The organism is Streptomyces sp. SID9727, from assembly GCF_010550605.1.
Lineage (GTDB): Bacteria > Actinomycetota > Actinomycetes > Streptomycetales > Streptomycetaceae > Streptomyces.
The window spans coordinates 1-41,752 of sequence record NZ_JAAGNI010000276.1; the positions used below are offsets into that span (position 1 = coordinate 1).

Here is a 41,752-nt window from a genome sequence, read left to right on the forward strand (position 1 = left end):
GCCCCCGGCGCAGATCAGGGTGTGCAGGGCGCCCCGGCCGCGATGGTCGCGCCAGAGCCGGTCCTCGACGGCCGCGGCGGCCCGCCCGAAGGCGGCGACCGGGTGCCCCCTGCGGGGGTCACCGAGCAGCAGGTCGGCGATCAGGCCGGCGGTGGCGCCGTACGCGTAGATGCGATCGGCACGCACGGTTCAGCCGACCGCGCCCGGGGCTGCCGACGGGGGGCGTGGGGAGAAGGTCGCACGGCAGCCGGGCATGGCGATATGTCCTCACTCAGGGTCCGCGCCCTGGTTCGACGTGACGGCGACGAGAGTCTCCTGGCTTCCGGATCGGCGGGCTCCCCGGTCTTCCAGCCCGCTCGCGCGGGCCGTGACGTGCGGTGGGGGACCGCTCCCCGGTGACAGTGGCGGGACCGCGCCGGATTCGCACCGGCTTCCTCTGCTGTCGCCGTAATGGCTCCGGCAGTCCACCACGCCCCGCGAACGCCCGTCAACTCGCCGTTGACCTGCGGTGGCACGGTGTGGGCGGACGCACACCGGGCCGGACGCGCACGAGGTGCGTCCGGCCCGGGGGAGGGTGGTGCGTCAGGCGACGATCAGATAGATGCCGTACGCGACCGCCGCCGCGCACAGCCCGAAGCAGACGTACGCGCCGGCGCGCGCCAGCAGGAGCGACGAGCCCGCCTGACCGCCCCCGGCGGCCGGCTCCGGCTGCTTGGAGAGGCCGACGATGCCGAGCGTGAAGAGGCCCACCAGGGCGACGGTGGTGACGAGGGAGACGCCGAAGACGGTGCCCAGAGCTGCCCAGTCGATGTTCATACGGGGTGTCCTTACCGGAGTACCGGGGTCTGTCAGACCGTGGCGGGTCGGGCCGGGTCGGCGGCGACGGGACCGGCGGGCGCCGGAATGGTGGCGGCGAGGTCGTGCGCCTGGGCCGCCGTGGGCGGCGGGCTCACGGCCGCGATGGCCTGGGTGACGACACCCGCGGGCTCGGCCGGGGCCGCGGCCTCGGTGCCGGGCGCGACATCGCCGTGGCCGACGGGCTTGCGGCGCGAGAGCATCCAGATCGCCCCGGATCCGGCGATCAGGAGGGCCGCGACGACCACGACGCCCCAGGTGCCCTGCTTCGTCAGGAACTCGGCACCGGCGCCGACCAGGCCGGCGGCCGGCAGGGTCAGGCCCCAGGCGACGAACATCCGGGTGGCGGTGGACCAGCGGACCACACCCCCGGACCGGCCGAGGCCCGCGCCCATCACGGCCCCGGAGCAGGACTGCGTGGTGGAGAGGGAGAAGCCGAGGTGCGAGGACGCCAGGATGACGGTGGCCGCGCTGGTCTGGGCGGCGAAGCCCTGCGGGGGCTTCAGCTCGGTCAGGCCGCTGCCCATGGTGCGGATGATGCGCCAGCCGCCGAGGTACGTGCCGAGCGCGATGGCCAGGCCGGCGCTGACGATGACCCAGACCGGCGGGTTGGAGCCGGGGGAGAGGACGCCGCCGGTGACCAGGGCGAGGGTGATGATGCCCATCGTCTTCTGGGCGTCGTTCGTGCCGTGCGCGAGCGAGACGAGCCCGGCCGAGGCGATCTGGCCCGCCCGGTAGCCCTTGGCGGTGGCCTTCTCCTGGGCGTCGTTCCGGATCTTCTTGCCGATCCGGTACGTGAGCCGGGTGGCCAGGAGCGCGGCGACACCGGCCACGATCGGGGCGGCGACGGCGGGCAGCAGCACCTTGGTGACGACGGTGCCGCCGTTGACCGACGACCAGCCGGCGGACATCACCGCGGCGCCGATGAGGCCGCCGAACAGTGCGTGGGAGGAGCTGGACGGCAGCCCGACCAGCCAGGTCAGAAGATTCCACAGGATGGCGCCGACGAGCGCCGCGAAGATGACCTCGGTTCTGAGGCCGTCCTCGTTGACGATCCCGCCGGAGATCGTCTTGGCGACCTCCACGGACAGGAACGCGCCGACCAGATTGAGAACGGCGGACATCGCGACCGCCGTCTTGGGTTTGAGTGCGCCGGTCGAGATGGTGGTGGCCATCGCGTTGGCGGTGTCGTGGAAACCGTTCGTGAAATCGAACACTAGAGCTGTCACGATCACTATCGCGAGCAGCAGCGTGATGTGTTCCATTTACCCAGGCAATCGTTCGACGTCATTGGCACGTGGAACGTAGGCAACTTGAGTGAACGGAAGATGAACTGAGCAGGGCGCTGCGGTGACCCCCGGAGCGGTGGCCGGGCGGCGCTTGGGGCGGGGCCGGAAAGGATCTTCGAATGAGTGACCGAGAGCACGGGGCGATCGCCCGGGGATGGGAGGCCGTCGTCGCTGCGGCGCGCCGCACGGCGGCCGAGGGACTGGTCGTCGGAACCTCCGGAAACGTCTCGCTGCGGGTCGGTGACACGGTGCTGGTCACCCCCAGCGGAGTGCCGTACGACCGGCTGGGCCCCGAGGAGCTGACCGGCGTCGATCCGGAAGGCAACCAGACCCTCGGGACACTTGCCCCCACCAGCGAACTTCCCCTCCACCTGGCCGTCTACCGGAACACCGACGCAAGGGCCGTCGTGCACACCCACGCGGTCCACGCCACGGCCGTCTCCACCCTCGTCACGGAGGTCCCCCCGGTCCATTACGCCGCGGCGATGCTCGGCGGCACGGTCCGCGTCGCCCCCTACGCCCGCTACGGCACCCCCGAACTGGCCGCGAACATGCTCACCGCCCTCCGCGGCCGCACCGGCTGCCTCCTCGCCAACCACGGCACCGTCACCTACGGCGCCACCCTCGATGAGGCCTACGACCGCACCGCCCAGCTCGAATGGCTGTGCCACGTCTGGCTCACCGCGAGCGCCGTGCCCGGCCGCACCCCGGCCCTGCTCTCGGAGGACCGGCTGAGCGAGGTCGTGGAGGCGCTGAAGGGGTACGGGCAGCGCCGAGGCGGCACCGGAACGCGCTGAAGGGGTCCGGGCGAAAGCACCGGGACCGCATCGGACGGCCCTGCCCACTGGCATTGCGCCGCCCCGGCCCCGACACTGTGGGGGTGCGCCCGGTTACCGCGACGGCAGCGGCCGTCACCACACTCATCGGCGCCGGCGCGGCAGCGGTCGCGGCCGGCCGGTTCGCGGGCGACGTCGCCCTCAAGACGCCGCCCGGACGACCGCTCCCCGCCGACCGCGAACTCACCGTCCACGCGACGGCCGCCGGGCAGGTCACCCTGACGCGGTCCCTCACCTCGCTGCGGCCCGGCACGTACGGGCTGACCGGCAAGGACGTCCACGCCGTCGTCGGCCCCGTGCTCGACCGCGCCCACCAGGCCGCCGACACCGTCGTGCGCCGGCTGGAACGCGTCGACCACGGCGTCCTCGCCCCCGGCGACAAGGTCCGCCTGACGCCCCAGGTGCACACCGGCGACCCCGGCAGCGCGCTCGGCCTGGCCTTCCGGGAGGTACGGATCCCCGGCGAGCTGGGCGAACTGCCCGCCTGGTACGTCCCGGCTCCCCGCCGCGTCTGGGTCATCACCGTGCACGGCATCGGCGCCACCCGCGAGCACCCCCTCAACCTCCTGGAGTTCCTGCACGGCCGGCAGCTGCCCGTGCTCGACCTCGCCTACCGCGGCGACCCGGGCGCCCCCCGCTCCCCGGACGGTCTCGGCCACCTCGGCGAGTCCGAGTGGCGCGACCTGGACGCGGCGATCCGCTTCGCCGTCCGCAACGGCGCCGAGCAGGTCATCCTGTACGGCTGGTCCACCGGCGCGTCGATGGCGCTGCACGCCTGCGCGGGCTCCGCGCTCCGCGACCGGATCTCCGGCCTCGTCCTCGACTCGCCCGTCCTGGACTGGACCGACACCCTGCGCGGCCTAGCCGCCGCACGCGGGGTCCCCGCCGCGCTGCTGCCGCTGGCCGTCCGGGCCGCCCAGGGGCAGACGGGACTGCACGGCACCGGACTCCTGGACACCTCGGTCCCGGTGACCCTGCACGTCCCGACGCTCGTCTTCCACGGCCCCGACGACACCCTGGCCCCCTGGATCCACTCCCGCCGGCTCGCCGCCGCCCGCCCCGACCTCGTCTCCCTGCACACCGTGGACCGGGCTCCGCATGCGGCGATGTGGAACGCCGACCCGGCCCACTACGAGGAGACCCTTCGCCGCTTCCTCACGCCCCTGATGTGAGGTGATGCGCCGGTTCGGCCGATTGGTCCCGGCCGGTGCGGGGGTCCGTCAACGCCGGTGACCCGGGTTCCGTTTGGGCTTTCGGGCCGTCAGGGGCAAGACTGCTCCCGTGACGTCCCGTACCCCGCGCGACTCCAGGCTGCGTCTTGTCCGCCCGCGACCCCTCGCCACCGCCCGAAGGGCTGTGACCACCCGGCGCACCAGGCCCGCGCCGCGCCCGCCCGAGGGCACCCCGCCCCGGGCGGAGTTGGCCCGCCAGGCCAGGACGGTCCTCGCCGACGCCGTACGGATCGCCCGCTGGGCGGCCGACGGGGCGGCCCCCGGCACCACGCCCCCGGCCGCCCTCGAACACGCCGCGGCCGCGCTGGACATCTCCCCGGAGCAGGTGCGCTCCGGCTGGGACCGGGCCCGGCTCGCCGGACTGGTCGAACTCCACGGCGACACCGCACGGCCCGGGTGGCGGCTGCGCGCCTGGGACCGGGACGACTCCGCGGTGCTGCGCGGCTGGGTGGCCCTCTTCGACGCCTGGTCGCTCGTCCACCCCGCGCCCCGGGGCGTCGAGTCCACCGCCGTCGCCGAGGCCGTCGAGGCCGTGCCCCAGGTCCTCTCGCTGCTCCAGCTCTCGGCCGGCCCGGTCACCGTGCCCGCCCTCCTCGACCTCCTCGGCCAGCGCGTCGCGGAACTCCACGAGGAGCGCTGCGAGGTGCCGTACGGCCCCGAGCCGCTGCCCGGCCCCGCCGGACCGGCGCCCATCGCCCACCCGCCGGCCCTCGTCGCCCGCCTGCTCGACTGGGCCCTGGAGGGCCTGGCCGACGTCGGGGCGCTCACCCTCGGCGCGGGCCAGGCCACGCTGACGCCGCTCGGCAACTGGGCGGTCTGGGTCAAGCTGGAACAGATCTGCGTCGCCGCCCAGAGCCCCGCCGGCAACATCGAGCAGGCCGCCGCCGACATGCTCCTCGGCTGCGCCCGCCTCACCCCCGGCCCCGCCCGCGCCGAATACCGTGCCTGGCTGGCCGCCCGCCCCGTCGGCAGCGCCGTCGCCGAACTCCTCGACGTCGCCCGCGGCGAGGACGCCCTCCTGCGCGGCCTGGCCTTCGAGGCGCTGCGCGTCGTCGGCGCCCCCGCCGAGCCCGAGGTCCGGGCCGTCCTGGCCGACCCGTCACTGCGCCCGTACGCGCTGCTCTGGCTCGCCGAGTACGACGGCACGGACCCCGAGGACGCCCAGGAGGTCCTCAGCCGCGAGGAGGCCACCTGGCTCTGGGTCGACACGGCGGCGGCGGTCGCGGACCACGGCGAGACGGGCCTCCTAATCCGCCACCTCGACTCGGCGGTCCAGGGCACGGTCCCGGCCCTCCTGGACGAGGTCCGGGCCGTCGGCCACCCCCGCACGGTCCAGGTCCTGGTGGCCCTGGCCGCGGCCCACCCGGACCCGGCGCTGGCGAAGGCGGTCCGCAAGGCGGCGTTCCAGGTCCACACGGGCGGCTCGTGACCCGGGGGCGGAGCCCCGGAAAAGTCGTTGGACACCGCCAGTAGACTGGTTTCCATGGCAGTTCTCCTTGTGCGTGTGCGTGAGTAGCGGCGTCGATCCGTCACCACCCGTCGTTCCTCCGCCCTTCCTTCCGCCCAGGAGTACCTCCCCGTGATCACCGCCTCCGGCATCGAGCTGCGCGCCGGCGCCCGTCTGCTCATCGAATCCGCCAGCTTCCGCATCGCCAAGGGCGACCGCATCGGCCTCGTCGGCCGCAACGGAGCGGGCAAGACCACCCTCACCAAGTGCCTCGCGGGCGAGGGGACCCCGGCTGCCGGCACCATCACCCGCTCCGGTGAGGTGGGCTACCTCCCGCAGGACCCGCGCACCGGCGACCTCGACGTCCTGGCCAGGGACCGGGTGCTGTCCGCGCGCGGCCTGGACGAGATCCTGCGCAAGATGCGGGAGAACGAGGACCGGATGGCGAACGGCAAGGGCGCCACCCGCGAGAAGGCGATGAAGAAGTACGAGCGCCTGGAGACGGAGTTCCTCACCAAGGGCGGTTACGCCGCCGAGGCCGAGGCCGCCACCATCGCCGCCGCGCTCAGCCTGCCCGACCGCGTGCTCGGCCAGCCGCTGCACACGCTCTCCGGCGGTCAGCGGCGCCGCGTCGAGCTGGCCCGCATCCTCTTCTCGGACGCCGACACGCTGCTCCTGGACGAGCCGACCAACCACCTCGACGCGGACTCGATCGTCTGGCTGCGCGACTACCTCAAGACCTACCGCGGCGGCTTCGTCGTGATCTCCCACGACGTGGAGCTGGTCGAGACGGTCGTCAACAAGGTCTTCTACCTCGACGCCAACCGCTCGCAGATCGACGTCTACAACATGGGCTGGAAGCTCTACCAGCAGCAGCGCGAGGCCGACGAGAAGCGCCGCAAGCGCGAGCGCCAGAACGCCGAGAAGAAGGCCGCCGCCCTCAACGCGCAGGCGGACAAGATGCGCGCCAAGGCGACCAAGACGGTCGCCGCGCAGAACATGGCCAAGCGCGCCGACCGGCTGCTGTCCGGCCTCGACGAGGTCCGGGCCGCCGACAAGGTCGCCAAGCTGCGCTTCCCCGACCCCTCGCCGTGCGGCAAGACGCCCCTGATGGCGGAAGGGCTCTCCAAGTCCTACGGCTCGCTGGAGATCTTCACCGACGTCGACCTGGCCATCGACAAGGGCTCCCGCGTCGTCATCCTCGGCCTCAACGGCGCCGGCAAGACCACGCTGCTGCGGCTGCTCGGCGGCGCCGAGCAGCCCGACACCGGCCGCGTCGTGGAGGGCCACGGCCTCAAGCTGGGCTACTACGCCCAGGAGCACGAGACCCTGGACCCCGACCGCACGGTCCTGGAGAACATGCGCTCCGCCGCGCCCGACCTGGACCTCGTCGCCGTCCGCAAGACGCTCGGCTCGTTCCTCTTCTCCGGTGACGACGTGGACAAGCCGGCCGGGGTGCTCTCCGGCGGTGAGAAGACCCGTCTGGCCCTGGCGACGCTGGTCGTCTCCTCCGCCAACGTGCTCCTGCTCGACGAGCCCACCAACAACCTGGACCCGGCCAGCCGCGAGGAGATCCTCGGGGCGCTGCGCACGTACAAGGGCGCGGTCGTCCTGGTCACGCACGACGAGGGCGCGGTCGAGGCCCTTCAGCCCGAGCGGATCATCCTGCTCCCGGACGGGATCGAGGACCTGTGGGGCGCGGACTACCGGGACCTGGTCGCGCTGGCCTGATCCCCGGGACCGGATCATTCGGCCTACTCGTGCTCCGTCATCTGTGTGAGTGGGTCTCGTACCTCGGCGCGGCGCCCGGCAGATAGCTGCCGGGCGCACCCATATCCGCCCTTCAGCCCGTGCGCGCCCTGACCTGGACGTTCCTTTCCGGGCACCCGCACGACACCCCGTACGACCTGTTGGAATGAGGCATTCCGGTCGCACCGGCGCACTCCCGGGGCGCGAATCCGGTCGCAGAGACCTTGCCGAATGGGTGGCCAGGAAGCGCCCGAGGGGTGATCATGAGAGTCCAGAGCGCACTTCCCATGAGGAGGCACGGGTGGCCGAGACTCTGAAGAAGGGCAGCCGGGTGACCGGCGCCGCGCGCGACAAGCTCGCGGCAGACCTGAAGAAGAAGTACGACTCCGGTGCGAGCATCCGGGCGCTGGCCGAGGAAACGGGCCGCTCCTACGGATTCGTCCACCGGATGCTCAGCGAATCCGGAGTGACGCTCCGCGGACGCGGCGGCGCCACACGAGGCAAGAAGGCCGCGGCGGCCTGACGGCCGGCAGCGGATCGGAGCTCGTCACGGGGCGGCTCCGGGAGGTCCCTGGTCCGGGTGCGCCCACCCGGTCGGCCGCAGGGTCGATCCGGTGGTTACTGTTCAGTCACTTAGCTTCATGTGCTGACTGCACCCGAACCGGAGGCCCCGTATGACCTCGCTCGACTCCGTGCTCGACCAGGACGGCGTACGACTCACCGTCGACGACGCGGTTGCCACGGTGACCCTCACCAATCCGGCGAAGCGCAACGCCCAGTCTCCCGCTCTGTGGCGGGCGTTGACCGAGGCCGGACGGGCTCTGCCCGGCAGCGTGCGGGTCGTCGTGCTGCGCGCCGAAGGCGTGTCGTTCTCCGCCGGACTCGACCGCCAGGCGTTCACCCCCGAGGGATTCGACGGCGAGCCGTCGTTCCTCGACATGGGGCGCGGCCCGGAGGCCGAGCTCGACGCGCTGATCGCCGAGTACCAGGAGGCGTTCACCTGGTGGCGCCGCAACGACATCGTGTCGATCGCGGCCGTCCAGGGCCACGCCATCGGCGCGGGCTTCCAGCTCGCCCTCGCCTGTGACCTGCGCATCGTCGCCGACGACGTCCAGTTCGCCATGCGCGAGACCAGCCTCGGCCTGGTGCCCGACCTCACCGGTACGCACCCTCTGGTGCACCTCGTCGGGTACGCCCGCGCGCTGGAGATCTGCGCCACCGGCCGCTACGTCCACGCCGAGGAGGCGGAGCGCACCGGCCTGGCCAACCTCGTCGTGCCCGCCGCCGAGCTCGACGGCGCCGCGCGCGACCTGGCGGGCGCCCTGCTGGCCGCCCCGCGCGACGCCGTCATCGAGACCAAGGCGCTGCTGGGCGGCGCCGTCTCGCGTACGTACGAGGAGCAGCGCGCCGCCGAGCGGGCCGCTCAGGGCCGCCGCCTCCGCGACCTGGCGGGCGCCCTCGGCTGACATACGGGCGGGCCGGCCGGAGCCGTGGCCGTCCCCCGCCGGCCCGCACCCGTTCCGAAGCTCAGCCCGCCGATCCGCCCTCCGAGACCCCCGTGACCAGCACCGCGACCGGTGGCCGCCCCTCGGCCGCCGCCGTCACCGCTTCCCGCACGGCCAGGGCGACGTCCAGCGCGCGGTGACCGCTCTCCGTCGCCAGCTCGACGCGCACATGGTCCTCGCCCGTCCGCACCGCCGGGCCCAGCACCCCGGTCAGCGCCGCCACCCCGGCCACCGAGGCGGCGGCCCGCCCCGCGGCGTTCTCCGCGTCCACCGGGCGCACCTCCGCCGGCTCCGGCTCCACCCGTTCGGGCGAGCCGTCGAGCAGCCCCGTCACTCTCAGGTCCACCTCGGACACCACCAGGCCGAGCCGGCGCGCGGCGGCCGACAGAAGGGCCGCGCGCAACGTGTCAGCGGCTGCGGGCAGGGGCCGGTCGGCCGTCGCGGTCATCGTCGCCTCGATTCGTAGGGGACCCGGCGGCAGGGCGCTCGGGGGTGGGGGGACCTGCGCGGCGGGAGCCGACTCCGGGTCGGCCACGGCGATCCGCAGCTCACCGAGGACCGGACCGGGGTCCGGACCCGCCACCGCCCGGCGCAGCACCGCGACCGCCGCCCGCTCCGCGATCCAGGCGCCGTCCGCCGGGCCGCCCAAAGGGAGTAGTCGGCCCAGCGAGAGCCGTTGCCGTACCGCAGCCGTCCACGCATGGGCCCTGTGCGGGCCGTCAGCCGTCGTCATGGCCACCAGACTGCCGTATCCACGGCGCGAGTCGGGGCAAGCGCCCTTAATGTGGGCAAAGTAGTCAAATCTGCCCCGAAGGGAAGAGCGGCGATGACCGAGACCCCACAGCGGAACCGGCCCGAGAACTCCGACAGCAACGCCTCGGGCGGCAGCAGCCTGACCAAGCGCGGCGGAGGCGACCCCGGCACCCGCGGCCGTACGACGATCGCCGACGGAGTGGTCGAGAAGATCGCCGGAATGGCGGCACGCGACGTCGTCGGAGTGCACGCCATGGGCAGCGGCCTGTCCCGCACCTTCGGCGCGGTCCGCGACCGGGTCCCCGGCGGCTCCAAGTCCGTCACCCGGGGCGTCAAGGCGGAGGTCGGCGAGACCCAGACCGCGCTGGACCTGGAGATCGTCGTGGACTACGGCGTGTCGATCTCCGACGTCGCCCGCGACGTACGGGAGAACGTCGTCGCGGCCGTCGAGCGCATGACGGGCCTCGAAGTGGTCGAGGTCAACATCGCCGTCAGCGACGTGAAGCTGCCCGACGAGGACGACGATGACGACGAGTCAGAGTCCCGCGTCCAGTAGTCCCGGCGTCCCCGAGCGGTTGAGGAGCACACGATGAGCATGGCTGTGGCCGGTCTGCTGGCCGGCATGGCGCTCGGTTTCGCCGGGTATTTCGGCGGGTTCGGAGCCTTTGTTCTGGTGGCCGCCCTCGGAGCGGTCGGCTTCGTCGCCGGCCGGTTCTTCGACGGCGACCTGGAACCCGGCGACTTCTTCCGTAGTCGCGAGCGCGGCGACCGACGGCGGTGACGGCGGTGTCGGGGGCGAGCGGCCCGGTCTCGGCCGGGGAACGGGGAGAGACGCGGATCGCCGACCGGGTGGTCGCGAAGATCGCCGCGCAGGCGGCCAAGGAGGCGGTCGACGCGACCCCGAAGGAGGCGGCGTCGCCGCGTGCCACGGTCACCGTGCACCGCGACACCGCCCGCGTTCGGGTGAGCCTGGAGCTGGGATATCCCGCTGACATCGGCCACCAGTGCGGTGCCGTGCGTCGGCGGGTCGCCGAGCGGGTAAAGGCGTTGGCGGGGATGGAGGTGCCCGAAGTGGCCGTCCAGGTCGAACGCCTGCATCCCACCGGAGCGAGCCTGGCGGCACAGGGGAGGATTCGATGACCGAGCCCCACGATCCGGACGACGGCACGCGGCGACCGCCCGAGCCCGGGGCGGCGGAACACGGCAGTGTCCTCGCCCTCGACCAGTCGGCCTCCTCCGCGGCCTACGAACCCACGCCCGACAAGGAACGGCCCGAAGGCGGCGCGGGGCGCTTCTGGGCCGCCCGCCGCATCCCCGCCGGCATCGTCGCCGCCGTGGTCCTCGGCGCGAGCGGCCTGCTCCTCTACGACGTGGCGGCGGTCCGCGCCGGACACTCCGCGATGCAGTGGCGCCGCTCCCTGGCGGACGAGCTCGCGACGCGGAAGCTCGACGACGTCTGGGTGCTCACCGGCGCGTCGATCGCGGCCGCCCTCGGGCTCTGGCTGCTGCTCCTCGCGCTCACCCCCGGACTGCGCGACCTGCTGCCGATGCGCCGCGAACACACCGACGTGCGCGCCGCGCTCGACCGGACGGCGGCGGCCATGGTGCTGCGCGACCGGGCCGTCGAAGTGGCCGGCGTCCAGTCGGTCCGGGTCCGCATGGGCCGGAGAAAGGTGGGGGTGCGTGCCGTGTCGCACTTCCGTGAACTCGACGACGTACGGGCCGACCTGGACACCGTGCTCTCCACAGGCATCCGGGAACTCGGACTCGCCAGGCAGCCGAGCCTGTCGGTCCATGTCCGCCGGCCGGCGAAGAAGGGGTGAGCGGCGTGCTCAGGACCGTCAACCGGGTACTGCTGGCCCTGGCCGGACTGGTGCTGCTCTGCGTGGGCGGCGGGGTGCTCGCCGCGGCGACGGGCCTCTCCGTGCCGTCCTGGTGGCCCTGGTACGGCAAGAACGACGTGCTGCTCAGCGAGGCGGACCGGGACCGCTGGCGCTCCGAGGGCTGGTGGTGGCCGACGGTCATCGCGGTCCTCGCCGTCCTCGTGGTCCTCGCCCTGTGGTGGCTGCTGGCCCAGTTCCGCCGCTCCCGCCTGAACGAGGTGCTGGTCGACAGCGGCGACGGCGAGGGCGCCCTGCTGCGCGGCCGGGCCCTGGAGGGCGTGCTCTCCGATGAGGCGGGCGCCCTGGACGGCGTCGCCCGCGCCCAGGTCACCCTGACCGGCAAGCGCTCCACCCCGGCCGCCCGGGTCCGGCTGCTGATGGAGCCGCACGCCGCGCCGGACGAGGCGCTGGGCAGGCTGAGCGACGAGGCGCTGGCCCATGCCAGGGACTCCGCGGGGCTGGCCCGGCTGCCCGCCGAGGTCCGGCTCAAGGCCGTCAAGCACCGGGCGGCGCGGGTGAGCTGAGGACGGGATGGTGGCGCGGACCCCCGCGCCACCGCCCGCGGCTCAGAATCCGTGCCGGTGTCCGCCGTCGACCGGCACCATGATGCCCGTCAGGTACGAGGCGGCGGGGGACAGCAGGAACGCGGCCGTGCGGCCGAACTCCTCCGGGGTGCCGTAGCGGCGCAGCGGGATGTTCGCCTCGTTGGCGGTACGCGCCTTCTCCGCGTCGCCCGACAGCGCGTCCAGCTCCCGCACCCGGTCCGTGTCGATCCGGGCCGGCAGCAGACCCACGACCCGGATGCCGCGCGGGCCCAGCTCGTCGGCCATCGACTTGGCGACGCCGGCCAGGCCGGGGCGCAGCCCGTTGGAGACGGTCAGCCCGGGAATCGGCTCGTGGACGGAGCCGGAGAGCACGAAGCCGATGGCCCCGCCCTCGCCGAGCGCCGCGGCGGCGGCCCTGGCCAGCCGTACCGCACCCAGGAACACCGAATCGAAAGCGGTCTGCCACTGCTCGTCGGTGTTGTCCGCGATCCCGCCCGGCGGCGGGCCGCCGACGCTGATGAGGATGCCGTCGAGCCGGCCCAGGCCCTCCTGGGCGGCCTCCACCAGTCGCTCGGCCGCCGCCGGGTCGGCGTTGTCGGCGGCGAGACCGACGGCGTCCGGGCCCAGGTCGGCGGCGGCCTGCTGGGCGCGCTTCTCGTCCCGGCCGGTGATGATCACCTTCGCGCCGTCCGCCACCAGGGCCCGAGCGGTGGCGTAGCCGAGCCCGCGCGTCGCTCCGGTGACGATGTACACACGGTCCTTCAGTCCAAGATCCATGGCCCTATCCTGCCGTGCCGCCCGGGTCCGTGTCCTCGGCGGCCCGCTCCTCCACGGGCCGCGCCTCGGCCAGCGCCACCGCCGTACCGACCAGGCCGATATGGCTGAACGCCTGCGGGAAGTTGCCGAGCTGGCGCCCCGCCGCCGTGTCGTACTCCTCGGCCAGCAGGCCCACGTCGTTGCGCAGGGCGAGCAGCCGCTCGAAGAGCTCGGTCGCCTCCCCGGTGCGCCCGGTCAGCCGCAGGGCGTCCGCCAGCCAGAACGAGCAGGCCAGGAACGCGCCCTCGCCGCCCGGCAGCCCGTCGATCGAGACGCCGTCCGTGCTGTAGCGGCGCACCAGACCGCCGCTGCCCAGCTCCGCGCGCACCGCGTCCACCGTGCCGATCACCCGGGGGTCGTCCGGCGGCAGGAAGCCGGTCCGGGCGATGAGGAGCGTCGAGGCGTCCAGTTCCCGGGAGCCGTACGACTGGGTGAAGGTGTTGCGCACCGGGTCGTAGCCCTTCTCGCACACCTCCCGGTGCACGGCGTCCCGCATTGCCCGCCAGCGGTCCGCGTCCCCGGCCAGGGACGGGTCGTCCTCCAGGCTGCGCACCGCCCGGTCGGCCGCGACCCAGGCCATCACCTTGGAGTGCACGAAGTGGCGCCGCTGCCCGCGGATCTCCCACAGGCCCTCGTCCGGTTCGCGCCAGGTGGACTCCAGGAACCCGAGCAGGCTGAGCTGGAGGCTCCAGGCGTGCGGCTTGTCGTCCAGGCCCGCGTCACGGGCCAGCCGGAGCGAGTCGATGACCTCCCCGTACACGTCCAGCTGACGCTGGCGCACCGCCGCGTTGCCGATCCTGACCGGGGCGGAGTTCTCGTAGCCGCGCAGCCACGGCAGTTCGGACTCGGGGAGTCTGCGCTCGCCGGCCAGCCCGTACATGATCTGGAGGTCGGCCGGGTCCCCGGCGACCGCGCGCAGCAGCCAGTCCCGCCAGGCGGCGGCCTCCTCCACGTAGCCGGCCGAGATCAGCGCGCCGAGGGTGAGCGTGGAGTCCCGCAGCCAGCAGAAGCGGTAGTCCCAGTTCCGTACGCCGCCGATCTCCTCCGGGAGCGAGGTGGTCGGGGCCGCCACGATGCCGCCGGTCGGGCCGAAGGTCAGCGCTTTGAGGGTGATCAGTGAGCGGATCACGGCGTCCCGGTACGGTCCCTGGTACTCGCAGCGGGCGGACCACTCGGCCCAGTCGGTCAGGGCGTTCTCCAGCGCCTCGTAGGGGTCGACGCGCTTGGGCCGCGGCGAGTGCGAGGGGTGCCAGGTCAGGACGAAGGCCACCTTCTCGCCCTCGGAGACCGTGAAGGACGAACAGGTGGAGAACTGCTGGCCCCACGTCTTGACCGGCGGTTCGCTGCGCAGCCAGGCGGAGTCCGGCCCGGCGACGGCGACCCGGTGGCCGTCCGAGCGGCGCATCCACGGCACGATGGAGCCGAAGTCGAAGCGCAGCCGGATCACCGACGACATCTCGACGGTGCCGCTGACCCCCTCGACGATCCGCATCACGTCCGGCTCCTTGTCGCGCTGCGGCATGAAGTCGATCACCTTGACGGTGCCGGTGCGCGTCTCCCAGTACGTCTCCAGGACGAGGGAGTCGCCCGCGTAGCCGCGCCGGGTGCAGGTGTCCGCGCCCTTCGGCGCGATCCGCCAGTGGCCGTTCTCCTCGTCGCCGAGCAGGGCGGCGAAGCAGGCGCCCGAGTCGAAGCGGGGCAGGCACAACCAGTCGACAGAACCGTTTTTGCCGACCAGCGCCGCGGTCTGGAGATCGCCGATGAGGGCGTAGTCCTCGATGCGTGGGGTCACGTCCAGGCGTCTTCCCGAACCCGGCCACCGTTAAGCAGACCGGGTGTCGGGAGAGGCGGGAGTCACCCGTGGGCGGGCTCGGGCTCCGGCGTCGCGTCCTCGTCGTCGGCGGCGGCCGCCTCCGCGGCGGCGACCCGGTCGCGCTTCTCGCGCCGGGCCAGGACCACGAAGCCCACCGGGACCCCGGCGGCGAACAGCCACCACTGCACGGCGTACGCCATGTGCGGGCCGATGGAGCTGTCGTCGGGGGCCTCGATCGGCTCGGGCGAGCCGTTCTGCGGCGCCGGGGCGGTCAGCTCGATGTAGCCGCCGAGCACCGGGCGGTCGAGCAGCCGGGCCTGCTGGGCGCTGCTGATCAGCATCACCTGGCGGTCCGGAAGGTCCGAGATGTCCTTGATGCCGCTCGCACCGGTCGTCTCGTCGGCCTTGAGCCGCCCGGTGATGGTCACCTCGCCCTTCGGGGCGGCCGGTACGTCGGGGAAGGCGTGCTGGTCGTCGGCGGAGGGCACCCAGCCCCGGTTGACCATCACCGTGCCGCCGCCCTTGAGGTCGAACGGGGCCAGCACATGGACACCGATGGAGCCGTCGGTGGCGGTCCTGCGGCGGACGACGACCTCGTGCTTCTCGTCAAAGGTCCCGGTGGCCGTCACGGTGCGCCAGTAGTCCGAGCGCGGAACGGTGTGGCCGGGTGAGGTGAGCGTGGACACGGCGACCGGGTCCGCCTTGAGATTGCGCGAGATCAGGGCGTTCTGCGCGACCTTGTGCTCGTGCCGGTGAAGCTGCCAGAAACCCAGCTCGATCATCGTGGGGATGAGCACGAGCGAGAGGAGGGCGAGGATCAGCCACTGCCGGGTCATCAGGAAGCGGTACACCCCACGACGGTACAACCGGCCGTGGGGTGTCTCGCGCACGGGGTGGCCGAAGGGGTGGCCGCCCCATGTCCTCAGACGCGGTCCACGATGCCCACCTTCCCCTCCGCGCGGGCGCAGTGCCCGCCGCAGAACCAGTGCCCGTCGACCTCGACGCCCTGGCCGATGACCTGGACCCGGCAGTGCTCGCAGATGGGCGCCATGCGGTGGATGGCGCAGGCGAAGCAGTCGAAGACATGCACCGCGCCCTGCGCGTGCACCTCGAAGGACATCCCGTAGTCGTTTCCGCAGACCTCACAACGTGCCATGCGCCACAGGGTGGGACGCGGAAGCGGCGACGGGCGGCCGGCGGGCGGCGAGTCGCCCCCGGTTCACTCCGATGACGGCGTGGGCGCCGGCACCTTCGCGACGGCCGGGGCGACGTCGCGCAGGAGGTGCGTGAAGGCGCTCTCGTCGAGGACCGGGGTGCCGTACGCCTTCGCCTTCACCGTCTTCGACGTCGCCGAGTCCGGGTCGTTGGTGACGAGCAGGCTGGTCAGCCGGGAGACGCTGGTCGCCACGTGCAGCCCGGCCTCCACCGCGCGGTCCTCCAGCAGTTCGCGGTCGATCGAGGTGTCCCCGGAGAACGCCACCCGCATGCCCTGCATGAGTGGTTTGTCCTTCTCGTACCGTCCCGGGTTCGGGTACGGGCAGGCCGGTCGCTTCCGCGAGGCACGCCAGGTCGTGTGTCCCCCGTACGAGGGAGAGGAGCCGGACCGCGGGGTCACCGGCGAGTGCGACCACTCGGTCAGCGGCCGGCACTCCAGCAGCGGCAGCCGCACCCCGTCGCGCGCCGCCGCGTGCAGGCTCGGACGGAACGCCTCCGCCAGCACCCGCGCGTCGTCCAGCGCGTGGTGCGCGCGCTGCTGGACCACGCCGAAGTGCTCCGCGAGGGACGCCAGCTTGTGGTTGGCCAGCGGCAGCCGGAGCTCCTTGGCCAGCGCGATGGTGCACAGCCGCTGCCGGACCGGCGCGGTGACCGAGGCGCGCGCGTACTCCCGCGCCAGCATCGACCAGTCGAAGGCGGCGTTGTGCGCCACGAGCACCCGGTCCGCGAGCCGTTCGGACAGCTCGGCGGCGATCTCCGGGAAGAGCGGCGCCCCCTCCAGCACGTCGCTCGTCAGCCCGTGGATCCAGACCGGCCCCGGATCGCGCTCCGGATTGACCAGCGTGTACCAGTGGTCCTCGACGTCGCCGCGCGCGTCCAGGCGGTAGACGGCAGCGGACACTATCCGGTCGTCCCGGGCGAGTCCGGTGGTCTCCACGTCGACGACCGCGTACCCCTGCGGGTAGGCGGCCGGCCATGGTGCTGCGGTCTGCGGGTCGTCGAGCATGGTCACAGAGAATACGGGCCGACTCGGACAGTCCCCTATTCGGTGCGCGTCCGTGCCCCGGGGCGCCGCGAGGTGAGACCATCCCGGGATGACGCGACCGCCGGAGCACGACGAACCCCACGCCGCCGGCCTGGGCACCCGGCTCAACTGGCTGCGGGCCGCCGTGCTCGGGGCGAATGACGGCGTGGTGTCCACCGCCGGGCTCGTCGTCGGCGTCGCCGGAGCGACCGACGACCGGGGCGCCCTGCTGACGGCCGGGCTGGCCGGACTGCTCGCCGGGTCGCTCTCGATGGCGGCCGGGGAGTACGTCTCGGTGTCCACCCAGCGCGACTCGGAGAAGGCCGCGCTGGCCACCGAGAGGCGGGAGCTCCAGGAGACCCCGGAGGCGGAACTCGCCGAGCTGACCGGCTTGTTGGAGGGCAAGGGGCTGAGCCGTGACGTGGCCCGCGAGGCCGCCGTCCAGCTCACCGAGCGCGATGCGCTGCGCGCCCACGCGGAGGTCGAGCTGGGCATCGACCCGGACGACCTCACCAACCCCTGGCACGCGGCGGGCGCCAGCTTCCTCGCGTTCACCGTCGGCGCGCTGCTGCCGTTGCTCGCGATCGTGCTGCCCCCGGCCACCGCCCGGGTCCCGGTCACCGTGCTCGCCGTCCTCGCGGTGCTGGCCGTGACGGGCTGGTGGAGCGCCCGCCTGGGCGAGGCGGCGGCGGGCCCGGCGGTGCTGCGGAACATGGGCGGGGGAGCGGTGGCCATGGCGGTGACGTATGCGGCGGGGCATCTGCTGGGGGCGGCGGGGGTCTGAGTCTTCAGCGCATTCGGTTGATCCGTTCGGACGGGAAGAGTTCGGCGCCGACGACCGGCGTGTCGCTGCCGAGCGTGATGGTCAGACCGTCGAGGCCGGCCAGCGGTGACAGGTCGTAGACCTCACCGTCGCCGAGGTCCTTCGGTAAGACGTAGAGCGAAAGCGTCTTCAGCCCAGGCAGGTCGATCAGCGGCTCCAGCCCTCGGGGCAGCCGGCAGTGGTAGAGATCGAGTGAGCCGAGGGAGGATGCGCCGCCCAGCGAGGCCAGGTCGAGGTCGTCCAGGTTTTGCAGGGTGAGCCGCCGGAGCTTCCGGATGGTTTCGGAGGCGGACAGATACCGGACCTGGGCCCGTCCGTCGATGCGGAGGCTCCTCAGCTCGGCCCACTGCTCGATTCCTTCCAGACTCAGCTCATTGGCTTGTCCGGTCATGGACAGGAACGTGAGACGGCGGGTCAGCGGCAGCTCGCCGACGCTTCCGACGGGGAAGCGGTGCGCCAGATGGACGTGCGACAGCTCGGTGAACGGCTCCAGTTGGCCGACCGGCAGGTCCGGATGCAGTTGCACCAGTGACAGCCCGGTGAGGGCAGGAGAGTGCAGAGGGCTCAGATCACGAACCCCGGGACACGTGCTGAACCCCACGTCCGTGAGCTCACGCAACTCGGCCAGCGGTGAGAGGTCGGCCAGCTCCTTGTTGTCGAGGACGAAGAGCCGCGCCATGTCTGGGCGGGAAGCCAGTGCGGACAGGTCCGGGTGCGCCCCCTGCAACCGGATCGCGCGAGCGTGGGGGACATGGCTGAGCGCCACCAGCTGCTCCGGCGTGGTCGCGGCAAGGTAGGGGCCGTTCGCATCCCATGACCGCGCCGCCAGGATCTCCCGGGCGTACGCAACGGTGTCGAAACAGCCCCACGCGTCGGACATCTGGGCCCGCACCCAGTCGCGCCCGTCCTCGCGATATCGCCGGATGACCTCATAAGCCGCATCCCCGCCCACCAGCCCCGCCGTCATCACCACGTACCCCGCCGCATCGCTGGCCAGCGCCTCCTCCGGCCCCGGCAGCAGCTCCAGCACCAGCTCCCCCACCGCCGCCAGCGCCTCCGCCTCCTCCCGGCTGCGCGGCGGCAGCAGCGCCTCCGTCCGGTCGCGGATGTCGGCCCGCAACGCGGGCGCCAGCTCCGGTGCGTGCTCCGCGCTCGCCGCCACCAGGAGCACCAGGCGGTGGCGGTGCCGGGGTGCCCGGTCCGCGCGCCTCAGCAACTGCCGCAGCAGCCGCTCCCGTTCGTCCGGCCGGGCGTGGCCCACCGCCATCTGGATCACGTCGTGCCACTGGTCGTCGTGCGCGTTCTTCACGAGCACGCCCAGGTCGCGGGCCTCCACCGCGGCCTTGGCGCCCAGATAGTCCTGGAAGGTGCGGTGCACGAACCCGACCGCCCCTGGCGCGGGTTCGCGGAGCAGGCCGCTCCTGATGAGGAGGTGGGAGAAGACGTCCTCCGGGGTCGCCCGGATCTGGGACATCGCCGTCAGCCACTCGGTCACCAGCTCCAGGGCCTCGCCCCGGTCCGCCTCCGCCAGGCCGTTGCGGATCAGCCAGTAGGCCAGCCGCTGCAGCAGCGCGGTCTGCTCCTCCCGGGTCAGGTCGACCCCCTCCACGCCCGTGATCTCGCGCTCCGTGTCGCGGCGGACGAGGAGCATGTCCAGCGCGGCGTCGTACAGCTCCTTCCGGGCCCTCGGCAGCTGCATGCGCCGGTCGCGGTTGAGCGCGCACAGCAGGGCGCACATCAGCGGGTTGGTGGCCAGCCGGCCCAGATCGCGCCGGGTGACCACCGCCTGCCGCAGCGTCTCCTCGTACGTGTCCAGCCGGGCGCGCTCCCCGTCGGACGCGCACTCCAGGCGGGCGGCCCGGTGCCAGTGCTCGATGAAGGCGCGGATGTCCTTCCCGCGCATCGGCAGCAGCGAGTGCGCCTCGAAGCCGGAGCCGGACAGCCACCCGTCCGGCACCGCGGACGGCCGCGTCGTCACCACGTACCGGGAGCGGGGGTACGCGGTGATCAGGTCCTTCAGCCACCGCTCCGTGCGCTGCCGCAGGCGTGCCGGGACCTCGTCCACCCCGTCCACCAGGACCAGGCCACGCCCCTCCGACAGCAGCCGGTCCGCCCAGCCGGCGGGCGCCGCGCCGTGCAGCGGGACGCCCGCCGCGCGCAGGAAGTCCTCCGGGCCCGGAAGCCTCTCGTCCGAGGTGAACGCGCGCAGGCGCAGGACGAACGGCACGCAGCGGTTCCAGTCCGCCAGCTCGGCGCCGAACGACTGCCGGGCGGCGTTCACCGCGAGCCACTGCACCAGGGTGCTCTTGCCGGACCCGGCCGGCCCCCGCAGCAGCAGCCGCTCGCTCCCCGCGAGGCACTGCTCCACCTTGACCGTCACCCGCTCCGGCCCGCCGGCCTCCCACCACTCCGGCCCGCTGTCCTGCGAGCTGACCGCCAGGCTGATGTAGGCCGTCTCCAGCGGCCAGTCACCGGCCGAGCGGCCCAGGGTCAGCCCGAACAGCTCCATCCGGCTGTGCGCCCGGGCCACGAAGGCGGCGTACCGCTCCTCGAACTCCAGGGCGGCGGCGTCCGGCGCCGGGCCGAGCCGTCGGCGTACGTCCTCCACCAGCTCCCGGGTGCGCTCCGTGGCGCGGGTCTGCTCGACCGCCGCGCGCGCCATGAACGACGGTTCGGCGGTCAGCTGTTCCACGACATGCGCGCAGCACCGGCCCAGCAGCTCCCCGTACAGGCTCCTCGCCCGCTCGGAGAGCCCCGGGTCCGGCGCCGGGAGCGCCGCCGCGAGCCGTGCCGGGTCGAGCCCCGCGGCGAACAGCCGGTCCGCCGTCACCCCGTCCCCGGCCGCGAAGGCGTCCCGTACCGCGTCCACGGCGGCCAGGCGCTCGTGCCCGGGCACATCGGCGTACGCGTCCGCCAGCCGCCCGCCCAGCACCTTCGCCAGCCGGTCCGGCTTCGCGGGGCGGGGGAGCGGGCGGACCGGGTCGGAGACGAGACCGGCGCCGGGCTTGGGTGCCAGCAGCGACCTGGCCACCGCACCGATCACCGTCGTCGCCAGCCTCAGTAACGCAACTTCCAGACCCTGCACGGTAGTTCCTCCCCCAAGTCGCGCCGGTGCGGCGATCGTACGACGCCCGCCCTGTCGGAAGGTGCCAAAGAGTGCTGACAGCGGGTCTCACATACTTGTTGGTAACAACATCTGGCCCCCGGCCGACCCCGGCCCTACCGTGCAGGCATGCCGACGAACCTGCCCGATGTAGTGCTCTGGTCCATACCGGCCTTCGTCCTGCTCACCGTCCTGGAGATGGCGCTGCACCACTTCCATCCCGACGAGGACGCCGCCGGCTACGAGGCGAAGGACGCCGCCACCAGCATCACCATGGGGCTGGGCAGCCTGGTCTTCGACCTGCTGTGGAAAGTGCCCATCGTCGCCGTCTACACCGCGGTGTACGAGCTGACGCCGCTGCGCGTCCCGGTCCTGTGGTGGACGGTCCTGCTGATGCTGCTCGCCCAGGACTTCTTCTACTACTGGTCCCACCGGGGCCACCACGTCATCCGCATCCTGTGGGCCTGCCACGTGGTCCACCACTCCAGCGAGAAGTTCAACCTCTCCACCGCGCTGCGCCAGCCCTGGACCTCGCTGACCTCGTGGCCGTTCTATCTGCCGCTCATCGCCTGCGGGGTGCACCCGGCGGCGCTCGCCTTCTGCTCCTCGGCCAATCTCGTCTACCAGTTCTGGGTGCACACCGAGCGGATCGACAAGCTGCCCCGGCCCTTCGAGTACGTGCTCAACACGCCCTCCCACCACCGGGTGCACCACGCCTCGCAGGGCGGCTACCTCGACCGCAACTTCGGCGGCATCCTCATCGTGTGGGACCGCTGGTTCGGCTCGTTCGCCCAGGAGACGGTGCGGCCGGTCTACGGGCTCACCAAGAACATCCGCACGTACAACCCGCTGCGCGTCGCCACCCACGAGTACGCCGCCATCGCCCGGGACGTGCGCGCGGCGAGGGGCTGGGGCGAGCGGGCCGGGCGGATCTTCCGCGGCCCGGGCTGGCAGCCGGCCGGAGCCGCGCCCCGTACCGCGTCCGCCCCCGCCGCGGCCCCCGCCCCGGAGGGCACCGCGTGAGCGGGCGGTACGCGAGGCCCCTGCTCGTCGCCTTCCTCGTCGCGTGCGCCGTCGACCTCGTCGGCGTACTCACCGGACCCGACTGGCTCCAGCTCGGCGCCAAGCCGCTCCTGATGCCGCTGCTCGCCGGATACGCCCTCGCCCGGCGCGGGCCCCGGCTGCTGATCGCGGCCCTGCTGTGCGGCTGGGCGGGCGATGTGCTCCTGCTGGCCGACTCCGACCTCGCCTTCCTCGTCGGGATGGCCGGGTTCGCCGCCGGGCACGTCTGCTACCTGGTGCTCTTCGGCCGGGCGCGCGGGGCACTGCTCCCGGCGCTCGCGTACGCCGTGGTGCTCACCGTGTTCGTCGCGCTCCTCTGGGACGGGCTGCCGGCCGGGCTGCGCGTCCCGATGGCCGGCTACAGCCTGCTGCTGACCGCCATGGCGTACCGCTCCGGCGTCCTCGGCCGGTACGCGGCGGCCGGCGGGGCCCTCTTCCTGCTCTCCGACGCGCTCATCGCCACCGGCATCGCGGACTGGCCGCAGCTCCCGGCCCCCGGCTTCTGGGTGATGCTCACCTATGTCGCCGCGCAGCTCCTGCTCACCCTGGGTGTGCTCGCCCCGGCCCGGGAGGATGCCGGCCCGGGGGCGTACCGTGAAAGGAGTATCAGCATCTGAGATCAGCGAGGACCCCCACGCATGCGCGCCACCGTTATCCACGCCCCCCACGACATCCGCGTGGAAGAGGTGCCCGACCCGGTGATCCAGCAGCCCACCGACGTGGTGCTGAGGGTCCTGCGGGCCTGCATCTGCGGCAGCGACCTGTGGGCCTACCGGGGTGAGTCCGCCCGGCAGCCCGGCCAGCGCATCGGCCACGAGTTCCTCGGGATCGTCGAGGAGGCCGGGGCCGGGGTGCGCGGCTTCGCCGTCGGGGACCTGGTCGTCGCGCCGTTCGTCTGGTCCGACGGCACCTGCGCGTACTGCGCCGAAGGGCTCACCACCTCCTGCCCGCAGGGCGGCTTCTGGGGCTCGGTGGGCTCCGACGGCGGGCAGGGCGAGGCCGTCCGCGTCCCGCACGCCGACGGCACCCTGGTCGCCCTGCCCGCCGCAGCGGCCTCCGACGACCGGCTGCTCACCGCGCTGCTGGCCCTCTCCGACGTGCTCGGCACCGGCCACCACGCGGCGGTCGGAGCGGGCGTACGGGCCGGCGCGACCGTCGCCGTCGTCGGGGACGGGGCGGTCGGGCTGTGCGGGGTGATGGCCGCCAAGCGGCTCGGCGCGGAGCGGATCATCGCGCTCGGCCGGCACACGGCGCGCACGGACATCGCCCGGGACTTCGGCGCCACCGACATCGTCGCCGAGCGTGGCGACGCGGCGGTCGCGGCCGTACGCGAGCTGCTCGGCGGCGAGGGCGCGCAGTGCGTGATCGAGGCCGTGGGCACCGAGCAGTCGATGCGCACCGCCGTCGGCATCACCCGGGACGGCGGGGCGATCGGCTACGTCGGCGTCCCGCACGGCAGCGGCACCGGGCTCGACCTCGGCGACATGTTCAACCGGAACATCGCCCTGCGCGGCGGCGTCGCCCCCGTGCGCACGTACATCCCGGAGCTGCTGCCCGACGTGCTGGACGGCACCATCGACCCCTCGCCCGTCTTCGACCTGTCCGTCGGGCTCGACGACGTGCCGGCCGGTTACAAGGCGATGGACGGGCGCACGGCGCTCAAGGTCCTCATCACGCCGTGATCCGGCGGTCCGGGGGCCGCCGCGCGCAGCCCCCGGACCCCGATGTCACCAGCGCACGGCGTCCAGCGCGTCCACCACTCCGGCTCCGTAGAAGCCGTTGCGGTTCTTGCCGCCCTCGCATACCGCGTCGGCCGTGCCGTCACCGTCGATGTCGTACGGCTTGTCGCACGCCTTCGCGTCCGCCTCCAGCGTCAGCAGCGCCTTGACCGCGGCGGGCGTCGCGTACGGGTGCTTCGACTTGATCAGGGCCACGACGCCGGCGACGTGCGGGGACGCCATCGACGTGCCGGCCTTGTAGCCGTACTTGCCGCCCGGCAGGGTCGAGAGGATCAGACCGCTCGTCGCGGGGGGCTCGGGCGTCTGGTAGATGGTCGAGTCCCCGCCGGGCGCGGCGACGTCGATGACCCCGTTCCCGTAGTTCGAGTACGACGCCTTCAGGCCCTTCGCGCCCGTCGCCGAGACCGTGACGACGCCCGGGAGCATCGTCGGGATGTCCAGGCACTGGCGCGGGTCGACGGTCCGGCCGCCCGGGGTGGTGTCGTTCGGGCTGGTCGTGTCCTCGATGGAGTCCGCCGCGAGGTCCTCGGCGGAGTTCCCGGCCGCCGCGACGTTGACCGCGCCCTTCCGCTCGGCATACCGGGTGGCCCGGTACACGGCCTCGACCAGGGCGCCCTGGTCCGGGTCGTTCTTGCAGTTGTACATCCACGGGTCGGTGTAATAGCTGTTGTTGGTGACGTCGACCCCGTGGTCGGCGGCCCAGACGAAGCCGCAGACGACGGACTCGGTGTAGAAGAAGCCGTCCGGGTTGGCGACCTTGATGCCGGACACCTTCACGCCCGGCGCCACGCCCGTCACGCCGACGCCGTTCTTGGCCGCCGCGATGGTGCCGGCGACGTGGGTGCCGTGGTCGCTCTCGCCGGGGTTGGGACGCCAGGCGCCCTCCGTGGTGTCCGGGGCGCCCGACACGCAGTTCGCGGAGGCCGCGCGGTCGAAGTTGGGCGCGAGGTCCGGGTGGGTGTCGTCCACCCCGGTGTCGATGACCGCGACCGTCACCCGGGAACTGCCCAGCGACTTCTGGTGGGCCTTGTCCGCCTTGATGGCCGGCAGGTCCCACTGCAACGGCTCCATCGGGTCCTGGTCCGCCGTCGCCTGCGCCGCCGCGGCCTTCTCCTGCGCGGCCGTCAGGGGCTGCTCGACCCCGATGTCCTTGGTGGCCTGGGGCACGATCGGGTTGGTGCGCGTGGCCCCCGCCGACTGGACGCCCCTGACCTTGCGGACCGTCTTCGCGAAGTCCGGGTTCTTCGAGTGGACGACGATGACACCGATCCGGTCGTAGGCGATCACCACCGTGCCGCCGGCCCGTTCTATCGCCTTGCGCACCTGCTTGACGGTCCCGGGACCGCCCTGGGTGTTGACCACGTACGACAGTTCCGGTCCGTCCGCGGGCACCGCCGCGGCGGGGGCACCGTGCCCCGCCGGTGCGGCGGAGGCCACCCCCGCCGGCAGGAAGCCGAGCGAGGCGGTGAGGGCCAATCCGACGGGCAGCGTCAGTGCGCGCGTCCGTCCGGATACCAGATGAGCCATGGGGTCTCCACTTCATCCGTGTCAGCCGACCGGACACACGGCGTGCCCGGTCGCGTACATGACCAGTGAAGCTAGCGCCGATCATCCCGGCACATCAATCGATTCGCACGAACACGTGCTCATCGGTCCCCCCGAAGGGGTGACGGAGAGCGGGGGCGAACCCAAGTGAACCGCTTCGCCGCGGGCTGCGTGCCGTTGTCAGGGGAAGCGCACCACCACCCCGAATACGAGGTCCCCCGTGCAACCGACCGTCCCCACCACCGCACCCGCGTCGCGAGGAGAATCCGTGGCTACCGATGCACCGCCGCCCGAGGGCAATACGGAGAAGAGCCCTGCCCAGCCCACGACCGAGGCGTTCCTCGCGGAGCAGGCCAGTGCGGAGTTCGGCGAACTGCGCCGCTCCCACCGTTCGTTCGCCTTCCCGCTGACCATCGCCTTCGTCCTCTGGTACCTGCTGTACGTGCTGCTCTCCAACTACGCGGGCGGCTTCATGGGCACCAAGGTCTTCAGCGACATCAACGTGGCCTTCGTCTTCGGCCTCGCCCAGTTCGCCACCACCTTCCTCATCGCCTGGTTCTACTCGCGCCACGCCAACGCGAAGCTGGACCCGAAGGCCGAGGCCATCAAGAACCGCATGGAGGCCGACGCATGAGCGCCGCGTACCACTCCCACACCGCCGTGACCCTCGCCGCCTCGTCCACCAGCGAGCACCGGCCGCTCATCATCACGCTGTTCGCGGTCTTCGTCGCCGCCACCCTCGGCATCACCGTCTGGGCCGGCCGCCAGACCCGCAGCGCCGCCGACTTCTACGCGGGCGGGCGCCAGTTCACCGCCTTCCAGAACGGACTCGCGGTCTCCGGCGACTACATGTCCGCCGCGTCCTTCCTCGGCATCGCCGGCGCCATCGCCCTCTTCGGTTACGACGGCTTCCTCTACTCCATCGGCTTCCTCGTCGCCTGGCTGGTGGCGCTCCTGCTCGTCGCCGAACCCCTGCGCAACTCGGGCCGTTACACCATGGGCGACGTCCTCGCCTACCGGATGCGCCAGCGCCCGGTGCGCACCGCGGCGGGCGTCTCCACCATCATCGTGTCGATCTTCTACCTGCTGGCACAGATGGCGGGCGCCGGAGCACTGGTCACCCTGCTCCTCGGCATCAGCAGCGACGGCGGAAAGATCCTCATCGTTGCGCTGGTCGGCGTACTGATGATCGTCTACGTCACCATCGGCGGGATGAAGGGCACCACCTGGGTCCAGATGGTCAAGGCCGTCCTGCTCATCGCCGGCGCCCTCCTGATGACCCTCATGGTGCTGTGGAAGTTCGACTTCAACGTCTCCGACCTGCTGGGCACCGCCGCCGAGAAGAGCGGCCACGGCTCCGCGTTCCTGGAGCCCGGACTGAAGTACGGGGCCACCGGCACCTCGAAGCTCGACTTCCTCTCCCTCGGCCTGGCCCTGGTCCTCGGCACCGCGGGACTGCCGCACATCCTGATCCGCTTCTACACGGTGCCCACCGCCAAGGCCGCCCGTAAGTCCGTCAACTGGGCCATCGGCATCATCGGCGCCTTCTACCTGATGACCATCGCCCTGGGCTTCGGCGCCGCCGCGCTGATCGGTCCGAAGAACATCGAGGCGCCGGGCAACACCGCCGCACCGCAGCTCGCCGAATACCTCGGCGGGACCGGCACCACCGGCGGCGCGATCATGCTCGCCGTCATCTCCGCCGTCGCCTTCGCCACCATCCTCGCCGTCGTCGCCGGACTGACCCTCGCCTCCTCGTCCTCCTTCGCGCACGACATCTACGCCAACGTCATCCGCAAGGGGCAGGCCACCGAGAAGGAGGAGATGAAGGCCGCCCGCTGGTCCACCGTCTTCATCGGCGCCGCCGCGATCGTCCTCGGCGTCTTCGCCCGCGACATGAACGTCGCCGGACTCGTCGCCCTCGCCTTCGCCGTCGCGGCCTCCGCCAACCTGCCGACGATCCTCTACAGCCTCTTCTGGAAGCGCTTCACCACCCGGGGCGCGCTCTGGTCGATCTACGGCGGCCTGGCGTCCTCCGTGATCCTGGTGCTGTTCTCGCCGGTCGTCTCCGGCAACGAGAAGTCCTCGATGTTCAAGGGCGTCGACTTCTCCTGGTTCCCGCTGGAGAACCCCGGCCTGATCTCCATCCCGCTCGGCTTCCTGCTCGGCTGGATCGGCTCGCTCCTGTCCAAGGAGGAGCCGGACAAGGGCAAGTACGCGGAACTGGAGGTCAAGTCCCTCACCGGCATCGGGGCCCACTGACCACGCCCGTACGAGGTCGCGTCGTAGGGTCCTACGACGCGACCTCGCCGCGCCTCGTGCAAACGGGCCCCCTCCGCCCCCACCGGTCTCGCGTAGGCTCGAAGGAGTCAGATACCGCGACCGGGACACCACCGGGGGAGGGGGCCACCGTGCTCATCGACACCTACGGCCGGGTCGCCACCGACCTGCGCGTCTCGCTGACCGACCGGTGCAACCTGCGCTGCACGTACTGCATGCCCGAGGAGGGTCTGCAGTGGCTGGCCAAGCCCGATCTCCTCACCGACGACGAGATCGTCCGGCTCGTCCGCATCGCCGTCACCACGCTCGGCGTCACCGAGGTCCGCTTCACCGGCGGCGAACCGCTGCTGCGCCCCGGCCTCGTCTCCATCGTCCAGCAGTGCGCGGCCCTGGAACCCCGTCCGAGGATGTCCCTCACCACCAACGGCATCGGGCTGAAGCGGACCGCCGCGGCCCTGAAGGACGCCGGCCTCGACCGGGTCAACGTCTCGCTCGACACCCTGCGGCCCGAGGTGTTCAAGACCCTCACCCGCCGCGACCGCCACCACGACGTGCTGGCCGGCCTGGAGGCCGCCCGCGACGCCGGGCTCACCCCCGTCAAGGTCAACACCGTCCTGATGCCGGGGCTCAACGACGACGAGGCCCCCGACCTGCTCGCCTGGGCCGTCGAGCACGGTTACGAGCTCCGCTTCATCGAGCAGATGCCGCTGGACGCCCAGCACGGCTGGAAGCGCGACGGCATGATCACCGCGGGCGACATCCTCGCCTCCCTGCGCACCCGCTTCGACCTCACCCCCGAGGACGACGGCGAGCGCGGCTCCGCCCCCGCCGAGCGCTGGACCGTCGACGGCGGACCGCACCGGGTCGGCGTCATCGCCTCCGTCACCCGCCCCTTCTGCCGGGCCTGCGACCGCACCCGGCTCACCGCCGACGGACAGGTCCGCACCTGCCTGTTCGCCCGCGAGGAGACCGACCTGCGCGGGGCGCTGCGCTCGGAGGCGCCCGACGAGGAGATCGCCCGCGTCTGGAAGCAGGCGATGTGGGGCAAGAAGGCCGGATCCGGCCTTGACGACCCGAGCTTCCTCCAGCCCGACCGCCCGATGTCCGCGATCGGCGGCTGAGCCCGTCCCGTCACGGGGACGCGGGGCGCGACTCCCACTCCGCCAGCGTCACCACGTCCTTGAGGAAGCCCCGCATCCCGAGGAACGAGGACAGGTGCTCCCGGTGCTCCTCGCAGGCCAGCCACGTCTTGCGGCGCTCCGGCGTGTGCAGCTTCGGGTTGTTCCAGGCCAGCACCCAGACGGCGTCGGCCCGGCAGCCCTTGGCCGAACAGATGGGGGCCGTGGAGTTCTCGGCGGATTCCGGGGAGTTCACGGACTCAACCCTAGAGGGTGCCGGACGCGTACCCGGACGCGGGAATGGCGACGCCGGGCAGCCACGGGGGGAGCTGCCCGGCGTCGGTCCGTCGCTCCGACGGGGGATGCGGAGCGCTTTCAAAGTATGTCACGCACACCCTGCCGCGGTGCACCGGAACTTCATGATTGATCTGAGCTTTTCTTGAGCTTGGCTCCGCCGTGGGCTCAGCCGTGCTCCGCCGCATCCGAAGACCGGAAACCGCGTCCGGACTGCGGTGAGGGCGCCGCCGCACCGGCTTCCAGCGCCGGGTACGACTGGGGCGGCAGTACGAACGTGGACGGCAGCGCCGGGCTGGTCTCGCGGCCCGCGTTGGCGATGACGACGGCCACGTACGGCAGCAGCACCCCGAGACCGAGTGCCACGAACGCGATGTGCCGTTCCACGTTCCACAGGACCGCGGCGGCCACCACCGACACCGTGCGCACGCTCATCGAGATCACATAGCGGCGCTGTCTGCCGCGCACGTCCTCGGCGAGCCCCTGCCGGGCCCCCGTGATCCGGAAGACCTCCGCATCACCTTGTTTGCGCACCACGTCCCCACCAACCTTCCCCGGACCCGGACCGGCCGCTCCTACGCTACGCCCGGCATCCGGCGCGCACGAGACCGGGGCACGCCGTATGCGTACATTCCGCCCCCGTCCGCACGGACCCGCCCGACGTGCGGCGGGCCGCCGCAGCGCCGAGACTGGGCGGGACATGCGCGACACCGCGTCGCTCAAGGAGGCAGCATGGGCTGGTTGTGGGCAATCATCGTGGGCCTGGTGCTCGGACTGATCGCCAAGGCGATCCTGCCGGGCAAGCAGCAGATCCCCCTCTGGCTGACGGTCATCTTCGGCATGATCGGCAGCGTCCTCGGAAATGCCGTCGCCACTTGGATCGGCGTCAACGACACCAAGGGCATCGACTGGACGCGCCATGTGCTCCAGCTCATCGGCGCGGTGGTGGTGGTCGGTGTCGGCGACATGCTGTACGCCTCGCTCCGGGGCAACAGGCAGCGCACCTGAAACCGCGGGAACCGACGACAGCGGCCGGGCACGCACCACGCGCGCCCGGCCGCTGTCCTGCGGTAGGGATACGGCTCAGCCGGCCGTGACCTCGATCGCCGCCAGGTTCTTCTTGCCCCGGCGCAGCACCAGCCAGCGCCCGTGCAGCAGCTCCTCGCGGGCCGGGGCCGCCTCGCCGTCGACGGCCTTGACGTTGTTTACGTACGCGCCGCCCTCCTTGACCGTGCGCCGCGCCCCCGACTTGCTCGGTGCCAGACCGGCCTCCACCAGCAGGTCCACCAGCGGGCCCAGCTCGGTGACCCGGGCGTGCGGCACCTCGGACAGGGCGGCGCTCAGCGTCGCCTCGTCCAGCTCGCCGAGCTCACCCTGGCCGAACAGGGCCTTCGAGGCGGCGACGACCGCGGCGCACTGGTCCGCCCCGTGCACGAGCGTCGTCAGCTCCTCGGCCAGCGCGCGCTGCGCCGTCCGTGCCTGCGGGCGCTCCTCCGTGACCTTCTCCAGCTCCTCCAGCTCGGCCGGGGTCCGGAAGCTGAGGATGCGCATGTAGCGCGAGATGTCCCGGTCGTCCACGTTCAGCCAGAATTGGTAGAACGCGTACGGCGTCGTCATCCCGGCGTCGAGCCAGACGGCCCCGCCCTCCGACTTGCCGAACTTGGTGCCGTCCGCCTTCGTCATCAGCGGCGTCGCCAGCGCGTGCACCTCGGCTCCCGGCTCCAGGCGGTGGATGAGGTCCAGACCGGCCGTGAGGTTGCCCCACTGGTCGCTGCCGCCCTGCTGGAGGGTGCAGCCGTAGCGGCGGTACAGCTCCAGGAAGTCCATGCTCTGGAGCAGCTGGTAGCTGAACTCGGTGTAGCTGATGCCCTCGTCGGACTCCAGCCGGCGCGCGATGGACTCCTTGGTCAGCATCTTGTTGACCCGGAAGTGCTTGCCGATGTCCCGCAGGAACTCGATCGCGGACAGGCCCGCGGTCCAGTCCAGGTTGTTGACCATGACCGCGGCGTTCTCGCCCTCGAAGGACAGGAACGGCTCGATCTGCGCACGCAGCCGGGTCACCCACTGGCCGACGGTCTCCGGGTCGTTCAGCGTGCGCTCGGCGGTCGGCCGGGGGTCACCGATCTGACCGGTGGCCCCGCCGACCAGGGCGAGCGGCCGCAGCCCGGCCTGCTGGAGCCGGCGCATCGTGAGCACCTGCACCAGATGGCCGACGTGCAGGCTCGCCGCGGTGGGGTCGTAGCCGCAATAGAAGGTGACGGGACCGTCCGCGAGAGCCTTGCGCAATGCGTCCTCGTCGGTGGACTGGGCGAACAGCCCGCGCCACTTCAGCTCGTCGACGATGTCCGTCACGGTTCCAGTGCTCCTTAGGGCGATACGTTTGACGGTTCAGTCTAGGCGGGTCAGACGCCCCGGCTGACCGAGCTCATGTTGAAGTCCGGGACGCGCAGCGCGGGCATCGCGGCCCGGGTGAACCAGTCGCCCCACTCGCGCGGCAGCGTCTTCTCGGTGCGGCCCGCCTCGGTGGCCCGGGACAGCAGGTCGACGGGGGACTCGTTGAACCGGAAGTTGTTCACCTCGCCGACCACCTCGCCGTCGTCCACCAGGTAGACCCCGTCCCGGGTCAGCCCGGTCAGCAGCAGCGTGGCCGGGTCCACCTCGCGGATGTACCAGAGGCAGGTCAGCAGCAGCGCGCGGCCGGTCGTGGCGGCGGCCATCTCCTCCAGCGACCTCTCGCCCCCGCCCTCCAGGATGAGGTTGTCGACCGCCGGGGCGAGCGGCAGCCCGGTCAGGGCCGCGGTGTGCCGGGTCGTCGTCAGCCGCTCCAGGCGGCCGTCGGCGATCCAGTCGGTCCGGGCCAGCGGCAGCCCGTTGTCGAAGACCGAGGCCCCGTCCCCGGAGGAGTGCGCGAGGACGAAGGGCGCCGACTCCAGGCCCGGCGCGTGCGGGTCGCTGCGCAGGGTCAGCGGCAGCGGGGACAGCGTCTCGCCGAGCCGGGTACCGCCCCCCGGCTTGGAGAACACCGTCCGGCCCTCCGCCGCGTCCCGTGCCGTGGAGGACCAGAGCTGGTAGATCAGCAGGTCGGCGACCGCGGTCGGCGGCAGCAGCGTCTCGTACCGCCCGGCGGGCAGCTCGATCCGGCGCTCCGCCCAGCCGAGCCGCCGCGCCAGCTCCGCGTCCATCCCGGCCGGGTCCACGTCCTGGAAGTCCCGCGTGGAGCGGCCCGCCCAGGCGGACCGGGTGCGGTCGGGCGACTTGGCGTTCAGCTCCAGCGTGCCGTTCGGCTGGTCGTGGCGCAGCCGCAGCCCCGTGGAGGTGCCGAGGTACGTGGAGGTCATCTGGTGGTGGGCGAAGCCGTACAGCTCGCGCCCCCCGGCCCGGGCCCGGGCGAAGGCGTCCCCGAGAGCCGGCGCGAACGCGGCGAACACCTCGGAGCCCGTCTCGGCGGGAGCGTCCGTGAAGTCGGGCGACGCGGGCACCCCGGTGACCAGCGGCTGGGCGTCCTCGGCCGGTCCCGCGGCGCGCGCGGCGGCCTCGGCGGCCCGGACGAGCGGCTCCAGGTCGTCCGTCGTGACGGCGGCCCGGGACACCACCCCGGAGGCGGACCCCTCGGCGCCGTCGACCGTGGCGACGACGGTCAGGGTCCGGCCCCGGGTGACCCCGTTGGTGGTCAGGGTGTTGCCGGCCCAGCGCAGATTGGCCGACGACTTCTCGTCCGCGATGACCACACAGCCGTCGGCGTTCGACAGCCCGAGCGCCCGCTCGACGATCTCGTACGGCTTGCTGACGCGGCTCATCGCCCGGCCTCCTGCGTCGTGTTGAGACTGTGCTCTCCCGGGGGACGACCCCCGGGCCCCCGGCCGGCTCCGTGGTTGCCGCTCATCGCCCGGCCTCCTGCGTCGTATTCAGAATGTTCACGCCCCGGAACAGGGCCGACGGGCAGCCGTGGGACACCGCCGCGACCTGGCCCGGCTGGGCCTTGCCGCAGTTGAAGGCGCCGCCCAGCACGTACGTCTGCGGGCCGCCGACCTTCTCCATCGAGCCCCAGAAGTCCGTCGTCGTCGCCTGGTACGCGACATCGCGCAGCTGCCCGGCCAGGCGGCCGTTCTCGATGCGGAAGAACCGCTGCCCGGTGAACTGGAAGTTGTACCGCTGCATGTCGATGGACCACGACCGGTCCCCGACCACGTAGATCCCGCGCTCCACCCCGCCGATCAGGTCCTCCGTGGAGAGCCCGCCCGGGTCGGGCCGCAACGACACGTTCGCCATGCGCTGCACGGGGACGTGGCCGGGGGAGTCCGCGTAGGCGCAGCCGTTGGACCGGCCGAGACCCGTGAGCCTCGCGATCCGGCGGTCCGTCTGGTAGCCCACCAGCGTCCCGTCCTTCACCAGGTCCCAGGACTGCGCCTTGACGCCCTCGTCGTCGTAGCCGATCGTCGCGAGCCCGTGCTCGGCGGTGCGGTCGCCCGTCACGTTCATCACGGGCGAGCCGTACGCCAGCTTCCCCAGCTGGTCGAACGTCGCGAACGACGTCCCCGCGTAGGCCGCCTCGTAACCCAGCGCCCGGTCCAGCTCCGTGGCGTGTCCGATCGACTCGTGGATCGTCAGCCACAGGTTGGACGGGTCCACGACCAGGTCGTACGTCCCCGCCTCCACGCTCGGCGCCCGCATCTTCTCGGCCAGCAGCCCCGGGATGCGCTCCAGTTCGCCGGCCCAGTCCCAGCCGGTCCCGGTCAGGTACTCCCAGCCGCGCCCCACCGGCGGCGCGATGGTGCGCATCGAGTCGAACTCGCCGGTCGCGGAGTCCACCGCCACGGCCGTGAACTCCGGATGCACCCGGACCCGCTGCTGTGTGGTGACCGTGCCCGCCGTGTCCGCGTAGAACTTGTTCTCGTGCACGGCCATCAGTGAGGCGTCCACATGCGCCACGCCCTCGGCCGCCAGCAGCCTCGCACTCCACTCGGCGAGCAGCCCGGCCTTCTCCCCGGCGGGTACGTCGAAGGGGTCGACCTCGTACGCCGAGACCCAGGTGCGCTCCCCGTGCGAGGGCTCGTCCGCCAGCTCCACCCTCTCGTCCGAGCCCGCCGCCGCGATCACCTTCGCCGACAGCTTGGCCATCGCGACGGCCTGCGAGGCCACCCGGGCCGCCGCGTCCATCGTCAGGTCGACGCCCGAGGCGAACCCCCAGGCCCCGCCGTGCACGACCCGGACCGCGTACCCGAGGTCGGTGGTGTCGGAACCCCCGGCGGGCCGGGCGTCCCGCAGCCGCCAGGTGGCACTGCGCACCCGCTCGAACCGGAAGTCGGCGTGCGCCGCCCCGAGCGCCCGCGCCCGGGCGAGCGCCGCGTCGGCGAGGGCCCGTAGCGGAAGCGCCAGGAACGACTGATCTACCTCATGGGGCACGGGGCGGCCTCTCCTTCGCGGTCACATACCCTCGGATCGTTTACGAGGCAGTGAAGCACGGCCCGCGGCCCCGGCGCGGAGGAATTGTCCCGGCACGACCCGGGCCCCGGACTGTAGGAACCCGACAGTGCCCGGCCGGAGGCGCTGTCAGGGGCCGATTCTCCGCCGCGCGGACGGTACCGATAGGTTTCCGAGGTACCAGACCGCTAACGAAAGGGTGATCCGTTGAGCCGCTCGGTTCTCGTCACCGGAGGAAACCGGGGCATCGGCCTCGCCATCGCCCGCGCTTTCGCCGACAACGGTGACAAGGTCGCGATCACCTATCGTTCCGGCGAGCCGCCCGCCGAGCTCATCGAAGCCGGTGTCCTCGCGGTCCGCTGCGACATCACGGACCCGGAGCAGGTCGAGCAGGGCTACAAGGAGATCGAGGAGAAGCACGGCAACGTGGAGGTGCTGGTCGCCAACGCCGGCATCACCAAGGACCAGTTGCTGATGCGGATGTCCGAGGAGGACTTCACGTCCGTACTCGACACCAACCTCACCGGCACCTTCCGGGTCGTCAAGCGCGCCAACCGCGGCATGCTGCGCGCCAAGAAGGGCCGCGTCGTCCTGATCTCCTCCGTCGTCGGCCTCCTCGGCTCGGCGGGCCAGGCCAACTACGCCGCCTCCAAGGCCGGTCTGGTCGGATTCGCCCGGTCCCTGGCGCGCGAGCTGGGTTCGCGGAACATCACCTTCAACGTCGTCGCGCCCGGCTTCGTCGACACCGACATGACGCAGGTGCTCACCGAGGAGCAGCGCAAGGGCATCGTGGCCCAGGTGCCGCTCGCGCGTTACGCGCAGCCCGAGGAGATCGCCGCCGCGGTGCGCTTCCTCGCCTCCGACGACGCGTCGTACATCACTGGAGCCGTCATCCCCGTTGACGGCGGATTGGGCATGGGTCACTGATCACCATGAGCGGAATTCTCGACGGCAAGCGCATCCTCATCACCGGGGTGCTGATGGAGTCGTCCATCGCGTTCCACGCAGCCAAGGTGGCCCAGGAGCAGGGCGCGGAGGTCATCCTGACCGCCTTCCCGCGGCCGACCCTGACCGAGCGCATCGCCAAGAAGCTCCCCAAGCCCGCCAAGGTCATCGAGCTCGACGTGACCGACCAGGAGCACCTGGACCGCCTCGCCGGACTGGTCCGCGACGAGCTGGGCTCGCTGGACGGTGTGGTGCACTCCATCGGCTTCGCGCCGCAGGACGCGCTTGGCGGCAACTTCCTCAACACCCCGTTCGAGTCGGTCTCCACGGCGATGCACGTCTCGGCGTTCTCGCTGAAGTCGCTCGCCATGGCGTGCAAGCCGCTGATGAGCGAGGGCGGCTCGATCGTCGGCCTCACCTTCGACGCGCAGTTCGCCTGGCCGCAGTACGACTGGATGGGCCCGGCCAAGGCCGCCCTGGAGGCCACCTCCCGCTACCTGGCCCGCGACTTGGGCCCGGACGGCATCCGCTGCAACCTGATCTCGGCCGGGCCGCTCGGCTCCATGGCCGCGAAGTCCATCCCGGGCTTCGACGGGCTCGCCGACGTGTGGAACACCCGCGCGCCGCTGGCCTGGGACATGAAGGACCCGGAGCCGGCCGGTCGCGGCATCGTCGCGCTGCTGTCCGACTTCTTCCCGAGGACCACCGGCGAGATCATCCACGTCGACAGCGGCGTGCACATGATGGGCGCCTGACCCCTCGGGCCCGTACGTTCCGACCGCGCACCGTCCCCGGCGTCCTCCGGAGGCGGTGCGCGGTCGTTTCCCCGCTGCGCACGCCCTTGCCCCGCTCAGGTCGAAAAGCCGGACGATCCACCGCAGAATGTGGAGGAACCGGACTTCCGGCCAGGCGTGGGGAGGAGATCGCTGTGCGTCGCACACCTCACCGAACCCGGTCCTTGCTGGCCTCCGGCGCGGTCGTCGCCGCGCTGCTCGTCCCGGTCGGCCTGTACGCCGCCGGGCACGTCGGAGCCGCCGGGGCGGCCGCACCGCCCGCGCCCAGCCCCGAACCGGCCGGCTCCGAGTGCCGTACGTCCGTCGAGGGCTCCCGGGTCGTCGCCCACTGCCACAACCCGTACCCCTCGGCCGACCGCGTCCAGCTGCACACCGAGTGCGCCCGCTGGTGGGACGTGGACGCGGACTCCGCGCCGCTCACCGTCGCACCGGGCCGGACGGTGCGCCTGGCCGACCGCTGCTGGAAGGAAGTCGCCTCCGCCTGGGTCACCCACAGCACGGCGCCCAGAGCCTAGAGACCAGGGCTAGACCCGGTCCGCCAGGCAGTTGAACGCGTGGCTCGCGGCCTCCGTCGCCGCCGTCTCCGCGTCGCCCGCCCGGACCGCCTCGACCAGGCGGCTGTGGTCCATGTGGTTCTCCGGCCGCAGCTCCTGGCCGACGTCGCCGCGCAGATAGTCCCGCAGCAGGTCGCCCAGGTCCGCGTAGAGCCCCGTCAGCACGTCGTTGTGGGAAGCGGCCACCACGGCCAGGTGCAGCGTCGCGTCGGCGGCCACGAACGCCTCGGCGTCACCGGCCGCCCAGGTCTCCTCGCGCCGCCGCATCAGCGCGTCCAGCTGCTTCAGGTCCCGGTCGGTGCGCCGGACCGCGGCGAGGCGCGCCGCCGAGGACTCCAGGGTCGACCGGAGCTCGGCGATGTGGCGTGGGTCCGCCGCGGCGAACCGGCGGTGCATCACCCCGGCCAGCTCGCTGGTGGCGACCACATAGGTGCCCGAGCCCTGCCGGATGTCCAGCAGTCCGTTGTGCGCGAGCGCCCGGACCGCCTCCCGGACCGTGTTGCGGGCCACCCCCAGCTGCTCGACCAGCTCGGGTTCGGTCGGGATGCGGGAGCCCACCGGCCACTCGCCCGTGGTGATCTGGTTCCTCAGCTGGGCAATCACCTGGTCGGCGAGAGCCGAACGCCTCGGGGACGTCAGCGCCATGGTGCTCCTCGGTCGCAACTGCTCATGAGCCCCGATCCTCTCAGGGTCCGGTGGGCGGACGGAATGGACAACCAATCATCCCATGATTCTATGATGGCCTCATGCGTGACGAAGAGACGACTCCCCAGACCGCGACCGGGACCCTGAGCCCCGGCGCCCCGGCAGCCACCCGAGCCGACGCCGCCGCACCGCGGTCCGGCCCCGCGCCGTGGACGCTGCGCCTGGTCGCCATCGGGCTCGTCCTCACCGCGCTCAACCTCCGCCCCGCCATCACGAGCCTCGGCGCCCTCCTCGAAGAGGTCCGGGACGGGCTGCACATGAGCGGCAGCGTCGCGGGGGTACTCACCTCCGTGCCCCCGCTCTGCTTCGCGGTCTTCGGCGTCATGGCACCGCGCCTCGCCCGCCGCTTCGGCCCCGGTGCGGTGGTCTGCGCGGGCATGGTCGCGATCACGGCGGGCCTGGTGATCCGGCCCCTGGTCGGCGGCACGGCCGGCTTCCTGGCCGCCAGCGCCCTGGCCCTCATGGGCATCGCCGTCAGCAACGTCCTGATGCCGGTGATCGTCAAGCGCTGGTTCCCCGACCGTGTCGGCTCCATGACCGGCCTCTACTCCATGGCCCTGGCCCTCGGCACCTCGCTCGCCGCCGCCGTGACCGTGCCCCTGACCGACGCGATGGGCGGCAGCTGGGAGGCCGGCCTGGGCATCTGGGCCGTCCTGGCCGCCGCCGCGATCCTGCCCTGGCTCCCGCTCGTCCGGAGCCGGGCCACCGCGCACGAGCCCTCCGCCGCCGCGCAGCCGCAGGCCCCGGAGATCCGGATCACCCGCAGCCGGACCGCCTGGGCCCTCGCCTGCTTCTTCGGCCTCCAGGCCACCGCCGCGTACATCACCATGGGCTGGATGCCGCAGATCTTCCGGGACGCCGGGGTCTCCGCCGGTACCGCCGGCGTCCTGCTCGCGGTCACCATGGCCATGGGCGTCCCGCTCGCCTTCGTCATCCCGCGCGTCGCCGCCCGGATGCGCACCCAGGGCCCGATCGTCGTCTTCCTCGGCGCCTGCGGCCTGACCGGCTACGCGGGCCTCTACCTGGCCCCCTCCGGCGGCGCCTGGGCCTGGGCGCTGCTGCTGGGCATCTCGAACTGCGCGTTCCCGCTCGCCCTCACGATGATCGGCATGCGGGCCCGCAGCGGTGCCGGAGTGGTCCGGCTGTCCGCGTTCGCCCAGTCCACCGGCTACCTGATCTCCATCCCCGGGCCGCTCCTGGTCGGCGTGCTCTACCAGCACAGCGGCGGCTGGGGGGTGCCGATCGCGCTGATGGCCGCCCTGATGGTGCCGCAGATGGCCATGGGCGTCCTGGCCGGCCGGGACCGGACGATCGAGGACGAATCCTGAGATGCGAGACTGGGACCATGTCACCTGTGCTCGATCCGAACCCCCAGAACGGTCAGAAGAAGCTGCTCCTCGTCTTCGGGGCCATGCTGCTGATCACGGTCGTCGTCGGCGTCATCGCCGCCATCGCGTCCCCGTGACGCCCCGGCCCCGGCAGGGGTGGTGCTAGCACCCCCATCCCCTAGGGGGCCAGGGTCAGGGTGAAGTGGGTGGGTCACCGGATGGGAGCGACGCCCTCGCCTCCGTAGGTTCTGAGTACCAGAACCGACCACCCACGGAGGCGGACATGCCGGCCCGTACGCACACCACCCGTCCGGAGCCGAGCGGCGTCGGCGTGCGGCTGCCGTGGTGGGCGGTCGCGCTGCCCGCCGCCGCCTTCGCCGCGCTCCTGCTGCTGGTCGCCGGACCGGGCCAGGCGCAGGCCGCCACCGGCGAATCGGCGGCCGGCCAGTTGCTGCGGCACCTGGTGGAGCTGCTGACCCGCTGACCTCCGCGCCCGGGGGCACGAAGCCTCCAACACCCTGCGCCAGCTGGCGCGTTTCATGCGAAGCTGAAGTGTATGAGCGCCGATACACCTCGCAGGATCGTCCTTCTCAGGCATGCCAAGGCGGAATGGTCGCAGGAGTCCGACCACGAGCGGCCGCTGGCCGAGCGCGGCCGCATGGAGGCCCCCATGGTCGGCCGCAGGCTGGCCGATTCCGGGATCGTCTTCGACCTGGCCCTCTGCTCGACCGCCGTCAGAACGCGTGAGACGTGGAAACTGGCCGTGCACGAGATGCCCGAGCGCCCGAGGACCGTGTACGAGGAGCGGCTCTACGAGGCATCGCTCGGCGAGCTGATCGCCCTGGTGAACGAGACCCCGGACGACGTCGCCGACCTGCTGGTCATCGGCCACAACCCCGGCATGCACGCGCTCGCCGACGCCCTCTCCGGAAGCGGCGAGGGCGATGCGCTCTCCCGGATGGCGCGCGGCGGCTTCCCGACCGCCGCCTTCGCCGTGGTCGGGTTCACCGGCCCCTGGAAGACCGTCGAGCACGGCGTCGGCCGGCTCGCCGAGTACTGGACCCCCAACGACTGACCCGCCGCCCGCAGGGGAAGGGCCCCGGCACACACCGTGAGGTGCGCGCCGGGGCCCTTCCCGTACAGGAGCGGCGCGACCTACTCCACGAGGCCGTCGGCCGCCTCGACCTCCTCGCGGGTGACGCCTAGCAAATAGAGCACGGTGTCCAGGAACGGCACGTTCACCGCCGTGTGCGCGGCCTCGCGGACCACCGGCTTCGCGTTGAACGCGACCCCGAGCCCCGCCGTGTTCAGCATGTCCAGGTCATTGGCCCCGTCACCGATCGCCACCGTCTGCGCCAGCGGCACCCCCGCCTCGGCGGCGAAGCTCCGCAGCAGCCGGGCCTTGCCCGCCCGGTCCACGATGTCCCCGGTCACCCGGCCCGTGAGCTTCCCGTCCACGACCTCCAGCGTGTTGGCGGAGGCGAAGTCGAGCCCCAGGCGCTCCTTCAGGTCGTCGGTCACCTGCGTGAAACCGCCGGAGACCACGCCCACTTGGTAGCCGAGCCGCTTCAGCGTGCGGATCAGCGTCCGGGCCCCCGGGGTCAGCCGTACCTCGGAGCGGACCTTGTCCACCACGGACGCGTCGAGCCCCGCGAGCAGCGCCACCCGGGCGTGCAGCGACTGCTCGAAGTCCAGCTCGCCGCGCATCGCCCGCTCGGTCACCTCGGCGACCTCGGCCTCGCAGCCCGCGTGCGCCGCGAACAGCTCGATGACCTCGTCCTGGATCAGCGTCGAGTCGACGTCCATCACGACGAGCCGCTGCGCCCGGCGGCTCAGCCCCGCCGAGACGACCGCCACGTCCACGCCGATGCCCGCGGCCTCCGGCGCCAGTGCGGTGCGCAGCTCCTCGGTCCCCGTACCGGACACCGCGAACTCGACGGCCGTGACGGGGTACTTCGCCAGCCGGAAGATGCGGTCGATGTTCCCGCCGGTCGAAGTGATCCGGGCCGCTATGGCCGCCGTGGACTCCGCGGTCAGCGGGTGCCCCAGCACCGTGACATGGGAACGGCCGACGCCGCGCGGCCGGTTGTCGCCGGTGCCGGAGATGATCTCGGCCTGGAGCTTCAGCGACTCCGCCCAGCTGTGCACGGTGGCCCGCAGCTCGCCCTCGGTGGTCCCGCCCGCGGTGGGGGCGGTGACCAGCGCGCACAGGACGATGCGGCCCCGGGTCACGACCTGCTCGATGTCGACCACGTCGACCGAGTAGGCGGCGAGGGTGTCGAAGAGACCCGCGGTGATCCCGGGGCGGTCCTTCCCGAAGATCTTCACGAGAAGGGTCGGTACGTCCGGACCCTGCCGGGACGCGGCGGGCTCGGGAGACAGGGCGGGCTCAGGAGGCCGGGATACGCTCATGGTGTTTCCACCGTATCGGTCCCCGGGCACGCGCGGGCAGCCCGTCCCGAGTGCCGGACACCCGGGCACCCGCACCCGGTCCGTCCCCTTTCGCCTGGCAGCGCAGGTCTCGGTGCGGTCACCCTCGGTCGCCCGGCTTTCGTATCAGGGACTGCTCCTGGAATAGTTCCCCACGATGTTCAGCATCCCTAGACCCCCTGCGACGGGGGTGACACGGGGGACAACTAGTGGGGCGCGGAGTGCCGGAACTCGTACTGGAATTGAATGGCAGGACCTGGACGCTCGATCCGTCCAGGGCATACACCCTGGGACGTGACCCCCAGGGGGACATGGCGATCGACGACGCCAGAGTGTCGTGGCGGCACGCCACGATCAGCTGGAACGGGCGCAGTTGGTTCATCGAGGACCACGGCAGCACCAACGGCACGTACGTGCACGGTCAGCGGATCCACCAGATGGAGATCGCGGCCGGCTCCACCGTGAACCTGGGCAACGCCACCGACGGACCCCGCCTGAGCCTGAGCGCCGCGGACGTCTACAGCGGCCGGGCCGCCGGCCCCGCGCAGCCGCAGCAGACCCCGCCGCACCAGCCCCAGCAGGGCGGACCGGGCCGGCAGCAGCCGGCACCCCAGCAGCCCGTCGCGCCGCAGCAGCAGGGCTGGCAGCA

The 41,752-nt window shown here is 72.5% G+C and carries 44 protein-coding genes, 1 pseudogene and 1 riboswitch; of the genes and pseudogenes, 27 read left to right on the plus strand and 18 right to left on the minus strand.

Annotation, left to right across the window (positions count from 1 at the left end):
• The 3 genes and pseudogenes from G3I41_RS17610 to G3I41_RS17620 form a co-directional block, all read right to left on the minus strand.
• Positions 1-186, minus strand: a pseudogene (locus G3I41_RS17610) (cobalamin biosynthesis protein); the annotation flags it as partial.
• A gap of 122 nt (positions 187-308) precedes the next feature.
• A riboswitch (cobalamin riboswitch) is annotated at positions 309-438 on the minus strand.
• Between the two features lie 144 nt (positions 439-582).
• On the minus strand, positions 583-816 hold the full coding sequence (locus G3I41_RS17615; protein WP_164401176.1) for a hypothetical protein: 234 nt from the start codon (positions 814-816) through the stop codon (positions 583-585).
• 32 nt (positions 817-848) lie between these two features.
• A complete protein-coding gene (locus G3I41_RS17620) occupies positions 849-2,120 on the minus strand; it encodes an inorganic phosphate transporter (protein WP_164401177.1) in 1,272 nt (423 codons plus the stop codon).
• Between the two features lie 143 nt (positions 2,121-2,263).
• Here G3I41_RS17620 and G3I41_RS17625 point away from each other — a divergent pair, with 143 nt between their 5' ends.
• The 6 genes from G3I41_RS17625 to G3I41_RS17650 all read left to right on the plus strand — a co-directional run bounded on the left by G3I41_RS17625 (position 2,264) and on the right by G3I41_RS17650 (position 8,874).
• Positions 2,264-2,941 (plus strand): class II aldolase/adducin family protein, encoded by a 678-nt coding sequence (locus G3I41_RS17625; protein WP_164401178.1) that lies wholly within the window; start codon positions 2,264-2,266, stop codon positions 2,939-2,941.
• An 83-nt stretch (positions 2,942-3,024) separates the two neighbouring features.
• Complete coding sequence (locus G3I41_RS17630; RefSeq protein WP_164401179.1) at positions 3,025-4,152, plus strand: hypothetical protein; 1,128 nt, start codon at positions 3,025-3,027, stop codon at positions 4,150-4,152.
• A gap of 184 nt (positions 4,153-4,336) precedes the next feature.
• Positions 4,337-5,641 carry a hypothetical protein gene (locus G3I41_RS17635; protein WP_164401211.1) on the plus strand — a complete coding sequence of 435 codons (1,305 nt, stop codon included), beginning with the start codon at positions 4,337-4,339 and terminating at the stop codon, positions 5,639-5,641.
• Positions 5,642-5,791: 150 nt separating this feature from the next.
• Entirely contained in the window at positions 5,792-7,390 is a 1,599-nt protein-coding gene (abc-f, locus tag G3I41_RS17640) for a ribosomal protection-like ABC-F family protein (protein WP_164401180.1), read from the plus strand.
• 319 nt (positions 7,391-7,709) lie between these two features.
• Entirely contained in the window at positions 7,710-7,931 is a 222-nt protein-coding gene (locus G3I41_RS17645) for a helix-turn-helix domain-containing protein (protein WP_007263382.1), read from the plus strand.
• Positions 7,932-8,082: 151 nt separating this feature from the next.
• Positions 8,083-8,874: an enoyl-CoA hydratase/isomerase family protein gene (locus G3I41_RS17650; protein WP_164401181.1), complete on the plus strand. Its 792-nt coding sequence runs from the start codon at positions 8,083-8,085 to the stop codon at positions 8,872-8,874.
• Between the two features lie 61 nt (positions 8,875-8,935).
• Here the strand turns inward: G3I41_RS17650 and G3I41_RS17655 are convergent, their stop codons facing one another.
• On the minus strand, positions 8,936-9,646 hold the full coding sequence (locus G3I41_RS17655; protein WP_164401182.1) for a hypothetical protein: 711 nt from the start codon (positions 9,644-9,646) through the stop codon (positions 8,936-8,938).
• A gap of 93 nt (positions 9,647-9,739) precedes the next feature.
• Between G3I41_RS17655 and G3I41_RS17660 the strand changes: the two genes are divergently transcribed.
• The 5 genes from G3I41_RS17660 to amaP are packed head-to-tail and all read left to right on the plus strand — an operon-like array spanning position 9,740 to position 12,073.
• The gene (locus G3I41_RS17660; RefSeq protein ID WP_073968401.1) at positions 9,740-10,222 is read left to right on the plus strand and encodes an Asp23/Gls24 family envelope stress response protein; all 483 of its coding nucleotides are present in this window, start codon (positions 9,740-9,742) and stop codon (positions 10,220-10,222) included.
• Positions 10,223-10,255: 33 nt separating this feature from the next.
• Complete coding sequence (locus G3I41_RS17665; protein WP_143624117.1) at positions 10,256-10,447, plus strand: hypothetical protein; 192 nt, start codon at positions 10,256-10,258, stop codon at positions 10,445-10,447.
• 5 nt (positions 10,448-10,452) lie between these two features.
• Positions 10,453-10,806, plus strand: coding sequence for an Asp23/Gls24 family envelope stress response protein (locus G3I41_RS17670; RefSeq protein ID WP_343242160.1), 354 nt, complete (start codon positions 10,453-10,455; stop codon positions 10,804-10,806).
• The gene (locus tag G3I41_RS17675) at positions 10,803-11,489 is read left to right on the plus strand and encodes a DUF6286 domain-containing protein (protein WP_164401184.1); all 687 of its coding nucleotides are present in this window, start codon (positions 10,803-10,805) and stop codon (positions 11,487-11,489) included. The genes G3I41_RS17670 and G3I41_RS17675 overlap by 4 nt, the downstream gene beginning before the upstream one ends.
• A complete protein-coding gene (gene amaP / locus G3I41_RS17680) occupies positions 11,486-12,073 on the plus strand; it encodes an alkaline shock response membrane anchor protein AmaP (protein WP_164401185.1) in 588 nt (195 codons plus the stop codon). Before G3I41_RS17675 ends, amaP begins: the two co-directional genes overlap by 4 nt.
• Positions 12,074-12,115: 42 nt before the next feature.
• Here amaP and G3I41_RS17685 read toward each other — a convergent pair whose 3' ends face one another.
• The 5 genes from G3I41_RS17685 to G3I41_RS17705 all read right to left on the minus strand — a co-directional run bounded on the left by G3I41_RS17685 (position 12,116) and on the right by G3I41_RS17705 (position 16,950).
• Positions 12,116-12,871 carry an SDR family oxidoreductase gene (locus G3I41_RS17685; protein ID WP_164401186.1) on the minus strand — a complete coding sequence of 252 codons (756 nt, stop codon included), beginning with the start codon at positions 12,869-12,871 and terminating at the stop codon, positions 12,116-12,118.
• Positions 12,872-12,875: 4 nt separating this feature from the next.
• Entirely contained in the window at positions 12,876-14,702 is a 1,827-nt protein-coding gene (locus G3I41_RS17690; RefSeq protein WP_164401187.1) for a glycoside hydrolase family 15 protein, read from the minus strand.
• A 62-nt stretch (positions 14,703-14,764) separates the two neighbouring features.
• Complete coding sequence (locus G3I41_RS17695; RefSeq protein ID WP_164401188.1) at positions 14,765-15,574, minus strand: SURF1 family protein; 810 nt, start codon at positions 15,572-15,574, stop codon at positions 14,765-14,767.
• Positions 15,575-15,645: 71 nt separating this feature from the next.
• A complete protein-coding gene (locus G3I41_RS17700) occupies positions 15,646-15,879 on the minus strand; it encodes a hypothetical protein (RefSeq protein WP_026171732.1) in 234 nt (77 codons plus the stop codon).
• Positions 15,880-15,942: 63 nt separating this feature from the next.
• Complete coding sequence (locus G3I41_RS17705; protein ID WP_164401189.1) at positions 15,943-16,950, minus strand: DEDDh family exonuclease; 1,008 nt, start codon at positions 16,948-16,950, stop codon at positions 15,943-15,945.
• A gap of 82 nt (positions 16,951-17,032) precedes the next feature.
• On the opposite strand from G3I41_RS17705, the gene G3I41_RS17710 reads away from it, so the two are divergent.
• The gene (locus tag G3I41_RS17710; protein WP_164401190.1) at positions 17,033-17,746 is read left to right on the plus strand and encodes a VIT family protein; all 714 of its coding nucleotides are present in this window, start codon (positions 17,033-17,035) and stop codon (positions 17,744-17,746) included.
• Between the two features lie 4 nt (positions 17,747-17,750).
• Here the strand turns inward: G3I41_RS17710 and G3I41_RS17715 are convergent, their stop codons facing one another.
• On the minus strand, positions 17,751-20,870 hold the full coding sequence (locus G3I41_RS17715) for an NACHT domain-containing protein (RefSeq protein WP_343242161.1): 3,120 nt from the start codon (positions 20,868-20,870) through the stop codon (positions 17,751-17,753).
• A 147-nt stretch (positions 20,871-21,017) separates the two neighbouring features.
• Between G3I41_RS17715 and G3I41_RS17720 the strand changes: the two genes are divergently transcribed.
• Genes G3I41_RS17720 through G3I41_RS17730 form a run of 3 tightly spaced genes read left to right on the plus strand, consistent with a single transcriptional unit; the run spans position 21,018 to position 23,632 of the window.
• Positions 21,018-21,911, plus strand: coding sequence for a sterol desaturase family protein (locus tag G3I41_RS17720; RefSeq protein ID WP_164401191.1), 894 nt, complete (start codon positions 21,018-21,020; stop codon positions 21,909-21,911).
• Entirely contained in the window at positions 21,908-22,567 is a 660-nt protein-coding gene (locus tag G3I41_RS17725) for a lysoplasmalogenase (RefSeq protein WP_164401192.1), read from the plus strand. Before G3I41_RS17720 ends, G3I41_RS17725 begins: the two co-directional genes overlap by 4 nt.
• A gap of 21 nt (positions 22,568-22,588) precedes the next feature.
• Positions 22,589-23,632, plus strand: coding sequence for a zinc-dependent alcohol dehydrogenase family protein (locus G3I41_RS17730; protein WP_164401193.1), 1,044 nt, complete (start codon positions 22,589-22,591; stop codon positions 23,630-23,632).
• Positions 23,633-23,677: 45 nt separating this feature from the next.
• Here G3I41_RS17730 and G3I41_RS17735 read toward each other — a convergent pair whose 3' ends face one another.
• Positions 23,678-25,216: a S8 family serine peptidase gene (locus G3I41_RS17735; RefSeq protein ID WP_164401194.1), complete on the minus strand. Its 1,539-nt coding sequence runs from the start codon at positions 25,214-25,216 to the stop codon at positions 23,678-23,680.
• A gap of 286 nt (positions 25,217-25,502) precedes the next feature.
• On the opposite strand from G3I41_RS17735, the gene G3I41_RS17740 reads away from it, so the two are divergent.
• The 3 genes from G3I41_RS17740 to moaA all read left to right on the plus strand — a co-directional run bounded on the left by G3I41_RS17740 (position 25,503) and on the right by moaA (position 28,635).
• On the plus strand, positions 25,503-25,868 hold the full coding sequence (locus G3I41_RS17740; protein WP_164401195.1) for a DUF485 domain-containing protein: 366 nt from the start codon (positions 25,503-25,505) through the stop codon (positions 25,866-25,868).
• Positions 25,865-27,496 carry a cation acetate symporter gene (locus G3I41_RS17745; RefSeq protein WP_164401196.1) on the plus strand — a complete coding sequence of 544 codons (1,632 nt, stop codon included), beginning with the start codon at positions 25,865-25,867 and terminating at the stop codon, positions 27,494-27,496. Before G3I41_RS17740 ends, G3I41_RS17745 begins: the two co-directional genes overlap by 4 nt.
• Before the next feature lie 149 nt (positions 27,497-27,645).
• Positions 27,646-28,635, plus strand: a complete 990-nt coding sequence (gene moaA / locus G3I41_RS17750; protein WP_164401197.1) for a GTP 3',8-cyclase MoaA — start codon at positions 27,646-27,648, stop codon at positions 28,633-28,635.
• Between the two features lie 10 nt (positions 28,636-28,645).
• Here moaA and G3I41_RS17755 read toward each other — a convergent pair whose 3' ends face one another.
• Together G3I41_RS17755 and G3I41_RS17760 are read right to left on the minus strand one after the other, a co-directional pair.
• Positions 28,646-28,888 (minus strand): hypothetical protein, encoded by a 243-nt coding sequence (locus G3I41_RS17755; protein WP_164401198.1) that lies wholly within the window; start codon positions 28,886-28,888, stop codon positions 28,646-28,648.
• A 206-nt stretch (positions 28,889-29,094) separates the two neighbouring features.
• Positions 29,095-29,463 (minus strand): DUF3099 domain-containing protein, encoded by a 369-nt coding sequence (locus G3I41_RS17760; protein WP_164401199.1) that lies wholly within the window; start codon positions 29,461-29,463, stop codon positions 29,095-29,097.
• 195 nt (positions 29,464-29,658) lie between these two features.
• On the opposite strand from G3I41_RS17760, the gene G3I41_RS17765 reads away from it, so the two are divergent.
• Positions 29,659-29,934 carry a GlsB/YeaQ/YmgE family stress response membrane protein gene (locus G3I41_RS17765; protein ID WP_093709444.1) on the plus strand — a complete coding sequence of 92 codons (276 nt, stop codon included), beginning with the start codon at positions 29,659-29,661 and terminating at the stop codon, positions 29,932-29,934.
• 75 nt (positions 29,935-30,009) lie between these two features.
• On the opposite strand, the gene tyrS is transcribed toward G3I41_RS17765, so the two are convergent.
• From tyrS to G3I41_RS17780, 3 genes are all read right to left on the minus strand, one after another.
• Complete coding sequence (tyrS, locus tag G3I41_RS17770) at positions 30,010-31,278, minus strand: tyrosine--tRNA ligase (RefSeq protein ID WP_164401200.1); 1,269 nt, start codon at positions 31,276-31,278, stop codon at positions 30,010-30,012.
• A 50-nt stretch (positions 31,279-31,328) separates the two neighbouring features.
• A complete protein-coding gene (locus G3I41_RS17775; protein ID WP_164401201.1) occupies positions 31,329-32,723 on the minus strand; it encodes a metallopeptidase TldD-related protein in 1,395 nt (464 codons plus the stop codon).
• A gap of 82 nt (positions 32,724-32,805) precedes the next feature.
• Positions 32,806-34,329: a TldD/PmbA family protein gene (locus G3I41_RS17780; protein WP_164401202.1), complete on the minus strand. Its 1,524-nt coding sequence runs from the start codon at positions 34,327-34,329 to the stop codon at positions 32,806-32,808.
• A gap of 225 nt (positions 34,330-34,554) precedes the next feature.
• On the opposite strand from G3I41_RS17780, the gene fabG reads away from it, so the two are divergent.
• From fabG to G3I41_RS17795, 3 genes are all read left to right on the plus strand, one after another.
• Complete coding sequence (fabG, locus tag G3I41_RS17785; protein ID WP_164401203.1) at positions 34,555-35,274, plus strand: 3-oxoacyl-[acyl-carrier-protein] reductase; 720 nt, start codon at positions 34,555-34,557, stop codon at positions 35,272-35,274.
• Between the two features lie 5 nt (positions 35,275-35,279).
• Positions 35,280-36,047: an enoyl-ACP reductase FabI gene (gene fabI, locus G3I41_RS17790; protein ID WP_111333260.1), complete on the plus strand. Its 768-nt coding sequence runs from the start codon at positions 35,280-35,282 to the stop codon at positions 36,045-36,047.
• 173 nt (positions 36,048-36,220) lie between these two features.
• A complete protein-coding gene (locus G3I41_RS17795) occupies positions 36,221-36,601 on the plus strand; it encodes a hypothetical protein (RefSeq protein WP_164401204.1) in 381 nt (126 codons plus the stop codon).
• Positions 36,602-36,610: 9 nt separating this feature from the next.
• Here the strand turns inward: G3I41_RS17795 and G3I41_RS17800 are convergent, their stop codons facing one another.
• The gene (locus G3I41_RS17800; protein ID WP_164401205.1) at positions 36,611-37,285 is read right to left on the minus strand and encodes a FadR/GntR family transcriptional regulator; all 675 of its coding nucleotides are present in this window, start codon (positions 37,283-37,285) and stop codon (positions 36,611-36,613) included.
• 101 nt (positions 37,286-37,386) lie between these two features.
• On the opposite strand from G3I41_RS17800, the gene G3I41_RS17805 reads away from it, so the two are divergent.
• From G3I41_RS17805 to G3I41_RS17815, 4 genes are all read left to right on the plus strand, one after another.
• Entirely contained in the window at positions 37,387-38,673 is a 1,287-nt protein-coding gene (locus tag G3I41_RS17805) for a CynX/NimT family MFS transporter (protein ID WP_164401206.1), read from the plus strand.
• Positions 38,674-38,699: 26 nt separating this feature from the next.
• On the plus strand, positions 38,700-38,810 hold the full coding sequence (locus tag G3I41_RS37455; RefSeq protein WP_260697003.1) for an SGM_5486 family transporter-associated protein: 111 nt from the start codon (positions 38,700-38,702) through the stop codon (positions 38,808-38,810).
• Positions 38,811-38,956: 146 nt separating this feature from the next.
• On the plus strand, positions 38,957-39,157 hold the full coding sequence (locus G3I41_RS17810; RefSeq protein WP_164401207.1) for a hypothetical protein: 201 nt from the start codon (positions 38,957-38,959) through the stop codon (positions 39,155-39,157).
• A 72-nt stretch (positions 39,158-39,229) separates the two neighbouring features.
• Positions 39,230-39,748, plus strand: coding sequence for a histidine phosphatase family protein (locus G3I41_RS17815; protein WP_164401208.1), 519 nt, complete (start codon positions 39,230-39,232; stop codon positions 39,746-39,748).
• 80 nt (positions 39,749-39,828) lie between these two features.
• On the opposite strand, the gene serB is transcribed toward G3I41_RS17815, so the two are convergent.
• A complete protein-coding gene (gene serB, locus G3I41_RS17820; RefSeq protein WP_203601239.1) occupies positions 39,829-41,085 on the minus strand; it encodes a phosphoserine phosphatase SerB in 1,257 nt (418 codons plus the stop codon).
• A gap of 227 nt (positions 41,086-41,312) precedes the next feature.
• On the opposite strand from serB, the gene G3I41_RS17825 reads away from it, so the two are divergent.
• Positions 41,313-41,752, plus strand: a 440-nt coding sequence (locus tag G3I41_RS17825) for an FHA domain-containing protein (RefSeq protein WP_164401210.1), incomplete at its 3' end; no start/stop codon positions are given.

What these genes read in the sequence shown, in the direction of transcription:
- G3I41_RS17775 (WP_164401201.1), bottom strand. Translation starts at nt 32,723, where the DNA reads ATGAGCCGCGTCAGCAAGCCGTACGAGATCGTCGAGCGGGCGCTCGGG.
- G3I41_RS17815 (WP_164401208.1), top strand. Translation starts at nt 39,230, where the DNA reads ATGAGCGCCGATACACCTCGCAGGATCGTCCTTCTCAGGCATGCCAAG.
- G3I41_RS17730 (WP_164401193.1), top strand. Translation starts at nt 22,589, where the DNA reads ATGCGCGCCACCGTTATCCACGCCCCCCACGACATCCGCGTGGAAGAG.
- G3I41_RS17655 (WP_164401182.1), bottom strand. Translation starts at nt 9,646, where the DNA reads ATGACGACGGCTGACGGCCCGCACAGGGCCCATGCGTGGACGGCTGCG.
- G3I41_RS17625 (WP_164401178.1), top strand. Translation starts at nt 2,264, where the DNA reads ATGAGTGACCGAGAGCACGGGGCGATCGCCCGGGGATGGGAGGCCGTC.
- G3I41_RS17700 (WP_026171732.1), bottom strand. Translation starts at nt 15,879, where the DNA reads ATGGCACGTTGTGAGGTCTGCGGAAACGACTACGGGATGTCCTTCGAG.
- G3I41_RS17675 (WP_164401184.1), top strand. Translation starts at nt 10,803, where the DNA reads ATGACCGAGCCCCACGATCCGGACGACGGCACGCGGCGACCGCCCGAG.
- G3I41_RS17810 (WP_164401207.1), top strand. Translation starts at nt 38,957, where the DNA reads ATGCCGGCCCGTACGCACACCACCCGTCCGGAGCCGAGCGGCGTCGGC.
- G3I41_RS17735 (WP_164401194.1), bottom strand. Translation starts at nt 25,216, where the DNA reads ATGGCTCATCTGGTATCCGGACGGACGCGCGCACTGACGCTGCCCGTC.
- fabI (WP_111333260.1), top strand. Translation starts at nt 35,280, where the DNA reads ATGAGCGGAATTCTCGACGGCAAGCGCATCCTCATCACCGGGGTGCTG.
- G3I41_RS17710 (WP_164401190.1), top strand. Translation starts at nt 17,033, where the DNA reads ATGACGCGACCGCCGGAGCACGACGAACCCCACGCCGCCGGCCTGGGC.
- G3I41_RS17650 (WP_164401181.1), top strand. Translation starts at nt 8,083, where the DNA reads ATGACCTCGCTCGACTCCGTGCTCGACCAGGACGGCGTACGACTCACC.
- G3I41_RS17660 (WP_073968401.1), top strand. Translation starts at nt 9,740, where the DNA reads ATGACCGAGACCCCACAGCGGAACCGGCCCGAGAACTCCGACAGCAAC.
- G3I41_RS17685 (WP_164401186.1), bottom strand. Translation starts at nt 12,871, where the DNA reads ATGGATCTTGGACTGAAGGACCGTGTGTACATCGTCACCGGAGCGACG.
- serB (WP_203601239.1), bottom strand. Translation starts at nt 41,085, where the DNA reads ATGAGCGTATCCCGGCCTCCTGAGCCCGCCCTGTCTCCCGAGCCCGCC.
- G3I41_RS17615 (WP_164401176.1), bottom strand. Translation starts at nt 816, where the DNA reads ATGAACATCGACTGGGCAGCTCTGGGCACCGTCTTCGGCGTCTCCCTC.
- G3I41_RS17720 (WP_164401191.1), top strand. Translation starts at nt 21,018, where the DNA reads ATGCCGACGAACCTGCCCGATGTAGTGCTCTGGTCCATACCGGCCTTC.
- G3I41_RS17805 (WP_164401206.1), top strand. Translation starts at nt 37,387, where the DNA reads ATGCGTGACGAAGAGACGACTCCCCAGACCGCGACCGGGACCCTGAGC.
- G3I41_RS17745 (WP_164401196.1), top strand. Translation starts at nt 25,865, where the DNA reads ATGAGCGCCGCGTACCACTCCCACACCGCCGTGACCCTCGCCGCCTCG.
- G3I41_RS17620 (WP_164401177.1), bottom strand. Translation starts at nt 2,120, where the DNA reads ATGGAACACATCACGCTGCTGCTCGCGATAGTGATCGTGACAGCTCTA.
- G3I41_RS17800 (WP_164401205.1), bottom strand. Translation starts at nt 37,285, where the DNA reads ATGGCGCTGACGTCCCCGAGGCGTTCGGCTCTCGCCGACCAGGTGATT.
- G3I41_RS17665 (WP_143624117.1), top strand. Translation starts at nt 10,256, where the DNA reads ATGAGCATGGCTGTGGCCGGTCTGCTGGCCGGCATGGCGCTCGGTTTC.
- G3I41_RS17765 (WP_093709444.1), top strand. Translation starts at nt 29,659, where the DNA reads ATGGGCTGGTTGTGGGCAATCATCGTGGGCCTGGTGCTCGGACTGATC.